This is a genomic window from Defluviitoga tunisiensis, assembly GCF_000953715.1.
Taxonomy (GTDB): Bacteria; Thermotogota; Thermotogae; order Petrotogales; family Petrotogaceae; genus Defluviitoga; species Defluviitoga tunisiensis.
The window spans coordinates 1-57671 of the sequence record NZ_LN824141.1; the positions used below are offsets into that span (position 1 = coordinate 1).

The following is a 57671-nucleotide window of genomic DNA, read 5'->3' on the forward strand; positions in this document are numbered from 1 at the left end:
ATGGATAAAGATGAATTACTTGAGAAACTTCGCGCTAATCTCTCTCGAGATACTTGGAACAACTGGCTTACTTCTGCCGAAATATTAGAGATAAATGATAAAAAAATTATCATGGGTCTAAGAAATATATTCATCAAAGAAACCGTAGAAAAAAGGTTTGGAACAATAATACAGGATACACTCTCTAATATATTGGGTAAAAAAGTGTCTGTAGAATTTAGAGAGATACCTATCACTCGAGAAAGCAAAAATTCTGTTACCGGGCCAATTATAAAAAATAGACCTTTAAAACTTTCAGAATTTAATCCGGAGTTTACTTTTGAGAGCTTCGTTGTCGGAGAAAGTAACAGAATGGCTTATTATTCAGCCTTGGAAGTTTCAAAAAACCCAGGCAAATTTAATCCTCTTTTTATATATGGCGATGTTGGATTAGGAAAGACGCATCTTCTTCATGCTATCGCTAATTATGTACTAGATCACTCGCCTGATATGAAAATAAAGTATGTAACCGCTGAAGATTTTATGAACGAGATGATGGACGGTATAAGATCTAGTGGCATGGATAAATTTCGAGAAAAATTTAGAAAAAATGTTGACTTCTTATTAATTGATGACGTTCAATTTTTAATTGGTAAAAATACTGTACAAACCGAGTTATTTCATACGTTTAATACTCTTTTTAACTCTCAAAAGCAAATCGTTATTTGTTCTGATAGAACACCAGAAGACCTTTCTACCTTTCATCCCAGATTGATTAGTAGATTTGAAATGGGACTTGTCACTGACATACAAGCTCCTGACAAAGCAACAAAGTATCTAATTGCTAAAAAAATGGCAGAGATGATATCTTTTCAATTAAATGACGATGTTGCTTATTATTTAGCAGAACATATAGATCAGAACCTTAGAAGGCTTCGAGGAGCTATTATGAATCTAGTCTTACAAAGTCAAATTTCTGGCAAAGAAGTAGACTTAGATTTCGCTAAAAAAACTGTAGATTCTATGATAAAAATGAACGCCAATAAAATGAAGTTCCATTCAAAAGAGGTTATTGATTCTATTAAAGAAGATTCTGTAATAAACGCAGTCGCATTAGAGCTTAATTTAGATAGGAAAGAAATATTTTCAAATTCTCGAAAAAAAGATATTGCTTTAGCTAGACAGTTGATTGCCTACATTTTTAAAACAAATTTTAAGATGAAAACAAAAGACATTGCAGAAAAATTAGATAAGAATCATTCTACTATAATTCATTCGATTAAAAAGATAGAACAGTCATTATTAATGGGAAACGAGGTAATCAAAGAATCTTTAAACAATATTTATATAAAACTTGAAGAAGAGAAAGTTAGCATGAATATTTAACTATTTAAATAAAAAGCTGAGGCAATTGCCTCAGCTTTTTATTTGTTAATCTTTAAAACTCTAAACCAACTATTGCTTCGGGGGTTTTTATATGAAAAGTGAAAGATTCAGTAAAGAAAAGTTTAACTTTGTTTTCATGTCTGGTCTCATATCCTAATGATATATCTTGACCCAAAACTAACTTAAAATCATCTCCACGAGTTGAAATAATAAAGGATGTTTCTAGATCATTAATAGTCTCAACCTTTAAATTCATTATCTCTTTTAAGATAAGAGTTAAAGGATATGACCTTTGTTGAACAAACAATCTTTCCCAAACTTGTTTATTAATAACTAATGCATAGGGGCCTTCTATACCTTTTATTCTAAACTTTTTTTCTGCGTCGAAAATAGACCTGATAAAATCTTCAACCTTTTCTGAGGAGCTTTTTACAGAGTTTTGAGTTGCAATATTAAATAGTCCAACTATATTAGCCTTTTCTTCTCCTGCTAGAATTATTCTATTTTCAAACTCTGATAAAGCTTCAGCAGCCAGTTCTAATGGTTCTAAATCTGGTGTTTCAGATCCTCTTTCTATATTATCAAGATCCCATATATCTAATTCAAAAGGATGTCTAACCTCAATTAATGGTAAAGAATTTCTGATTCCCCATCCTAAAGCATTCTTTGTATTTTCTTTCATATCAAGGGTACCTAAATTGTAAGAAGAAAAATCCCAACCATATGGCCCTTCCACATCTATTAGTTTTCTCATTCTTAAATTCCTTTTGAAAACTTCCCTTGATCTTTCATCTAATTCTTCCCATGCTTCGTTTGTTAGGGGAGCCAAATCTCTCTTTAGAAAGTCCATTTGATTCCCTCCTTTCTACTTTTAGAAGTTACAAAAATAAAATCCCTAATTAGTCTGTTAATTTTCTTAATCCCAAATCACCTTTTCCGGAGTTATTATCTTCTGAATTTGCTTCTTCAACTTCTATTAAAGATTCCTGAGTAAATAGGTATTTTCTCAATTGTTCATCCCATCCTGCCATATTTCTTCTTAACCATTCAATAAGCATTACCGCGTGTTCAATTTCTTCATCTCTATTGTGCTCCATTATTTCTTTAATAGTCTTATCTTTTGAAACAGCCGCTCTTTGATTATACCAATCTATTGCCTCGATCTCTTCTTTAAGACTATTAAGAGCATAAACGTAAGATCTATCCTGTTGATTTAATTCTTCATAGGGTTGATGATAATCTTGCATTAATTATCCCTCCTTCTTGTTAATAAAATAGAGCTTCACTATATATTGTACAATATTTTAAATTATTTTCAAAACTGTATTATTCGATTTTAAAATTTAAAAAAGGTATTTATCTCGTTTCTTTGTAAACAAAGTAAAGATCCATTTCATTATTTCCTGAAACATAAAGGGGAAATAATAATATTGTTCCACGAACGTTGACTTTTACAATTTTTCCTCTCATAACTGAAGGAGGTGTAACTTTTATTAAATAGCCATATTGCTCTAAATGCGTAGCTATTGCACCTGATATCATATTTCCAAACTCACCAATAGCGCTTATTGCCATATCATCCAACTCATTAATATTCATTATTCCCTGCATCATCTCATTGACTAAATTAATAGCTTCTTTCTCAGAAAATGAATAAATAATGTTTCCTTCCAATACACCAGTAAAACCTATGTTCGTAACAACATCATAATCTTTTTGAATTTCTTGCACCAATTTTGGTTTATCAACCTTTAATTCCTTTTTTGCTATTATTTGAAAAGTATTTTTTACAGCTGACAATACTGAATTGATAATATTAGCATCTATTATAATCAGCCTCCTAAACAAGTTTAATATAATCGATTTAGAAATTTTAAACTTAAATTCTATCAAAGGTTTACATTTTAATTATTTCAGAAATCTGTTCAAATACGAATTTTATATACCATCATTTCTTTTAGCTTTTTCGATATCTATATTGAAAGAGGACTCCGCACTTTTAATTCTTTATTTAATATAAGATCAAATTCTTTGTCTATTAGTTTATAAATTATTAACCAATTAAGCTTCCGATTTTCCTGATTTGAAGATATATTTTGTTCCTTCAGGCGTATCCTTCAATTCAATACCTATTTCCTGTAAACTATCCCTGATATAATCACTTAGCTCATACAATTTATTGTCTCTTAAACTTGATCTAACTTCAAGTAAAATTTTTATTATATTTTCTGCATCTACCTCATGCATCTCTATTTCAGCGTCACTCTCAAAAATACCAAATACACTACCATAGACATTTTTAATTAAATAATAATTATCTATTATCATTGTATCATTTTTTGATTTTAAAGCCTTGTTTAACTCTCTAGATAAATCAAAAAGTCTAGCCATTGCTGAAGGTGTATTAAAATCATTTGATAATTGTTCAAGTAAATAATGTTCTTGTTCCTTAAAATACTCCCCTTCTTTTGAATAAGGAACAACCCCTTGAAAATACTCTTCACTTTCCTTCAGAGATTGTCTTACTCTTTTCACAGAAATTTCCTGAGATCTAAGTAATTCTTCATTAACATCTATAGGGGCTCTATAATGTTTACTAAAAATAAAAACTTTTAATACATCAGAATCAAATTGTTTTAATAAATCTCTTACTAACCATACATTTCCCAAAGATTTGGACATTTTATTTTGAGAAAGCTGAATCATTCCATTATGCATCCAATATTTTGCAAACTGTTTCTCACTAGCTATAGCTTGGGCTCTTTCATTTTCATGATGAGGAAATATCAAATCATTCCCCCCAGCATGTATATCAAAGGCATCGCCTAAAAGTTCGGTAGCCATAACTGTACATTCTATATGCCAACCGGGCCTTCCTTTTCCCCATGGACTAACCCAAAATGGTTCACCCTCTTTGGATGATTTCCATAAGGCAAAATCTAAAGGATCTTTTTTATATTCTGAAATCTCGATCCTACTTCCTGAGATCAAATCTTTCGTATTTCTATGTGAAAGTTCCCCATAATTAGTCAATTTCCGCACATTAAAGTATACATCACCATTTTCAGCAGTATAAGCAAAACCCTTTTTTATCAAATTGTCTATATAGCATATTATTTCTTCTATATAATTTGAAGTTTTAGGATGAAAATTGAAAGCCCTAACCTTAAGAGCCACCATGTCTTTCCAATATTCGATTATATATCTTTTAGCTATTTTGTCAAAGGATACTTGCTCTTTATAAGCTTGGTTTATTATTTTATCGTCAATATCAGTAAAATTTTGTACTATTGTAACTTTATAACCAATATATTCCAAAAACCTTCGATATGCGTCAAAAGTAATTATTGGCCTAGCATTGCCAATATGAATAAGGTTATACACAGTAGGACCACATAAATAAATCTTAACTTCGTCTTCTTTTAATGGAATAAAATCCACAACTTTTCCCAATAAAGTGTCATATATCTTTATTTTATAGTTCAAACTTGAACCACCCTTTCAAGTCTTTGTATAATTCTATTACGTCCTATTAAATAAATTGTGTTAACTAAATCAGGACCGTGAAAAGAATCTGTCAATATTTTTCTTAAAGCCATATAAAATGCCTTTTTTTGCGGTTTAGCTTCTTTGATTGCTTTTTTTAAGTTTTCCGTTATCATTTCAGTATCCCATTTATCAGTTTCTTGTGTGTACTCATAAAACAACGTTATAGCTTCTCTGACCCCATCTTTATTAAAATAGTCTAAAAATTCTTGATCACCAAGATTTGGTGTTATATCTTTTAAGAAAACGCTTATTGCATCAGGTATTTCGCTTAGCGTTTCAACAGAGGTAATAATAGTCTCTATTGCCTTCATTATCCATGTTTTATTTACTTCATATTGTTCCTTTGTTAATAAGTTGGATTCAATTATAAAAGGTTCTGCAAGGCTATAAATCTCTTCTATACTTTTACTATGGAGATATTGACCATTCATCCATTTTAATTTTGCTTCATCGAAAATTGCAGGACTTGAACTTACCCTGTCTAGGCTAAAATTAAAAATAATTTCTTCTATATCCATTATTTCTTTTCCTTCAGGATGCGACCATCCTAAAAGTGCCAAATAATTAACCAAAGCCTCAGGTAAAATTCCCTTTTTAATAAATTCCTCAACAGATGTAGCGCCATGTCTTTTAGATAATTTTTTACCGTCAGGTCCTAAAATCATAGATACATGTGCAAATTCTGGTATCTCTGCTGAAAAAGCTTCATATATTGCAACTTGTCTTAAAGTATTTGAAAGATGATCGTCACCCCTTATAACGTGAGTTATCTTCATGGCTATATCATCTACTACAACGGCAAAATTATATGTAGGTACTCCATTACTTCTTAAGATTATAAAATCACCAATAGCCCCTTTTTTAAAAACTACCTCACCTTTAATTAAATCATTTATTTGATAATCTTTTTGAGGCATCTTTAAAAATACAACTGGTTTCAAACCTTTTTCTTTATATTCATTGATTCTTTCTTGAGTATTATATTTTGAAATTAACTCATATGTATAATGTGGTGGTTTCCCAACACTCAATAACTGACTTTTTATTTCTTCCATCTCTTCAGGATAAATGTAAGCCTCATATGCCCTATCATTATTAACCAACTCATAAGCCTTTGTTTGATATAAATCTAACCTCTCACTTTGTCGATAAGGTCCATAAGGTCCTCCAACAATTGGTCCTTCATCCCACTTTAAATCAAGCCATTTTAAAGTTCTAAGCAATTGATCCTCGGATTCTTTTGTGGACCTTTCTAAATCAGTATCTTCAATCCTAAGAATAAATTCTCCGTTGTATCGCTTAGAAAACAAATAATTAAAAAGAGCAGTACGAGCACCTCCAACATGTAAAAAACCAGTTGGACTAGGGGCAAATCTAGTTCTTACTACATCAGAAATCATATTTTATTCCTCCAATTATTATATTATTATTATAAACTTTAGGTTAACAACTTATATCTATAGAAAGCACAAATACTTTTGGAATCAGTTATTCCTCCGGTTTTAATCATTTGCTCAACATCGTCAGAGTAGATTTTCACAACTTCTACAAACTCATCGTCATCAGGTTTAGAACCAACATTATGTAATTCTTTGGCAGCATATAAGTGGATTTTTTCATTAGAAAAACCGGGCGTTGTATATATGTAACCCAAATATATCCATTCTTTTGCCATCAGACCAGTTTCTTCCTCCAACTCCCTTTTTCCACATTCTAAAGGGTCTTCGTTAGGAGAATCAAACTTTCCTGCAGGGATCTCAATTAAGACTTCTCTAATTGGAAAACGATATTGTTTAACAAAATATATATAACCCTCTTCATCAATAGGTAAAACAGCTACTGCACCAGGATTATCCACAACTTCTCTAGTTGAAATATTCCCATTAGGTAATCTTACATTATATTTCTCTAAATTAAGTATTTTGCCCTTAAATATTAATTCTTTAGAAACCTCTTGCTCCATTAACTTCATTTTTAACTCCTTTTAATTCTAATTGATATTAAGATTTTTTGAAATTACTATAAGTCTTTTGGTCCAAAAGATTTAGGTAATAGTTCACTTACTGTTGACTTCTCAATATCTCCTTTGGTATTTGCTAAATACACGTCAAAATCACCAAATTCATTCATAACTTGCCTACAAGCACCACAAGGTTTCGCTAAGCCTTCTCCTTCTGCAACAACTAATAAACTTTTAAATTTGGTTTTTCCTCGTGCTACAGCAGAAAAAATGGCATTCCTTTCAGCACAAATAGTCAATCCATATGAGGCATTTTCAACATTACAGCCAGTGATTATTTCGTCATCTTCAGTTAATAAGGCAGCGCCAACTTTATATTTAGAATAAGGAGCGTAGGCGTTCTCTCGTGCTTTTAATGCCTCTTCATATAACTTATTTACTATCGTTTGATTCTTCATCTTTTTTTTCATCCCCTTCTTCTACATTTTTTTCTGGATGAACTGTTATTTTAACTTTATCAATTCTATTTACTGTTACAGAGATTATCTCAAATTCATAATTATCAATTGTAAATTTTTCTCCAGGCTTAGGAAACCGTTTAAAGTGTTCTAATAGAAAACCTCCAATAGTTTCAAATTCAGTTTCTGGAAAATCTATATCAAGTTCTCTTTCTATGTCATTTATTGGCGTTGCTCCATCTACTAGTATAGAATTTTCTTCTATCTTCTTAATATTTATTTCATCAGAAAAGTCATCATATTCATCAAAAATATCTCCTGTCATTTCCTCAATTATATCTTCTAAGGTGACCAAACCTGCTGTGCCTCCATACTCATCTACTACAATTGCTATATGTGTATGATAAGTAAGAAAAAGTTTAAATACATCTCTAATATTCATAGTCAAAGGTACAAAAAATGGTCTCCGCATGATATCTGAAACCCTTATTTTCATTACTTTTTCTAAATCTCCCAATTCTTCAATCTTTTGAAATATATCTTTGGCATAAACTATACCAACAATATTATCGAGTGATTCTTTATATACAGGAATCCTAGAATATCCTTCTTCGTTTATAATGTTAATGAGTTCTTCAACAGTTTCAGTATTTTCTATTGCTACAATATCAACTCGAGGTGTCATAATTTCTTTTACAGGGGTATCTTTCATCTCTAAACTTCTTTGCATAAGGTACTTTTCACTTTTCTCAATTACTCCTTCTTCATGACTTATATCTAAATATGAAATGATTTCATTCTCTGTAATTAAAGGTGGTGCATTTTTTATTGTTTCTCCCCCAAAAGTTCTAATAACAATATTAGATAAACTTACCAATAACCAAACAATAGGAGATAATATTGTGTTCAAGTAATAAATAATAGGAAAACTAAAGTTAAAAAATTTTACCGAAATCTCTCTTGCGTATACTTTTGGTGTAATCTCTCCAAAAATTAGTATAAGCAGAGTCATTATAGCTGTAACTACCCCTACTGTTGTACCTTGTGATGAAGGAATTAGCCTCACAGCAAAAACGGTCGCCATAGAGGTAGCTAATATATTTACAATATTATTCATCACTAATATCGTTGTTAAATAGTGGTTTGGATTATCTATAAAATCTTTGTATTTTTTCTTCTTCTTATCGTTCTTTTCATTATCTATTAATTCTCTTATCTTATACCTTCCTATGGCCGTTAAAGATATCTCTGATGCAGAAAAAAAACCAGACATAATTAAAAGTACAATAAGAAATATTAATGAGCCCCATAAACTACCAGGATCATCCACTTTCAGTCCTCTCCTTTTTTAATGCTTAAGAAATTTTTTTAAAACCATATCCAATTGCCTCTGCATTTGGCAAAACAACCATAAAAGCTTCTTTGTCTCTATTGTCAATAATCTTCTTTAAAGTTCCAATTTCGTTTCTCGATAAAACAACCATCAAAACAATTTTATCTTGGCCAGAAAAACTTCCAACACCTTTTAGATAAGTAACACCTCTGTCAAGAACATTAAATATATCGTTTTTAATATCTTCATAATGATCACTTATTACCAAAATTGTTCTTGTAGATTCAAAACCCTCTAATACGCCGTCTATAGTTCTAGCAGTTATAAAAATAGCCATCACTCCATACATTGGGAGTAATGGATTTATAAATATTGAAGATGCAGTAATAATTGTATCAGTTATCATTAAACCTGTACCAACACTAATTGAAAACACTTTATTCAAAATCATTGCGATTATATCTGTTCCACCTGTTGTAGAGCCCTTCCAGATGACTAAACCCATTCCAAAACCTGTTATTAATCCTCCATAAAAGGCTGAAAGTAAAGTAATTTCTATAGATGAACTACCTGACTTTTCAATAAGGTTAGGAATAAGTTGATCCATATTAAAACCTTGTTGAAGAAGATCAGTAAACAGAGATAGCAAAATAGCTGAATAAACACTTTTCACCCCTAATCCTGTCCCTAAAAGTTTAAAACTTAAATAAAATAAGATTAAATTATAAATGAGCATTTGTAATCCTACCCACCAACCAAAAAAATGGTTAAAAATAATTGCGAGGCCGCTTACGCCGCCTGCAATAATATTATATGGAATCATAAACAACACTAATCCAAATGCTGTAATGATTACTCCTATTGTAATAATAAGAAAATCTTTTAGTAAAAATTTATTCTTAAATTTTGAATAATCTCCTTCTATTTATACTCACCCCCCAACAAGCCGTTTCATTCTACATTCATTTCTTCAGCTAACTGTTGTAAAATTTTTTTCTCCTTTCTTGAGGGTTTTTTAATTTCCACATTAATTTTAACATAAAGATCCCCTCTTCGTCCTCCTCCAAATTCGGGCAGTCCTAAGTTTTTTATTCTGATAACAGTTCCAGGGTTTGTTCCTTCTTTTATTTCTTCTTCAATAACACCTTCTAATGTAGGAATCTTAATCTTTCCTCCTAAAACTGCTTTAATGTAATTAATTGTCACTTCTGTTTCTAAATCAGAACCTCTTCTAATAAACTTTTCGTGAGGTAAAACTCTGACTTGAACAATCAAATCACCATAGGGGCCTCCATTTTTCACAGCATTTCCTTTTCCTCTAACTTTCATAGTATAACCATCTAAAACACCAGCCGGAATATTGACTTCGACATTTTCTTTTTTAAATATTTTTCCTGTACCATTACAATTTGAACATTTTCGATTTATTATCTCTCCTACTCCGTCACAAGTAGGACACGTATAAGATCTAACATAAGAACCAAAGAAACTTCTTACCTCTTCTCTAATAATTCCTTCACCATTACATCTTGGACATGTCTCAAAATTTGTTCCATTTTCTGCTCCAGTTCCTTTACAACTTTCACAAATAACATACCTATTGTATTCTACTATCTTTTTAACATCATACAAAATTTCTTCTAATCTCAAATTCATGACAACATGAATATCTTCTCCTCTTTCTTGTCTACGTCTCTTTTTGGTTGAAGAACCAGATCTCCCAGGTTCAGAACCAAAAAACATATCAAAAAAATCACCAAAAGGACTGCCTGCGTCACCAAAAAAATCTCTGAACACATCTTCAAAACCTCCACCAGTCCTTTGGTTTGCATAGGTTGTGCTTTCGTCTGGGACAAACCCAAATCTATCATATAGTTTTCTTTTTTCTGGATCACTCAATACTTCATAAGCTTCTTGAATCTCCTTAAATTTTTCTTCAGCTATATCTTTATCCTCAATATGTCTATCTGGATGCCACTCCTTAACCTTTTGTCTATAAGCTTGTTTTATTTCATCCGGAGTAGCATTTCTATCAACACCTAATATTTTATAGTAATCCTTTCTTTCTGGCATAATTATTGATCACCTTCTTTATCTTCTTCCTCCTCTGAATTCTGTGACTTACATCCTTTTTCAATAATATCTTTTGGCTTAATAGCAACAACAACCCTTGCAGGCTTAATTACTTCTCCTTCTAATTTGTATCCTATTGATTGCACATCATAAATACAATATTCATTTACTTCATCGGTTTCAAACTTCTCTACTACTTCATGTTCAAAGGGATCAAACTGGTCCCCTTTTTCTGGCACTATAAATTCCAAGTTTAAATTTTTAAAAACATTTATTATATCTTTATATATCATTTCAATTGCTTTAATAAATTCTGGATCATCTTTATATTTCATGGAAATTTTTAATTTTTCGAAAGGTATCAGGAATAATTCAACGATATTCTTTTTTGTATTAAACTGTATATTTCTTTTTTCCTTTTCCACCATTTCCTTATAATGTTCAAACTTAGCCGATAATCTATAGAGAGAATCTTTGTATTTTTCTCTCTCATCTTTTATCTTTTCTATTCTATCTTTTAATTCTTGAATTTCTCTTTGTAACGCTTCAACATTTTCATCCAATGAGTCCACATTTTTTGTCACATTAGAATTAGACTCACCATTCATATTATTCTTGCCACAATTCTTTTCTATAACCTCTTTTTTATCTTCCATCAAAGATACACCTCCTAAAACATTTACCATTACTTACTGCATTTTTTTAAAAGAAGATTACCAAAGTAATTTTTACATCTTAAAGTGAAATCAAGCCGAAAAACTTTATTTTAAAAGTCAATAAGATACAGCCTCAAATAGCTCAAAAATTAGTCCTTGCCATAAATTATATATTAAAATAATTTTATTTAAAAATTTTTTGATATAATTTCAGATAGTCGGGATGTGTATTCTTTTAATATTAAATAAATTTTCTCATAGTTACAATATTTTTCGGTAATAAATAAAACTTTACCTAATATATTTGTATTTAATATATAAGTTGTAGTAAAAAAAGCTAAATTCTTTAAAGTTTTTGAGTTAATATCTTTACCGAAAAAAACTTTTATATCAGGACTGAAATCCAAACGTGTAAAAAATTCCTCTTTTATTTTATCATTTTCAACCAAAATTGCCAAAGTTACAATAGTGTCTAAGTCAGGTTGAGATTTTGATATGATTTTCTCTAAACCAACAGAAATATATCGAACCCTTTTAAATTCATCTGTTAAATGTTCTAATATTTCTACAAAATTTGTTATCCTAAGATCCTCTATTTCAATTTGTTTAGTCGATAAAAATGAAAATATTTTTTCAAACGATTTTCCTACTAACGCATTGTTAAGTATCTTTTCAAGTTCCTCAGAGACAGGCAATCCATATATTTCTACTGTTCTTGAAATGGCTAATCCCAAATTAGTCAATATAGTAATCACACTGTTTTCTTCTGTAAGCGGGGTTACTGTAACTCTTGTAATATATACATATTTTGGATTAGGGTACTCAAAAATAACTAACCCTTCCAAAACTTGAGAAATTAATAATGCTAAATTTTGAAACAGAAGATTTAAATCATAAAATTTATATTTTTTTGGTAACTCGATGTGATTTACTTTTACATCATAAGCCTCTTTAATCATCTCAAAATAGATTTTCAATGCTGGATCAAGTGGAATTCTTCCACCGCTTGAATGCTGTTGATAAATGTATCCTAATTTTTGTAACTTTTGCATATCGTTTCTTATGGTCGCACTACTAGCTTTTATATTTGAATTATTTAATACATCCTCTGAACTAACAGGCTTATTGGTTTTTATATATATTTCTACAATACTTTTCAGTATTTCTTTTTGACGTTCTTGAAGCCGTATGTTCATTTTATCACTCCTAACTTTTGAGTGCTAAATATATCATAACAATTATTCAATAAATTATCAAATATTTTTGTTTACCATATTGTAAATTATATTTTGTTATAACCTTTATGAATCTTAAAAACAGTTTGACAACTTAATTTTTATTTCAAAAAAAGTTAGAACAAAATTCATTCCACTTACTTAAAATATATTTTAACAAATAAAATATAAGATATATACGTTAAATATGATTATAAGTGATAAAATAAATTGCGGAACCCATATCACTGTTCAACAAGTAAGAAGAAATAACCGTCGTTTGCAGAAGTTTTATGACGCTAAATATTTCGACTTACGTACTGGTGAAAAGGTAAATGGGCAGGAATTAAATTGTGGTCGCAGAACAAGAAACAAAAATCTCAATACTGAAAATTTGAGAAAATACAGTGAGAAAAAGGTATCTCCAGGACGAATAAGTATCCGCAAACGAAGATATCCTTATAAACTAGGAGATACAGTACTCTATGACTGGCAAAAATGTATTATTAAAGGAGTACAAAAACTGGGAACTTATATTAAGTTGTCCAAAATAAGCAACCCTGTCAAAATATCACAAGTCCGTGTTCTGTAATATGAGAAAGGATTTTGAGTGTAGCGGTAACCAGCATTAATCCCTAACCTATTGAAGTTGGTGTTTTCTGTCGGAAAAAATAATAAATAAATTTTTAATTTATAGTGGGTCCAAGGCGGAGCCCTCCCTCTGCCTTTGGTACAAGTACCAAAAAAGATTGTAATTATTAATTATCGTTTTTGAAATTTATAGTGGGTCCAGGGCGGAGCCCTCCCTCTGCATTTGGTACAAGTACCAAAAAAGTTAAAAAATCAAGATAGTGACTTTAAAAATGAGGAGGTATTTTGTAAAAAAATCGATTCTAAAACATAAATACAATAAGAATTTTAGAATTTCTAAAGTGAGTAAAATTGCAAAATCAAGGAGGTTATTATGTGAAACTCAAAGCTAATGATTTTAAGTTGTTATTAGAAGGAAATATAAAGAGTTTTTCTTTAAACGGAGAAGAAATAATTGTTGAAGGAATAAAAGACAACAGTTCTGAAGTTAAAAACAACGATATTTTTATAGCGGTCAAAGGACATAAAGCTGATGGACATGACTATATTAATTATGCATTAGGGAATGGGGCATCCCTAATTATTGCTGAAAATGAAGACAAATTACCAAAAGATAAATTAATTAATTATATTATTGTAAAAGATATTAAAAAAGCAACTGCTGATTTGGTTTATTCACTTAATAACATATCGATAGATGACTTTTCTATCGTCGGTGTTACAGGTACCAATGGTAAATCTACCTCAGTTTCGTTAGTGCATCACATTTTAACTGAAAGTGGTCTAAATTCAACGCTAATAAGTACGGTTGAAATAAAAATTAACAATCAAATTATCAAACAGCCTCGTAACACAACACCTGGAATTTTAGAAATAGCAGAATTATTAAAATTAAGCTCCGAAAGTAATAGTAAGATTATTAATATTGAGGTCTCTTCACACGCAATAGATCAACGAAGAATTGAAAACCTAAAGTTTGATATCATTTCATACACCAATATAACAAGAGACCATTTAGATTATCATAAAAATTTTGAAGATTATAAAAAAACTAAACTATCTTTAATGAATTTCTTAAAAGAAAATGGAAAAATTATAATAAATATTGACAAACTAAATAAAAAAGATTTCTATTCCTCAAACAAAGCATTAATTACTTATGGATTCGATGAATCTGCAGATTATGTTATCAAAAATTTCGAACAAAATATACATCAAGTCAAATTTACAATGAAAACTATAGATAATGAATTTGTTGAAATTGTTTCACCATTAGTCGGTAAATTCAATATCTACAATATTGTTAATGCTTTTATAATTGCAAAACTGTTGGGTATAGAAACCGAACTAATAATTAAGGCTGTATCTTCTTTTAAAGGTATTCCTGGTAGATTTCAACTCGTTCCATCTAGTAAAAGTCTTGGTTTTAATTGTGTTATTGATTTTTCCCATACACCCGATGCGTTAGAACAAGTATTATCTACTGCTGCTAGTTTAACAGACGGTAGAATAATAATTGTTTTTGGAGCCGGTGGAAACGCAGATCAAGGTAAGAGGAAGATAATGGGTGAGGTAGTAAGTCAAAAAGCAGATGTAATAATACTTACAAATGATGATCCAAAAGACGAAGATCCTCAAAAAATAATAGAAGATGTATTGGAGGGTATCGATCAAACCAAACAATTTTTGGTTATTCCTGATAGAAAAACTGCAATCGAAGCAGCCTTAAGCTTTGCAAATAAAGGAGACATCGTTCTTATAACAGGAAGAGGACATGAACAATTTCAATTATTTGCAAACGGCAAAAAAGTTAAGTTTAACGATTATGAAGTTGCAACAAAATGTATAGAAACAATAAAGAGAGGCTTAAGAAGGTAGATGCTTGAAGAGTTAAAGAAGAAAGGATATAAATTCCAAATAGACTCCAGAAAAATTAAAAGTGGAGAAGTTTTTTTGTGCTTAAAAGGTGAAAACACTGATGGACACTTTTTTATAGAAGACGCTTTGAAGAATGGCGCAGATTTTGTTGTCATTGACAATCCAAGTTTTGTTAACAATCTACCAAACAATAAAATAATTAAAGTTGATAATGTATTAGAAGAAATGTTAATTTCATCCTCCAAGATTGTCAATAATAATTCAAAAATCAAAATAGGTATCACTGGTTCTACAGGAAAGACTACAACAAAAGAGTGTTTATATCATTTGCTATCGCCATTTTTTACAACTTTTAGGAATGAGTTAAATATGAATACAGAGATAGGAATCCCTCTTTCTATTTTAAATCAATATTCAAACGAAGATGTATCAATAATTGAAATTGGTCTTAAACAAAAAGGAGACCTTGATTTTGTTACTCGTTTTTACAAACTTGATGTTGCTTTCATAACAAATGTTGGTCCATCCCATTTAGAGTTTTTGGAAACCATTGAAAATGTCGCCCAAGAAAAAATGAAAATTACCAACAACATGAACAAAGGTCTTTTAATATTAAATGGAGATTATCCTATATTAAAAGAACTTGCACCAAAAAGATTGAAAACTTTATCTTTTGGATTAAAAAAATCAAATGATGCAGTTTTGGAAGGTTATGAATATAATTTAAACTACACCACAACTTTTTATGCAAAAATACTAGGTAATCATCTTATGCTTACTTTAAACAAATATTGGAGTGAAGGGCAAATTCTTGATTTACTTTCTACATTGTTATTTTTAACATATATAGAACTACCTTTAGATCCTTTTATCATATGTAATATTGATATACCAGAGGGACGCTTTCAAACAATAACTAGAGAAAATACCCTGGTGATAAATGATTCTTATAATGCTTCTTATGATTCTTTTAATAGTGCATTTAAAAGTATCTCTCAAATAGATTTTTATCCAAAAATATTAGTAATGGGAGAAATGAAAGAATTAGGCGAATATTCAAAATATTACCATGAGAAAGTTTTGAGTGAAGCAAAAGAGATTTTTGATGAAATTTATATATATGACCCTGATAATAAATTAAATTATTTATTGCAAAATCAAGATAAGATTATAAAATTTGAAAGTTTAGACGATATCACAAAAATAATATCAGAAATAAAAGAAGGTTTAATATACATAAAAGCCTCTAATTCTACTGGAATTTATGAGTATTTAAAAAATAATCTCTAATTTTATATCTAAAAAAGATTTTTATTATTTATTGAGACAGTTTTGAGAACGTTTCCTTTAATTTGTCTCAATGCGTCAAATAAGTTAATTTGAGTGGGTACAAGGTGGAGTCTTTCCCCACCATTGGGTCAAGAACCGAAAAGTTGTAATTGTTAATTACTGTTTTTGAATTTATAATGGACACAGGGTGGAGCCCTTTCCGTCGAAGGAATCTTTGTTTCATAGTTTTTAAAGACTGTACGATAGAATTACTAAAGGAGGAAATATGAATTATACACTATTTTTACTATCCGTTTGTGCTTTTGGTCTTTTAATATTTTTATATCCTATTTACATCAATTGGCTTAAGAAAAAACAGTTTGGACAGTATATCAGACCAGAAGGCCCGGACCTTCATAACTACAAACAGGGAACCCCAACGATGGGTGGATTACTATTTGTAATCGCAATGTTTTTGCTATTACTCGTCACTTTTTTTCTAACAAATGACTTTCTTTTTTTACTAATGGCAATTTCGATTATTCTCTTTGGATTAGTAGGTTTTATAGATGACTATTCAAGCATAAAAAAGAAAAATGCGACGGGATTAAATGTTATCCAAAAACTAGGTCTCCAACTTTTATTTTCTGCATTTATAGTTATTTTAATATATAAATTTAATTATCACACTCATTTAAAAATACCTTTTTCTAGAAATATTATAGATTTAAAATATTTTTATCCGGTATGGGGAGTTTTGTACCTGACAGGTATGACAAATGCTACGAACTTAACAGATGGTTTGGATGGACTAGCAGGTGGAATATACATTATATCTGCTTTCTTTACTGCCATAGTTGCTGGGTTAAACTTTGAAAGTACATCAATACTTATTTTACCAGTAATTGCTTATTTATTTTTTAACATTAAACCCGCAAAAATTTTTATGGGTGATACTGGTTCTCTCGCTTTGGGTGGATTATTGGGATGCTTAGCCCTTTATAGTTCCATTGAACTATTTACATTATTCACATGTTTTATATTTATTTTAGAAATGTTTAGCGTTATAATTCAAGTTGGTAGCTTTAAACTCAGGAAAAAGCGTGTATTTTTAATGGCTCCTATTCATCATCATTTCGAATTAAAAAAATGGAGTGAAGAGCGAGTTGTAATGATATTTTGGCTAGTTAATTTTTTGGTTGGATTTATAGCTTTAGGAGGGTTATTATGAAAATATGCTTAGTTGGCTACGGGATAAGTAATAAAGATCTATTAAATAAAATTAAAAATAGCAAGGATGAGATATTTGTTAGTCAAAATAGGGACTTTAGTAAAGAAGAGAAAATATTTTTCGAGGCTAATAATATTAAATATGAAATAGAACATGGCGATCTATTAAAAAAATGTGATTTAGCAATAGTTAGTCCAGGGATATCCCCTCAAAGTGATGCTGCTAAAATAATTTTTGATTATAATATTAATTATACAACAGAAGTTGAATACTCATGGCAATTAATAAAAAAGGTTAATAAAGAATCAATTTTCATAGCTATTACTGGTACTGACGGAAAATCGACAACAACAAGTTTGATAGGTCATATATTAAAACATTATGAACCATTAACATTTGTTGGAGGCAACCTTGGAATACCTCTAATAAACGCTCCTGAAGATTTACAAAACTATGTTGTCGAAGTGAGTTCATTTCAAATTTTCTGGTCAAAAATTTTTTCGCCTGAGATTTCTGTTTTAATTAATTTAGCTCCAGATCATCTTAATTGGCATCATGATCTCAAAGATTATTACTCTACTAAAGAAAAATTGCTTAGAAGGTCTGTAGATAACGGTGGAATAGCTATAGTCAATGAAGATGCAAAAAATAATCTGACTATTCATGAACATAAAAATGAAAACAGTCTACTATTTTTTTCTAAAGATATGTTTGATGGAAAGTACGTTACGTATAAAAATAAAAATGTAAAAATTGATAATGATATTTTTATGCTAGACATTCTAAAAGAGGATCTCATAGCAGCAGTAGTTACGTCTTTGAACTTAGGTATACCAGAAAACCTAATTTCAGAAGCAGTATCTTCTTTCAAACCTTTAAAATACAGACTAGAATTTGTAGATGAAATAAATAAAATAAAGTTTTATAACGATTCTAAAGCAACAAATGCTCATTCTGCTTATAATGCATACAAAAGTTTTAGAGGAAAAAAATATATTGCAATACTAGGAGGAATCCCAAAAAATGAAGACCTTTCATCTCTATTAAATGAACTTGATCAATATGCAAAGGCAGTTTTTGTGTTCGGCAAAATGAGAGATGAACTAATAAAATATTCTCTGGATGATAAATTTATATTTTATGATAATTTAGAAGATGTATTTTTACACTTACCAGAATTTTGGGAACCAAACGATAACATTGTATTTTCTCCAGCAGGAGCCAGTTTTGACCTTTATAATAACTTTGAAGAAAGAGGAAAACATTTTGAATTCTTGGTGAACAAATTGAGGAAACTGTATTATGAGAGCTTCTAAAGAAAATATAAAAACTAATTTTCTATTTTTCTTTATAGTTTTAGGAATTACATTGTTTGTTGGAATAATGTTTGTGTATAGCTCCTTATTTGCAATGCAAAATATAAAAGAAATAAATCCTGAACAAAAATTCAAAACATACATTATAGGTTTAATTATTGGATTTATCGGAGCTATATTTGCTTTTTTATTTGGTAATTTATTTATAAAAAATTCTTTAATTATGTTAGCTTTCTATATATTTTTAAATATGTTTTTGGGGATTGTCTTGTTTGCTCCTCCTATTGCTGGAGTTACAAGGTGGATGAATTTTGGACCATTTCAATTTCAGCCTTCTGAGCTTGCAAAACTAATTTTACCAGCTTTTTTAGCTTTTTATTATTCAAAACTAAAAAATAAGAAAAATATTTTAACTAACGTATTAATTCCTCTAATTCTTTGTTTATTAAGTATTTTTCTTATATTTTTAGAACCTGATTTAAGTACTACACTATTAATCTTAGTTATATCATTAATCACTATGTTTTTGGGTATTGAAGATAAAAGTGTATTGATTTTTTTTATAGTATTTATGTTAGTTTTAGGAATTACTATCTTTATATTTCAAGACAAATTTCTTCAATCTTATCAAATATCAAGATTAACCAAAGAGGATCCCTTCCAATCTCAAAGAGCTAGAGATGCTATAACCGGAGGGGGACTTGCTGGAAAAGGACCATTTGCTGGAGAAGAGAAATATTATGTTCCTGAGTCATACAGCGACTTTATAATTGCAGTAATTGGTGAAGAATGGGGAAAAATTGGAATAGCTATAGTAGTTACATTATTTCTTTTTTTATGTCATGAACTAGTTTATATGGCATACTTAACAAAAGATAGTGCAACATTTATTTTTTGTGGAGCCACGGCTTCTTGGATTTTCATTCAAGTTATGATAAATACCCTTGTTGGATTAGGTATCCCATGGATGCCTGTAACTGGGGTCACTTTGCCGCTAATGAGTTATGGAAACTCTTCTATGATAGTAACTCTTACAGCTATAGGCTGGGCATTAGGATTAATATACAATAATTCAGACATAAGGAAGACTGGAGAAGAAAATGAAGAACAATAAAAGACTCAAAGTAGTTTTTTGTGGAGGAGGCACTGGTGGACATTACTATCCTGCCTTAGCATTACTAAAATATCTTGATACAAACTACCAAAACTTGGATATCATCTACTTTGCTACTAAAGGAAGAATTGAAGAACATAACTTAGCAAAAGATTTTCCTAAAGCAAAAATGTATACATTAGATACCAAAGGTCTTGAAAGACCTATATATAACCCTAAAAATATTACCAGAATGTTTGCAGTTCTTAAAGATACCCAAAAGGTTAGAAAAATAATAAAAACTTTTAATCCTGATTTCGCATTTCTTACAGGAGGTTACGTTACTGTTCCTGTTGGATTGGCTTTAACAAAAGAAAAGATACCTTTTTATCTTCATGAACAAAATTCTATAATGGGAATCTCAAATAAATTCCTCACGAAATATGCCAAAAAAGTATTTGTAAGTTTTGAAGAAACTTTAATAAACGAAAAATGTATACTATCAGGAAACCCCGTCAGAACTCCTGATGAAAAGCTCACAAGAGAATACCTTAAAAAATTTGGGATAAATAATTTAAATAAAAGGTGTATTTTGGTTTTTGGAGGAAGTTTGAGTTCTGAAGAAATAGATGATATAATGTATAGGGTTTATTTACAGGATAAATCTACAAACTATATTCACATAACAAAAAATCCCGATAAATTTTCTAAATTTGAAAATGTGCATACTTTCGACTACATAAACGATCTATATAAAATAATGGCGGTATGTGATGGTGTTGTCTGCAGAGCGGGTGCAACAACAATCGCTGAAATTTTATTTTATGACTTACAAGCTGCTTTAATTCCCTGGAAGGGAGCTGCAGAAAACCATCAATTCAAGAATGCTCTATCATTACAAAAGCTAGGCAAAGCTGAGGTTTTTGATGATCAAAATATTGATTTAACCAAATTAATCAACTTCATTAATTCTATAAAAATTAAATCACAAAATTATGAATATGTTCCAAAACATAATCAAGCAATAGAAATTATTATCAATAATATTGAAGAAATAAAAAAATTTAACAATTTCTAGTTACTTAATCTGGTAGACTAAAAACTAATATGAATTACCTTGAATTCATCAGGAGGAATATATGAGATATTATTTTTCTGGTATTGGCGGAATAGGAATGAGTTCATTAGCGCTCTACAAATATTACGTTTCTGGAGTTGAAAATGTTTGTGGTTCAAATAATGAGATAAACGAAAGAGTTGAATACCTTCAAAGAAAAGGTATAAAAGTAAAATTAGAACAAAATTATTCACTTCCAGATGTTGATATTTTAGTTAGATCCACTGCTGTTAAAGATAACAATCCAGAAATTTTGGAGGCAAAAAAAAGAAACATAAAGGTTCTTTACAGGATGCAATTATTAAATGAAATACTTAAAAATCATTTATCCATCGGAATAACTGGTACAGATGGAAAAACAACCACCACAGCAATGTTGTCTCAAATCTTTAAAGATGCAAAGAAAGACCCCACAGTTTTTTTAGGGGGAATACATTCCTCCTTGGAAGACGGAAATTTTAGGTATGGTAACGATCTAATAATCGCAGAAGTTGATGAAAGTGATGGATTCATAAAAGACACATGCACTGATTATTCAATCGTCACCAATCTAAGACCAGACCATTTAGAACACTATGATAACAAATTTAAAAATTTAGAATACTCTATTTTTCAATTCATTAATAATACAAGGAGACTCATTTTCCTTTGTAAAGATGATCCTGTTCTCTCTTCTTGGAATCTCGTTGGAAAAAACGTTCTCTACTTTGGATTAAGAAATGATTCTGATTATATACTTAAAAATAGGGTCCAAAACGAAAAAATTCAGGAATTTGAGGTATACAAAAAGGATAAACTATTCGGAAAAATTACATTAAAGTTACCTGGTTTACACTATGCTTATGATGCTTTAGCTTCATGTGCATTGGCTTTAGAATTTGGAATAGATTTTCAAAGTATAAGAGATTCTTTGTACAATTATATTTCCGTTGATAGACGCTTCAATATTATATTCAAAAATGATGATATCTGTATAATAGATGATTATGCTCATACACCAGACGAAATACTTGCTACAATAAAAGCGACCAAAGAATATTTTCCAGGCAAAAAAATTATTACTATATTTCAACCTCATAGATTTTCTAGACTATATTTCCATTTGAATGATTTTGTGGAGGTATTAAAAAATTCTGACAAAGTTTATGTTTATAGGCTTTATTCTGCTTTTGAAGAACCACTAAATGGAGTTGATGAAAGAACTATTGTAGAACTCTTAAAAGCTCAGAATACACCCTCACAATTTTATAATGCTGAAGAAGCTATATTCTCTGATTTGTTAGAAGAGCAAAATGCAATTCTACTTTTTGTAGGAGCAGGGGATATTACAAATGTTGCAAGAAAATTTGCAAAAATTAAAGATAACAGCTTGACATAATGCAATTTTTATGGTAATATATTTCAGGCTAAACAATTAGCCTAGCAAGCCCCCATCGTCTAGCGGTCTAGGACATTGGCCTTTCACGCCAAAGACACCAGTTCAAATCTGGTTGGGGGCGCCAGTTTTTAATGAGTTACCGTGTGTTGACGGGCGCTTAGCTCAGTGGGAGAGCGTCTGCCTTACAAGCAGAAGGTCGTAGGTTCAAGTCCTGCAGCGCCCACCATCCTCTTTTTTATTCCAGATACAGTAGAATGGGCAGGTAGCTCAGTCGGTAGAGCAACGGACTGAAAATCCGTGTGTCGGCAGTTCGATTCTGCCCCTGCCCACCAATCGAATAGGAGGCTACCTATTAATTGCGTAGCCTCCTATTCACGTTATCCTGTGTACCGTTCGGTATACGGTGGTTCAATAGAATTAAAGGATTTGTTCCATTTCAGCCTTGTATGTTGTTCTTGTTCATCAAACCAATATTTTGCATCCAGCTTCTTCAGATTCCACCTCACGTTGGGCACCTTTGCCTTTGGCTATTGGTTCCCTCACTACCAAAAAATAAAAATCTTATAAGATATCTATCTTTTATTTAATTTCTAACCTTTAAATATAATAATTAATCAAAGATGATAGTATATAATATCAAAGACATATTTCTAAATATATGCTATAATAATTCCATAAAAGCTTGACATAAGGAGAGGTAAATTTGAAACCAAAAGTTTTAATAACAACTCACAAGAACCCTGATTTTGACGCTTTTGCTGCCTCAATTGCAGCTTCATTGTTATATCAAGATTCGATTATTATTATTGATTCAGAGCCCCAACAAAATTTAAAAGAATTTTTAAACATATATGATATACCTTACAAAAAGTCTCACGAATTTGAAGACGAGTTCGAAGAACAAATTAAAAATAAAAATTTTGATAAAATTGTTGTTGTCGATACGTCAGATATAAATAGAATTCCGGAGTCAATTAAATTTTTAATAGAAGAAGGATTACCAGTTGATATTTATGATCATCATCCGGAATTAAAAGAGCAAAACATTAATGGAAACAATTTTTCCAAACCGGTAGGTAGTTCTACAACTATTTTGGTTGAAATATTGTTTGAAAAGGGCGTTCCTTTTTCTGATACACTTAAAACTCTTTTTTTAATAGCTATTCATGAAGATACCGGTAATTTTGTATATCCTACGACCAGTTGGGAAGATCACGATATAGCCGCAAGACTAATTAAAACCGGTGCAAGAGTAGAGGAAATTGAAGAATTTGTGTCATTAGAAATGACACAAGAGCAAAAAATATTATTTGACAAACTTTACAATAATATAGAAGAATTTTACTTAGACGAAATTTGTGTGAATATAGCCTATGCTGAATCCGAAAAATTTATTGGTGGGTTAAATATAATAACCCATAAATTGTTTGAAACTTTAACCCCAGATGTGCTATTTGTTATCGTCAAAATTGCTAAAACAATATACATTGTAGCAAGATCAAAGAGTAATCAAATAGACCTAAACAAAATTCTGACTTCTTTTGGTGGTGGTGGCCATAAAAAAGCAGGTGCAGCAAAAGTTAAAGGTCAAAGCCCTACAAAGGTAATCAATAAAATAAAATCAGAATTAAAATCTTCTTTTATCCCTGTTCTAAAGGCAAAACATATTATGTCATCACCTGTAAGAACAATTTTATCTAACGAAACTGTTCAAAGAGCTTATGAAATAATGTATCAAACAGGACATTCTGGACTTCCTGTTATAGAAAATAATAAACTAGTTGGAATGGTTACTAAAAAAGATATTGAAAAAGCTATGAATCATGGTTTAAAAAATGCTCCCGTGAAATCTGTAATGAGCACAAATTTAAAAGTAGCCGATGTCGAAACTTCTCTGTCACAAATTCGTCGAATGATGGCAGAAGAAGATATTGGAAGAATCCCTATAATAAAAGATGGTATTCTCGTTGGAATTATAACAAGAACTGATCTTGTCCGTGCTTCTAACGGCGTGTTCAATTTTTCTGTTAATCCGCTTTTAAAAGAAAAATATGAATCTCAAAATCTAAAAAAATATATGGAAGAATTTTTGCCCCCCTCAATTTTAAATTTACTTCGATTACTGGGAGATTATGGCAACGAACAAAATGTCAATGTATATGTAGTAGGTGGGTTTGTAAGAGATTTGCTACTAGCTATTAAATCAAAACAACAAAACGATAAAAATACTAAAAAATTCCTTTTCATGGATTATGATATAGATATTGTTGTTGAAGCAGAAGCTTTAACTTTTGGAAGATATGCTGCAAAACAATTAAATGCTAAATATGTTGAACATGAAAAATTCCATACTTGCTCATTATTTTATAGAATTTCACATAAAATAATAAGAATTGATATAGCAACCGCTAGAACCGAATACTACGAAGAAGCAGGAGAACTACCAACAGTCGAATTTTCAACGATAAAAAAAGATCTTGCTAGAAGAGATTTTACTATTAACGCAATGGCTATAAAGTTAAATCCTGAATCTTTTGGTATTTTATTAGATTTCTTTAATTCTAGAAAGGACCTTGATGAAAAGCAAATCAGAATATTACATCCTCTCTCTTTCATAGAAGATCCTACAAGGGTACTTAGAGCCATAAGATTTGAACAAAGATTCGGATTTGAAATAGAACCTTATACTTTGAATAAATTAATAGAAGCTGTTGAAGGAAAATATTTGGAAAAAGTTACAGGAATGAGACTAAGAGAGGAGTTTGAAAAAATTCTTAATGAACCTGAACCTTTGAAAGCTATAGAAAGAATGGGAAACTTAAATATCATTTCACACCTCTTTGAAAAAACATATTATACACCAACACTACAAAAAGAATTAGAAAAACTATTCCAAGTTATTGATTTTTTCAATAACAATTTGAAAAGTTATACTAAAAATGTTAGGATTTTTCATGTTGTTTTATATGTTTTGGTACAATATACTCCTGTTGAGTCTCTAAAACGGGTAGTACAAAGATATGGGCTACCTAAAGATTATATCAGTAAACTTCAACAGGTAAACTCTCTTTATGAAGAAATTAATGATTTAATAAAAGAATCGTTTGGAAAGCAGTATAAGGATATTTTTAAACCTTCTTTTTTCTATGAAAGATGTTCATCACTAGACAATGAACAACTAATATTTATGGCTACAAAAATCCCAGACGATATTTTATCTTACTTTTATAATTACCTAAAAAAACTTGATGAATTAACTCTTCTGATCTCAGGAAAAGATTTATTGAAAAAAGGATATAAAGGTAAAGAAATTAAAATAAAACTAGAAGAAATAAAAAAGAAATTACTTGACGACGAAATTAAGCCTGGAGAAGAATTATCTTTAATTTAGAAAGATTTATAAAGAATGATTATGAATCGTTTTAGCCATTGTCAATCCAATAATTACTTCACATTTATTTTCTAATAAATTCGCAATTTCATTCATTGTTGAACCTGTAGTATATACATCATCTACAACTATAATGTTTTCAGGGGGAGATTGAATTAATCTGATTTTATTGTGCACATTCTTACTTCTTTGCTTATAAGACAATTGAGCCTGTTTTTTTAAAGCCTTAGAAATAAAAAGGTCTATTAAAGGAAATCCTAAAATACTTGAAAAATATATGGCTATAAGTTTGGCAGGAACAAAACCTTTTTCAAACTTACTTATATAATTTGAAGGAACATAAGATACATAGTAATTCAAAGCTGGAAAGTTTAACTTTAAGAATAAAGAAGCTAGTTTCTCTCCAAAAATTTTCCCTATTTTTGGATGAGAATTATATTTAAATTCAGTTATAAGTTGTGATAAAGGTTCTTCATATTTTCCATAGTGATATACCTTAAAATCACCCTCAGTAAGTGAGGGTGCATATGTTTTTTTTAAACAATTTTCACAGACTATTTTCCCAAAAGATATTTTACTTTTGCAAATGATACAATAGGGTTCAAACATTGTATCCAATATATTATTAAATATTTACCACCATCTCCGCATTCAATCTTAGAAGCGCATTCAGTGCTGCTAATTTTAAACTTCCGCTTTCGTACGGATCTTTAAGAATTTGATGAGGAATCTCCCAATAATCTTTAGCTTTGAAGAACTTCAATAAATTAATCGCACTTTTTCTTATAGATACAGGATATATTTTATTTGATGCTATATTTGAAGCATCTCCCACAAAATTCTCTAATTTTAATTTTCGAATTATTTTTAAGCCCTCTCTAATTCTTTTTGAAGATAAAGAATTTAAGAAGTCACTCACATAATCAACTAATGAGTAATCCTGAAAATGCAGCAAATAATCGGTAGCTCCTATAACTAAATCATCATCTATTGCATCTAAGAATTCTCTACATAATTCAACATAACCCATATCTTCTTTTTCAGTTGCTAAACTTAGACCATACTTAACTATACGAGCATCATCACTCTGTATAAACTTTTCAATCAGCCACGAAGGAATTGCATCAATTCCACATACCTTTTTAGAAGTTTTAGCAGCATTTTGTAAAATGATTAAATTCGATTCTTCATTCATAACTTTATCCATAAATTGATTTATGATTTCACAAGGAATTCCAGAAAAGAATTTAATAATTAAGTTTTTTGTATCAATATCGCACTCAAAATATACCTCTTTCAGTGTGTTAAAAAAGGTGATGGAATCCGAAGCCTCATAATATCTTTTTAAAGCCATGGTTTTAACGCTTTTTTCAATATTTATAGAGACTAAAGTATCTGAAATATTATCCAACGCGTAAATTAACTGTCTTATTTTTATGTAAGGATCATCTTTTAATATTTCTATCAATTTATTTGAATCTTCTGGATAAAACTCAAGAAATGTAGTTAACAATTGATACCTAACGATTGGATCTGGATCTTTAGCAAAGTCTAAAATATATTCTATTGGTTCCATACCCATACTTATGTAACTAATAATAGCTTCTTTTCTAATGTTGGGGGAGATGTCTTTCAGTGACTCTTTAACTGTTTTTTCATCTAAAAGCCCCATTTTTTCTAAGTATCTATAAGCAGCAAATCTAACATCTTTATCAGGATCTTGTAAAAAGTCTTTAACTATCGGAGTCTGTATTTTTTGTTTAGTTAATTCCTGAATAGCCTTAGATTTAAAGGCAGGATAAGGTGAATCTAACATATCAAAATATATTTGAACGTTCTCTGATCTAATCCTTTCTTCTAAAAGTTTATATGTCTCAATTATCTCATTTGCCATAATGATTATATCCTCCTACTTACACCAAGAAAGCGCCTAAAAAGCTATCTTAGGTCTTTTACAAACAATTTTATAATATAATCTCTATCTAATGTTACTATTATGAATTTACCATCATATGAAAAAGCAGTAATTTTTTGAGAAATGAAAGTATATCCCTTCGTAATATTACTATATTTATATCTCAATAGTTTTTGGGTTAGTGAGTCGAAAGAAAATCCAACTTTTCCTCCTTCTACACTATCCCCCAATATACTTGAAGAAAATTGCCCAGAAGAAAGTGAAGTTACGTTTTTCATTTCATTCTTTGAGACAATAATTATTTCCATAACTGTATTTGATAGAATATTTAAATCTATTATCTCTTCTAAAGCATCTTTTAAAAGAAAAAAAGTACCAATAAATGTTGAAAGAACTATCAACATACTAATAGATACTATAAATAATTCAAAGATACTTTCAACAAGCAGAAATCCTTCTTTTCTTTTCATTCGATATTATATTTCAAAAAGGCTCAACTAGAAAAATTGAAAAATCAATTCTTCCATTTACCAATCTTAATTCCATTTTTAAATCATCTATGAAATTAAGTGGCTTTGGAACTTCATAACCTATTTTTATAACAAAATAATCTAAAAATTCTTTTTTACTTTTAAACGGATATCCTACACATATTTTTGAAGAAATTCCTTTAAAATATATATCTAAGGCAGAATAAGCATAAGTTCCTCTCTTAGATTTATCATTCATCCATAATAAACCAGCATCTAAAGATAAATTATCATTAATTTCCCAAATTTCGGCTGATACATCCATTATAGTGATAAGACTCAATGTATCATTAAAAGAAGGGCTAAAATCAAAACTAAAATTAAAATCGTTAGATTCCAAACCAACTCTTAAAGCCAAATCAAACTCGCTTTTTTCGTTTAATACTGAAAAGCCCAAATCATATCTTACCTGAGAAAAGCAAAGTAAGGAAAATAATAATACTATTGCAGAGATAAAAAATTTTTTCATGAAATTTATCCTCCTAAGATATTCGAATTACTCACTTTAGAAATAATTGAAACCCATATTTTATATATCTATTTTAAGATCCATAATTTTTATATAAATACCTCTACAATTCTAATACTCATTTATCCTTAATTTTTTTGAACTATTTGGTACTTAAGGAAGGAAGGAGGGCTTTGCCCTAGACCCTTATAAATCAAAATTCCTTACTAATTATTCTTTCTTTAAACTATTTGGTACTTAAGGAAGGAAGGAGGGCTTCGCCCGAGACCCTTATAAATCAAAATTCCATTTTTAGAAGTTCTTCATTTCTTAAGTCCTTAATATCAAGAATGTAAAAACAATCAGTCTTCGACCTGAAGAATTAAATTAACTGACTGAGCTTCAATCTCATTGGTTTTTGTATTAAAATACGCTACTTGAGAATCCATATCAATTTTTTTACTCTCATTCACAATTTTCACATTATCAAAAAGTGACAGTAAAGTCGCACTTTCCTCATATTTAAATCTTTTGGATTTAATTGAATAATCGTCTTTTGTAATTAGAACATGTTCTTTTGAAAAACCCTCATATAATTTTTTACTGTTGTCTAATACAAGTTCATCACAAAAAATCTGAATAAACGATTCTTCGATAGATATATTACTTTCAACATTGTATCTTAAGGTTCCTTTTTCAGTTTGTAGATCAAAAATCAAATAATCAGACGTAGCCTCAAATGAGTCTCCTTTGATATGAACTTTGTTTGTCTCAACATCTCTCCAATCATCATTTACCAAAGATATAGTGGCATAATCTGTAGTTATAATAAGATCATCTTTTTGTATAAAGACATTACCGGTTAATATATATCTTTTTTCTTCTCCCTTAACACTATCAGCCTTTACATTGATAGTCGCAGGAAAAGATAAGATTGAAATGAAAATAAAAAAAGAAACAAGAACAAAACTAATAAACTTTTTCATTTATTATCCCACCACTCTTTTATTCGACTTTGACCATCAAAAAAAGCAGACATATCAAAATAAGAAGTTAAATTTTTTTTAGGCTCGATTTTTGTGAATTTTTCAGTTAATATTTGATAATTTTTTAAACTTCTTGAATAAGAAACCTTTAAAAGTATCTCTACAGTATTTTTAGGAATAGGATAATCCAAATTCGAATCAAAAGATATAATTAGAGAGTCGCTTGAGAATTTTTGTGGAATAAGAGACAAAAAAGATGAAGGAATAAAATAGCCATCTTCATATAGATAATATGGATAATAAGGAGGAAAAGCTAATTCCATCATTAACATGTCAACTATAGATGTATTTTTATCTAGATTAACAACTTTTTTGCTCTTTAATTCAAATACTTCAAAATTTATATCTTTATTTAATGATTTCAAAGTATCTTTGCCAAAATAGTCTTTTAAAAATTCTTTTAATATTTGTGGTTCATATAGTGACATCTTTCCTCTTCCTAACCTAATTAGGGCAGTGGTCTGGGCGTATAAATTATTGTACAATTCAAACGAACTTATAATATCTTTAATAGGGTTGTTTTTTTTGTTGATAAAATCTTTTAATCGTCCAAAAAAATTCTCACCATACATTGAGTAAAATAACCCTCTCAAACTACCAACACTTGATGTATAAATTGTTAAGTTTTCTTCATGCTTAGCTAAAAATTCTAAAACCCCAGATTCCCAATAGAAACCTTCAAAAAATCCACCCATAACCAAATTCAAGATTGTATCCCTTCCCTTTCAAGTTGCTCAATAATATAACTCTTTGATTGAATATATATATCGTTAAATGCTGAAAAATCCACCCATGAGTATGTCAATGGATATTTATATATCTCGTTTGCATTTTTTAATTCATATCTATTCATCAAATCATTCTTATTATCATCTATCGAAAGCAAAAAATCCAGTCCGTTATCATATTTAATATTATTATTACTTTGATAAGATAAATCGCTGGCTATTACATAATTTGCACCCAATTTTTTTGCAAAATTAACTGGAATAGGATTCAACACACCTCCGTCTAGATGCTGCATGCCTCCAAGTCTTAAAGGTGGAAAGACCCCAGGAACGTTAGACGAAGCCATCACTGCATCGATAATATATCCTTCAGTAATTTCAATTTCTTGTCCACTTTCTAAATCGTATGATACAATTCCAAGCTTAATTTTACATTCTGAAAATCTTTTTCTTCCATAAAGTTCTTTATAAATATCATAAACAAAATCATTTTGTAAAAAACTTTTTCCAGCAATCATTTTAGGAAAATTAGTTATTTTTTTATTTAAAATCTTAAAATTAGAATTAATTATATCTATATTTTTCTTTATCACCCTATCAAAAACTCGTACTAAATTAGCCTTTGGATATAACGCAAAGAAAGCTCCTACTATAGCTCCAGCACTAGAACCAGTTACAACTTCTATGTTAATCTCTCTCTTATTTATAATTTCTATAAGCCCTACATGAGCAGCGCCTCTGGCGCCTCCACTACCTAAAGCAAGTCCATATTTCTTCATAATTTTCTCTCCTACTTTTTTGCATCAAACAAATAATATATTACTATAAAAATATTACATTAAATTCAATCTCCCGTTGACAATACAAGCCATGTAACTAATGCACCGACAGCAACCCCTAACAGACTCGTAATAAACGTCGTAGAAAAGTCCTTACTTTCTTTTTGCTCTATTTTCTTTTCTAATTCTACTACCTTGGTTGCGGTTTCTTGGGTATTAAAGGTAACCTGAGACATATTTTCATCATAATAGATCATAGCCTTTTCAATTTGCAAAATCCGTGATTCTAAATTTTTTAAATTATTATCCAATTCTACAATATTTTTATCTAAAACAATTATCTCAGAAGAAAGTTCATTATATAGCTCAATCTTTAAATCATCTTTAAGTAATTTTGGATCTGTATAATACTCTGCTTCGATTTTTAAATCATAATATTTACTTAAAAGCTGATCGTAAGCGCTTTTTAATTCTTTTATTTCTGAAGAACTTACTTGAAAATCACCAAGAGTTTTTTCTATATTTGACAGTCTATTATCCAATGCAACTACTTCATTACTGATATTGTAATTGTTTCTGTTTAATATTTCCAAATTTGATTCTATACTATATAATTTTTGAGATATTGTTGACATGTTTTTTAAGGTAGTCAATGAGTCTTGATTTAAATCAGTTAAACTTGTTATTGCTTTGATTTGTGCACTTAAAACCTCTAAATTTTGTTTTAGTTCTTCGACTTGGGTAGAATTTTTGTCTAAAATTCTTTTTAGGTCAGAATAATTGTTTTGTATATCTTCAAAGGTAACAGCATAATACGATAACTGGCTAACTTGGTCATAATAAACCCCAAAAGTTCTTTCTAAACTTGCCACTCTTTCTTGTAGATTTTTAATATCTATTGGACTAGTTTCTATAGTTTGTGATTGCGTGCCGGTTTGTGAAAGACTAGATAATTCATACATAATATTATCCAGTTTTTTGTTTTGATTTATTATTTGTTCTACCAAACTTTCATACTTTTTTTGCATCTCATTAATTTTGTTATCATACAAGACTTGTCTAGCTTCAAAAGTATCTATATGAGATTTGTTCTCATAAACTTGATCAGAAAGAAGCGAAAGATCGGAAGCAAAGTTATCTGTACGAATTTTTAGTGCTTCGATATCTGTTTTAATTCCTAATAAATCATATTCATCAGGTCTTTTTAAAGAAGTAGCTTCAGAAGAATAATTAGTCAAAATATAATTAATCTTAGCTTCATTCTCTTCAACTTTTTTTCTTAGATCATATAAACTAGAGTCATATGGGCTTATACGTCCTTCTAACGTAGTTACTCTTACATCTAATGATGTTAGTGTACTGTCTAGTGAACTTTCCAACAAAGCGGTTTGATATTTAGCTATACTTCTTAAACTTGTTTTTAAAGCATCTATTTCTTTCTCTATTGTTATATCAATATAATTTTGAAATTCCTCTTTAGTATCTTGAGGAACGGTAACAATTAAACTGCTCAAACTTTCAAGTGATTTATCATACTTTTCGTTAAGCATATTAACTTCTTTTTCGAACTCGATCAATCTATCTTCAAACATGGATAGAGATGCTAGAGTATCATTTGCAATATTTCTAACTTCTTCTTCTGCTGCTTGTTGTGCCACAGCTTTTGATGATTGCAAAATATTTTGAAATACAATATTATCTTTATTAAGAGGATGACCGGGCTGAATAACTGCTAATATATCTGAAACATTTTGTTCCAATTGAATAATACTTGAATTTAGGTAAGATAATCTATCGTCGTAAGCAAATAGAGTACTTTCTATATTATTAATTCTTGAATTCAAATTTTGATTCTCAAGGGATAAAAGTTTTTTACTTAGCTCATTCAATTGAGAATTATAACGTTTATCAAAATAATCAAGCATATTTACGCCAAATTCAGCTAAATCATATCTCAGAACCTCTTGGGTTCCTCGAAATCTTCCTTGGTTGTCTATAGACATTATACCGGTTTCAACCATTTTTATTACTTGAGAATAAAGAGGAGAAGAAGTTGGAAGATCAACAATATTTACTTGTGAAAAAATAGTTATAGAAAAAACCAAAATTAATAAAGTAAAAAATAGTCTTATTTGCATGAATTATACCCCCGTTATAAGTTTATCCAAATCAATATATTGAGGCTCGTAAATAAAAACAACTATCGAATATGTACCATTTGAAAAAACGTTAGGACCTGCTTTTAAATAAAGTAATTGAGATGTTGAAAGATATTCCTGCGAATTAACTGCAAATCTTCCTTCGCTGCAAACGACATTTACAGGAATTTTTATATCAAAATCAAAATTTAAAAATGTTTTATCTCCTTCTTTAATAAGAACTTTTTGAGTTCTAACTTCATTTAGATATCTCAACTCAACTTTATGTACCCCTGATTTTAAAGGATAACCTAGTAATCGATCGTTTGAAACAAATTTATCGTCTATATAAATCAATGGGTTTTTAACATTTGTGGTAACAAAAAGAGCTCCAAATCCTTTATCAACAAAAATATCCAAACTATTTGAAGGTTCTGCAAACACAGAAAAAGTTCTACTAACGGTTCTTACATTCACAAACTGACCACCATTTAACGTATGAAAAACAAAAAAAGCTGGAATATTTTGAGTTTTCCCTAATAAGCTAGCAACTTTTTCTTCAATACTGTACACATTAATTGCACTAATTTTTCTTAAATCATAATAATAATTGGATTCTATAAGATCTTTACTTATCAAAAAATCCATTTTGCCACTATCTGAAGATAGTTTCACTAAATGCATGTTATTGTCTAAATTGATATAATCAATATTTTTTCCCAAATATTTACCATCAATATTAAATTCAAAATCTTCTGAATTTAGTAAACCAACCAACTTTTTTGTTTCATTTAATTCTACATAGTACTTATTAATTCCATTTTCTGTAAACTGTGATCTTAGTTCTTTAGTTTCATATCCAGCTTTTGATATCGTTAATATATAATCGCCAGGTTCAAAAATCCCATAATAAGGAGTAGTTCCTATATATTTATTGTTCAAAAAAACTCCTGATTCTTTTGGCGTACTATCAATAAAAACCTCAATACCACGTTTAAGTTCTATAGTAATTTTATCATTTACATTTACATTCTCCAAAGTTTGTTCTATATAGCCTTCCTTTTTTACAATTACTTTGTTTAATTTATCTTTTTTCAGTTTTAAGGGGGTTGTTCCGACTTTCATATCTTCTACATAAACATCAGCTCCTTGTGGAAGCGAATCTAAAATTATTTCATCTAATCCTAATAAATCAACATTAATTTCTTCTTTCCCAAAAGGCTTCAAATCTAATTTAACTATCTTTTCATGATAACCTTCACTTTTTAATATTATTTGATCTATTATGTAAGGGAGTTCTATCTCTTTGACTCCCTGTATATTGACACTTTCTTTCTTTCCCTTATATTCGTATTCTAAATAAAGTTCGTCTAACTCCGAATTTAAAAGAAGTTTTGACAAAGGCACTTGTTCGGCTACTATTGTAGCTTCACTTCCAATCAAGGATAAGCTAACAATATAATCAGTGTATCCGTTTTTCAGAATTCTTAACACTCCACTAGAATTATCAATAATTTCAAACTTTGCGGGGACTTCTTTGACTATTCCCAGAAGATTGCCACCAAAGTAGACTGCACTACCAGGCAATGCATCAATATTTATAATATAAGAAAATCCAAAACTCGAAAAAGCTAAAATATTACAAAGTACAACTAATAGAACTAAAATAGCCAAATTGCTAATGTTCCATTTTTTGTTCATTTTTATCCTCCTAGCTCAATTTGGTTTCATTCATGATTTTATTTATCTCATTTAATATTTCTATAGTTCTAACCTTATCTCCCAATTTATTATAAACTTTTTCTATTAATTTTACCCTAGTTTCAATAACTTCTTCAATTATATTCTTTCCTTTTTGGGTAATATTTACCATATAAACTCTTCGATCTTCAGGAGACTTTTCTTTAGTCAGGTATCCCATTGTTTCTAGCCTACTTACAATACCTGTTGTTGTACTTTTGGTTATTCCAAGTCTTTTACTTATGTCGCTAAGCATTTTTGGACCTCTAAAATATATAATCTGCATAACATCAAATTGGGCCGGAGAAATATCAAAATCTTTTAAAACTTTCCTACCTTCACTTTTAATTTTAGAACAGATTTCTCTTATTAGCTTTTCCATTTGAGCAGGCTGACCTAAAAGATCATTCTCCATATTGCTTCCTCCTTAGTGCAAATTATCGAATTTTTTTAGATTCTATTTGCTGTTTTGAATGTTTTTCAGTACAAAAAATATTTTTGTTTTTTCATTCTAATAGTATATCATATGTTACAACTTGTTAAATAAAAATCTTTTCAATATTGATTTTATAATATTTTGATATAATTATAAGTAAATATAATTTGTAAAAAACTAAATTTACATTGTTCTAATAATATTCGGAGGAGAGTAATGGAAAAAGATTTAACACAAGGTCCTCTCTTAAGACAAATATTGACTATGTCCATTCCTACAATGATAGGATATGCTGCTCAAATGGTATATGATTTGGTAGATATATACTGGGTTGGCAAAATCTCAAGTGAAGCAGTGGCAGGAGTTACTTTATTTTCAACTATTTTTTGGATTGTAACCGCCTTGAACGAAATTATTGGTTCCAGTTCTATATCTTTAATTTCTCAAGCTTATGGACAAAAAGACTATGAACAAACTAAAATAGCTATAGAACAAACAATTAGCTTTAAGTTTTTAATGGCATCAATCGCAGCGGTTTTAATTGCTGTTTTATTAAAACCTTTAATGCTGTTGTTTTCTGAAGCAGATGTTGTACAACATGGATTGGATTATGGTTATATTAGACTTTTTTTCTTACCCATAATGTTTTCTTCCTACTCGATAAACACTGTTTTTCGATGTATAGGAGACTCAAAAATACCTATGAGTATTATGATTTTAGTTAGTTTCTTAAATGTCATTTTGGACGCAGTATTTATGTTTGAAACGATTCCTTTTACTAATTTAAAAGGTCTTAATTTAGGGGTGTTCGGAGCTGGGTTGGCTACTGTCGTATCTCAAACTATATCTTTTCTTATTGGATTCATAATCTTATTTACAAGAACCCATAATGTAAAACCTTCAATAAAAGGTTTATTTAAGCTTAACCCTCAAATTGATAAAAAATTATTAACTATAGGACTACCAAACGGTATAGAAATCTTTTTTAGAAATCTTTCAAATATTGTAGTGTTAGGTTTTGTTTCAATGTTCGGTACAGCTGCAATTGCAGCTAATGGAATAGCTGGAAGACTTTTTGGATTTGCTTTTGTACCTTTATCAGGACTTACTTCAGGATCATCATCTGTTGTAGGTCAATGTTTAGGAGCTGAAAATATACAAAGAGCAGAAAAAGCCTCTCATTTAGCTGCTGTAGTTGCAACAATAATAATGAGTGGATCTATTTTCTTAGCTTTTGGTTTTGGAAAAGAGGTAATTCTATTTTTTACTAAAGATCCGGAGGTTATAAAACTAGGTTCGGATTTTTTAAAATTTGGTTCACTTGGACTTGTTGCTTTAGGATATGGAATGGGTTTAGCTAGTGTTTTTTCTGCTTCAGGATATAATTTTCCTTATTTGGTATCCAGCATCTTTTCAAGGTGGGCAGTTCAATTTGTTATATTGGTCATTACAATTAAGTTTTTAAATTTATCAATAATATGGATATGGCTTTCATACATGTTCGGTGATATTGCTGAAGCTCTGGTATTCATTTACTTCTATTTACGTGGTGACTGGAAAAGAAAGAGAGCCTGGTAATTTTTAGTAAATAATAATTATAAGAGGCCCTGATGATCAGGGCCTCTTGTTTTTATCTATCAATTTTTATAAATAAATCGTCTATTATTTTAGGATCAGTTGTTTTTCCTCCACCAAAAGCCCATTGCCCTCCTTCTGGTGTTAATGGTCTTAAAACTCCTTCAATACCGTCATAATCGTATGTTGTAATATATATATTCCAACCAGATAAATCGTTTGTTTCGAGCACTGACAAAGGAATAAAAAAAGTAATGGTATTTTCTTTCTTATTAACTTGAGCTTCTGGAGAAGGGGTTACTGGATCTCCAAATTTTTCTGCAGATGCATTATTAGCACTATATAAATAAATACCCCAACCTGTTGCCCACATACCATAATTCCAATCATACCCATCTGGCATAGTAGCATTTTGAAGAGGTAATTCAATTATTCCTGGTTTACTTGGATCATCAAAGAAAATTTGGAAAGTTACATGGTCAAATCCGTTTGCAGGAGTCCAGGAATCGGTAACCGTATCCATAGTTATTATCATTCTTAACATAGTACCTATTTGAACTAACTCAACTTTTCTAATGTCCATTTGACTACTAAAAGTTGAATCTTTGGGATAAAAGTAAGTTCCATAAGGTCCTTTATCATCCCCTTTAGGATCTTCAACTACCTTCAAGGAAATCATTGGAATATCAAAGTTTACGGTATATTCTTTAGAGTATTCAACTATCATAGGTGTTTTACCATATGCCTTAGCAATTATTTTATGTGTCCCAGGAGTAAAATCGGAGATATTTATGGTTACTTCCCAAGGTTCATTTATGCCTTGTTTTAAATCTATTTTAGCATACTCTTTTTCCTCACCATCTACGATAATTCTTACTGATTTTGCTCCGGAAGCTGTACCAGTTAACACAAAATTATCAGTAAATGTATTATTTTCAGATAAATTATTTATCTCTACAGAGATTCCACTTTTGGCTACCTCTTCTTTTTGGTCTGTCACTTCAAAAATTCCTAAAGATTTAGCATTTAATAAAATATTATAAGGATTTGAATATACTATCTCTTTATTAACCATATTATTTACAACTAAAGGTCTTAGTACACTCCCATCTTCTATATTGAAATCCATTCCTGTTGCGTGTTTCTTATTAGAAGAAGTATTCATCATCACAATATACATTTTTGAATCATCAAATATTTTATAAACTAAAGGACCCGGCCCTAGATCATCTGAGAACAAAACTTCTATCTTTCCATGCTTAAAGGTTGGTGTGTTTTTTCTCAATTCTGACAGCTCTTTTATAAATTGAAAAGTAGGTGTATTTATATCGTAATGATCTTGACCTCCAGAAGCAAAACCATTTGCAAACATCGTAGCTCTAGTTTCTATAAAATTCTGTTCTGTTCCATAATAAATGGTAGGAATACCTGGAATAGTAAAAATTAGAGATAAAGCTTGCTTAAGACTATTAATATCTGAAGCTTTTAAAAATCTATCCATATCATGATTATCAACAAAAGTAACCATTCTTGCAGGATTACTGTACATTATTTCTCTTTGTTCAAGACGATATTTTATATAAGAAGTAGGTTTTCCTTCTTTAAATACTCTTTTTATATCTGTATGAAGAGGAAAATCTAGCATCGAGTTAAATCCCCAATTAAAAAATTGTTCTATTTCCTTCTCAGCATCATTTGAAAAGGGCATAGGATTAAGCCAAGCTTCTCCATAAGTTAAAAAATCATTTTTTCCTAATTCTGAAGCAACCTCAAAAATACCTTTTTCTCCTTCAAGAAACTCTGGCCAAAATTCAGGTTCAACATAAATTGCAGTATCTATTCTAAAACCATCTACATCAGCTTCTTTAATCCAAAATGAATAGGAATCTTTTAAAGCTTCTATAACAATCGGATTTTCGGTATTTAAATCATCTAAATCAGAAAATTCTGTATTATATCGATTTGGTTCTTTTACTTCTGAAGGCCAATGATATATATTTAAGTTTCTCTGCTCAGGATCATTATAGTCGTTCATATTAAAAGGATATTGCTCTGGCTTATTAGTAGGATAACTTTGATCATTCAGATAATATTTCCCATCCCTATAAGAAATAAAGTTTCCTGTGTGGTTAGTAACTATATCTTGAATAACATAAATTCCTCTTTTATGGGCTTCTTCTACAAATTTTTTATATAATTCAATATCTCCAAAATGTTCATCGACATTCTTAAAATCTCTAGCCCAATAACCATGATATCCACCATAGTCAACAAGACCATCCCACCATTGATTTGCAACTGGGGGAGTAACCCAAATAGCAGTGACACCTAACTCAGCAATATAATCTAATTGATTGATTAAACCTTGTATGTCCCCACCATTATATTTCGAATTAACATAACCACTATCAATTCCTGATTCAGTAAGTACGTCATTCGAAGTATCTCCATTTGCAAATCTATCGATCATTATAAAGTAAATGATTTGATCTTCCCATACTGGAGAGACAGTAGATGAAAATCCTAATATAACTATAACAATGGACCAAAACATAAAAACTAAAAATTTCTTCACTTTAACTCCTCCTTTGCATAATAGTATGCCGCCTTTAAAAACTCAAAAATATAGATTTATAAATGCTCCAAAATTGAAATTTTTCAACAATCCTTCTCGACTATAATCCTTACCTATCTTAAAAATTCAAAAATTCTTATTATAATATATATGTTTTAGATTTAATTATTTACAAAATACCTTACTACTTCTAAACTTCACTAACTCTTAATTTCTTTAAATTTTTAGTACTTGTACTAAGAAGAGATGAGGGCTCCGCCCTGGATATAGATATTTCCTTCTTGCTAAATAAAACTATGAATAAAAGGGCAGAAAATTTTGCTAGCTTGGTCAGAATCATTAGTATATTTTTGAGTTCCTTAATTAATAATAGTGGTAACCTTTCCAATATTATACCATTTATCATTTGGTTTTTAAATATTTTTAAAAGAAATCAGCACTAAAAATAAAGGGCCCGTACGTACGGGCCCTTTATTTTTATAACTTTTAATTATGCTCTTTCTATATATTCGCCTGTTCGAGTATCTACCTTAATTCTTTCTCCACGTTCTACAAAAAATGGTACTGTAGTTTTAAGACCTGTTTCTAAAATTGCAGGTTTACCTCCACCAGAAACAGTGTTTCCTTTAAAATTGGGTTCTGTTTCAACCACGGTTAATTCTACGACAACTGGCAATTCTACTGAAACTGGCACTCCTTCATGAAAGACTAAGTCAACTTCAAGATTCTCTATAAGATAAAATTTTACATCCTCTATCTCTTCTTTTGGTAATGCAAACTGTTCATAATCATCTAAAGTCATAAAATAATAATGATCACCATCATTGTATAAATACTGAGCTTTTTGAAAAGATATGTCAGCTTCCTCTACTTTTTCACCACTGGGAAAAGTAACTTCTTTTATAAGGCCTGTCTTAACATCCTTTAAGCGTGTTCTAATAAGTCCACTACCTCTTCCCATGAAATGCTTATTAGCCTCTATAACTTTGTAAATACTACCTTGATAAAGTATATAATGTCCTCTTCTTAAATCTCCTACATCTAACATTTATGTTCCTCCTTTAACTTTTTTCCACAAAAAACCTAAGAAATGTTACCATTTTAAATAAAAATAATGAGAGAGAATACAATTACTTCCCTCACCAAAAAATATTAATTTGTGAATTCAATCAAATTTATCAATTTTTTATTAAAGGCAAATAACATTAACCTACTATTTGTTTAAGTTTCTGTTCTATATATATTATATCATCTCTTTCAACAAATACACATACTTAGTTAACATAAAATTTACTTGCATTTGAATAATTTCTGTATTATAATTTCTTCAGCAACACAAACCGAAAGTCACAATGGGTGGCTCGGTAGAAATTTGGAGGATACAAAGTGAAAGGTAAAGTTAAGTGGTTTGATTCCAAAAAGGGTTATGGTTTTATCACAGGTGAAGATGGGAATGACGTATTTGTTCATTTCTCCGCTATTCAGATGGATGGATACAAAAAGTTAGAAGAGGACCAAGACGTAGAATTCGAGGTAGTTAAAGGCGATAAAGGTCCACAAGCTTCTAAAGTTAGACCTTTATAATAACGACCATAATCTGAAAAAACCTAAATAAAAGGCAAAAGGGAGCGTTAATACGCTCCCTTTTTTTATTCTTTTACTATGTTAACCCCTGAACTCGTTCCTATTCTGTCTGCACCTGCATTAATCATTTTCATAGCGGTTTCTAAATCTCTTATTCCACCAGAAGCTTTTACTTTTATGTTTGGACCAGCTACAAACTTCATTAAAGCCACATCTTCTGCCTTTGCCCCATCTGTTCCAAACCCTGTAGAGGTTTTCACAAAATCAACATTCGCCAATTTGGAAATAACTACACTTGCTATCTTTTCTTCTTTTGTGAGATAACAAGTTTCAATTATTACTTTCAAAACTTTTCCGGACTTATGAACTATATTAGCAATTGAAGAAATTTCATCATATACATAGTCAAATTCACCAGCTTTTAGTCTCCCTATATTTAAGACCATATCTAATTCGTCTGCACCGTTATTTATCGCATCTTGAACCTCAAATTTTTTTGTATCTATCGTATTTGCACCTAAAGGAAAACCAATTACAGTAGCTACTTTGACCGTAGAACCTTTAACTCTATCTTTTGCCAAAGAAACATAAGTCGGATTAACACAAACGGCACAAAATTCATTTTCTACGGCTTCAATACATAGTTTATCAATTTCTTTAGAAGTCGCATAAGCCTTTAATAACGTGTGGTCTATATACTTTGCAAGTTCTTTTGGAGACAAACATACTTCTTGAGGTTTAAAAACAAAAGACTCTCTGACTTTTTTTATCTCATTTTCTATCAAGTGATTCAATTTTTGTATTTCCATTTCTCTTACTCCTTTTTAGTAAATTTATTAAACGAATAACAAGAAGCTCTTTTAGTCAGCCTGTTAAGCATATAAGAATATTTTTACTAAAATGTAGTACTAATTGTTGTATTTAAATATTATTAATGGTACAATATATAGTATTAGTTTATTTCTATTTTTAATCTTTGTATCCTTATTTTATCAGATATAGTTTAAATTTACAAAAAAATAGGCATAAACATGTCAATTACCCACCGCCCCTAGAGGCGGGGGCTTGAAGAAATACAAGCTCGGTTGATTAGCCTATGTCATTAGTTTTTGCTAATGATTAGTTATAGCAGAATATATAGTCACCGTGGGATGCTCCACAAGTCCCATGCTCTGAGGGTAATGGTTAAACATCTCTGAGGGGTAGGAGAAGTGCTGTTACCATTAAACCTGCTATAACATTGGCGATGTGGACCTACAGGCTTCGGCCTGACTTACCTTGATGGAGGTAAATTGTATGGAATGAAGCCTGTTCAAAAACCATTAAAGGACGCAACATTTATGTCTACTATAAGATGGAAATTGGTCAATGCGCTGATGTGTGACTACACTTACGGTTATATTACAAAATCCAAAAGAGTAAGTCTTGGTTTGGAAAAGACACATTATAACGATGCATTTTGCATAGCAGGTGGAATTAATCAACAGAGAATAGAACCTATCTATTTTGAGCAAATTAGGAGAAACAATCGTTCACTCGAAAAGTTCTATGATGCAAAATATGTTGATATAAGAGATAAGTCTATTAAAACAGGACAAGAGCTTTTCTGTGGTAGAAGGACACGGAACAAAAACTTAAATGAAGAAAATCTTCATAAGTATCGTGGAGCTAAAAAATCAAAAGGCAGAAGAAATATTCGTAAGCAAAGATACGCTTATCAGCCTAAAGATATCGTTATCTTTGAGAGCAAAAAATATTCAGTTCAAGGTGTACAGAACAAAGGTAAATATATTAAGCTAATGGAAATGTCTAAGCCAGTTAAAACAGATTTAGTTAAGCCCTATATGTTTAGGAAAGGATTTAGTATGTTTTATAACTGCAATTCATCACCCACTTACAGAAGTGGGAGTCTTCTTGCAGGAAAATGATAAATTTTTGGAGGGAAAATAATGGATTTGATTTATGATTACATTAACAACAAAGATTGGAAAGTTAGGGAAAACTCAAACATGCAATATTCACTTCAAGGTTTAAACAATCATATTCACCAAGAAATCACTAAACAGTTTTGGCTTGATGAAATATATTCAAAACAAAACAAGAAAATTAGCGAACTTCATAATAATGGATTTATTCACATCCATGACTTAGGAGCATTGTCTACTTATTGTGTGGGTTGGGATTTAGAAGAATTATTAAGAAAAGGATTTCATGGAGTTTCTGGTAAGATTGCCGCAGGTCCTGCAAAACATTTTAGAACTGCACTAGGTCAAGCTGTTAATTTTTTATACACAATGCAAGGAGAAGCTGCAGGAGCAATAGCCTTCTCAAATTTTGATACCCTTTTGGCACCTTTTGTTAGATATGATAATTTAAGTTATCAGCAGGTCAAGCAAGCAATGCAAGAATTCATATTTAATATGAATGTTCCTACGCGTGTAGGCTTTCAATCTCCTTTTAGTAATATCACGCTTGATCTTACTCCCCCTTCTAATTATAAAGATAAAAAGGTAATTATAGGAGGAAAAGAAAAAGATGAAAGATACGCAGAATTTCAAAAAGAGATGAATATGATAAATAGAGCTTTTATCGAAATAATGATTAATGGAGATTATGATGGAAGGCCTTTTTCATTTCCTATTCCCACATATAATATCACTAAAGAGTTTGATTGGAATAGCCAAATTGCAGAAGATATTTTAAGGTTAACCATAAAATATGGATCTCCATATTTTGCAAACTACATAAATTCAGACATGAATCCAGAAGATGCCAGATCGATGTGTTGCAGATTGAAACTTGATAACAAAAAGGTTTTGAAACACATGAAAGATCTTTCTTTCGGTTTTATTAATGAAAACAAAGAAGAAATTGAACTTAAGAGACGTGGGGGACTATTTAATTCAAACCCCTTAACTGGTTCTATAGGAGTAGTAACTATAAATATTCCAAGATTAATGTATTTATCTAAACAAAACATGCAATCCTTTTATGAACTTTTAGAAGAAGTTATGGAAGTCGTTAAAGATAGTTTAGAAATAAAAAGGAAGTATCTGGAAAAATGGACTTCTCAATGTTTGTATCCTTATACAAAGGTATATCTGAACAGTGTGTATGAATTAACTGGTCAATATTGGGCTAATCACTTTTCAACTGTAGGTTTCGTTGGAATGCATGAAGGTCTACTAAATTTTGGAATAGAAAATGGTATTTGCAGTAAAGAAGGTAAAAAGATTACACAAGATATTATGGATTACATGCTTGACAAACTGAATTTATTTACTAAAGAGACTGGCAACCTATATAATTTAGAGGCTTCTCCCGCTGAAGGGGCTACCTATAGACTGGCTAAGATTGATAAAAGTACATTTGGAGATAGTATAAAACAAGCAGGGACTAATGAAAGACCTTATTATACAAATTCTGTTCATCCACCAGTAAATTATTTTGAAGATCCATTTGATTTGTTAGAACACCAAGAAAACCTACAAAACAAATGGAGTGGAGGCACTGTTATACATATATTTGTTGGAGAAAAGATAACAGATACTGAAGTATTAAAAGAATTTATTAAGTTTGCATTTGAACATTATTCCTTACCATATATGAGCATTACACCAACATTTTCAATTTGCCATGAACATGGATATATCGCTGGAGAACATTTCAAATGTCCTGATTGCAGAAAAGATACAGAAGTATATTCGAGAGTAGTAGGATACTATAGACCTATTCAAAACTGGAATGATGGTAAGCAGCAAGAATATAAAGAAAGAATTCAATTTAATCTAAATAAAAATTCATTTTATTAATTTTTAGTAATGAAGGAAATTATGTTGAAAGCATTCTTGAAATTAAAGATATTTTTAAATAAGTTTATGAACTTTAAAAATACCGGTTTTTAAAAAAACTTTTGAATTTATAACGGGTCTAGGGCAGCGCCCTCACCCACCTCAGTACAAGTACCAAATTTTAAAGAAATTAAGAGTTAATAAAGATTAGAAGTTGGTAGATATTTTGTAAAAATAATCAAATCCGAAACATAAATATAATAGTAGGTATATTGCTTATATAAGTGAGGATGATAAAAATTAATTTTGCAGGTATTAGAACGTTCAGCTTTGTTGATTATCCTAAAAAAATCTGTGCTGTTGTTTACACTCCAGGTTGCAATTTTAAATGTCCATGGTGCCATAATTGGAAGATAGCCTACACCAAAAATTATTCATCAATGGAAGAAATTCATGTTTTGAATAAACTAATATATCTAAAGAAAAGAATCTCTGCAGTATGTATTACAGGCGGAGAACCTACAATTCATAGTTATTTACCTAAATTTATTCAAAAACTGAAGCACCTTCGTTATTCAGTAAAACTGGATACTAACGGAACAAACCCAGAAATGGTAAAATGTCTGATTGAGAATAATATGATTGACTATATAGCATTAGACATTAAAGCAAAACCGGAAAATTACTCTAAACTTATTGGAAAAAACGATTATCTTTTTTTCAAAATATCTAGAACCATCGATATTCTCAGAAACTCGACAATTGATTATGAATTCAGAATGACTTTTGTCCCAGGCCTTTCAAATGAAGAAGACATAAACTTTTTTGAAAATTTTTTGAAAGATGAAGAAAAGGGCTATATAACAATTGCCAATTCTACTGAATTATTTCAAGTTAAAAGGCAATATAGCGATTTTAATATCAATAAATTAATCCTCAGATAAAAAATACTAAAGTTTTAAAAAAAGATGATATAATTAAGGTATACAAACAAATATAAGATAGTTTTTAAGGTGATAAAATATGGATATTAAAGAAAAATTAGATATACTCTCATCATCAGCCAAATTTGATGTAGATACCGAACCTTCAATCATTGATACTGTAACTAATTTAGAAAATGACAATATGCCTGGGTCTATATACTATAGCAAGACTTCAAATGGCGAATGCATGCCTTTGTTGAAAGTTCTTTTTTCTAATTCATGTATCTATGATTGTGCCTATTGTATTAACAGACGAAGTAACAATATCCCTAGGGCAACATTTAAAATGGATGAATTGATAAACTTGACTCTGAATTTATACAAAAGAAAGTTAATAAGAGGATTATTCCTAAGTTCTGCAGTTTTTGGTTCTCCAAACACTACAATGAATACACTTTATTTAACTGCTAAGAAACTAAGGGAAGAACATAATTTCCCTGGATATATTCATCTTAAAATCATTCCTGGCGCTGATTTAGAATTAATCAAACAAGCTGGATTTTATGCAGATAGAATGAGCGTCAATTTAGAATTGCCTTCAGAAAAAAGCCTCTCTTATTTAGCCCCTGATAAAAATAAAAGTGCTATTTTATCTCCAATGAATTATGTAGGGAAACATTATCAAGAATGGATGGACCAAAAGAACAAATACAAATATAGCCCGACTTTTATTCCATCAGGACAATCAACTCAACTGGTAATTGGGGCTTCTCCAGAAAGTGATTTTCATATTATCAAACTTGTTGAAAAGCTATATTTAAACTTTCATTTGACTCGTGTATATTATTCGGCTTTTCAAAGGGTAAATCAAGATTATCGTTTACCAAATATTAAAAATCCTCCTGTTACAAGAAAGCTTAGATTATATCAAGCAGATTGGTTAATGAGATATTATGGTTTCTCCTCAAATGAAATATTGAATGAAGAAGAACAATTTTTAGATGACACGTTGGATCCTAAAACCAAATGGGCCTTGAGAAATTATCAAATGTTTCCCGTTGAAATAAACTCTGCACCTTATGAACTTTTAATAAAGGTACCTGGAATAGGTCTTAAATCTGCCAAAAAAATTATTTCTTACAGAAAAAAATATTTTCTTAACTTTGAAAATCTCAAAAACATTGGTGTAGCTTTAAAAAGAGCAAGGTTTTTTATAACTTGCAATGGAAAGTACTATGGAAAAATATACAATAATCCTGATATAGTAAGATCGTTGCTTACTAATAATAAGCAAAAGAATAATTCTCAGTTATCTCTTTTTGAGATTTAAATATTGTTAATAATTCAATATTTTAAATCTATAAACACCCATAAAACTCTTGTTTTCTGGAACGGCCATCCAAGTGGGATCGGCTTTATACAAATTTTTTATTTTCACTACCCTAAATTCCCCACTATTAAATTCATCAACTGGACCTGTATGATAGATTGCATACTCTTCAAAACTAACCGGATCTTCAAAATACACCATAACATGATAAGGAAATTCAGGATCTTCTGGATGAAAAAATACCAAAATATCTCCACTCTGTGCAACTTCAATATTTTTAGATAAAAAATCCATGTTCATTTCAATCAATACTCTCGCAGAGGCATAATTTGAAAAGCTATCCGGATTGATGTTATTTTTATCTATTTTAAAAATATTTGTTCCATAGAAAGGAATATCTGGATAGTTATATTTTTTAACATCTTCTTTAACAATTCCTTTATAACCTGTATTCTTTATCCAATTTTGATCATGCTTTTTTAAAGATTCTTTATAGGCAAATCTGATTAGTCCTGCACAATCCTCATAATTTGAAGGCAAAGTTATATATCCATTAATGATATTAAGAATTATACTGTTAAACCAATAGCTAAATGAATAGCTATCCTGAGCATCTAATTCTAAAAAATCTGGATAGTTATTTCCATCAACATCTTCAATCTTTATCAATTGTTTGGATAATTTTTCAGTATTAACTATTTCTTCTTTTTGCCAAAATAACGAAAATATAATTATACAAATTAAGCTTAAAAAAATGCATGTGAAAATAATAATTTTCCGCACGAGTTATCACCTTTTATATTATACATTAATTTATTAATAGTTGATTAATATACTATATTTTATTTTTCTTTGGCGATGTGATATAATCTTTATGAGAAAATTTAATAGTTCAAGTGCCGGGGGAGCTTTATGGCTGAGAGGATGTGTTAGGTGAAACACATCGACCCCAGAACCTGATCCAGGTAATACTGGCGGAGGAAGGCTTAAGTGGTTATTTTGACTTAATTCAACCAAAAGTAATTTATTCCTGCTTTTCTTTATTACCTGGAGAAAAGCAGGTTTTTTATTTGTTTGTCAATATCTTATTTCAAAGAGGTGATTTTTGGTGAAAAAAGGAACTTTAGTATTTATATTAGTTATGATTGTTTCACTGGTTTTTTCTAATGAATTAGTTGTTTATATTTACGAAAGTTTGAGTTGGATTGAAGAAGGGACTATCCAAAAATTTGAAGAAATTAATAATTGCAAAGTAAGGGTGGTTAAATTAGGTGATTCTGGAAATGTACTTACTAGATTAATTCTTGAAAAGAAAAATCCTCGTGCAGATGTAATTATAGGTCTTGATCAAGCTTTAACATTAAAAGCAAAAGAAGAAAATCTTCTCATACCTTACAAACCTAATAATATAAATAAAATTAAAGATCCATCACTTATTATGGATCAAGATTATTATGTTGTTCCTTTTGATTACGGGGCAATAGCTATAATTTATGACCCTGAAAAAATACAGGACGAACTAATATCTTTTGAAGACATTACGAAATATAAAAATTCATTATTAATAGAAGATCCAAGAACATCTAGTCCAGGACAATCGTTTTTGTTGTGGACAATAGCTGTTTATCAAAATAATTGGAAAAATTTTTGGGAAAAATTGATGCCTGCTATTTTAACAATTACTCCAAGTTGGGATGACGCATTTTCGCTTTTTGAGTTAGGACAAGCCCCTATGATGGTTAGTTATGCTACAGACAATGCATATTCTCAATATTACTATGGGACAAGTAAATATAAAGTCTTTATTCCAATTGAAGGAGCTTTTGTACAAATTGAAGGAGCAGGAATTGTAAACGGGACAAAAAATTTAGAGTTATCTCAAAAATTTATAGAATTCATACTTACAGAAGATTTTCAAAAAGAAGTTCCATTAAATCAATGGATGTTCCCTGTAACGAGTGTAGAATTACCAGAAGTTTATCAATATGCAATAATTCCAGAAAAAATTCTTACTATCCCTGCAGAAGAAATCTCACGAAATCTAGATAAATGGCTCGAAGAATGGGAGGATTTGATTTTTTGACCATGAAAAAACAATTTAAAAATAATCTATTCGCAATATTTTTTTTATTTTTACTTCTTTTCCCTTTTTTTATGTTATTTAAAGATTTCTTTCAACCTAAAGACCTTATCAACATAAAGGATCCGCAAACTTTGCGGATCCTAGGTTTTACTTGTTATCAATCTTTTTTATCCACAGTCATTTCCTTTTTTATAACACTTTTACCTAGTTACTTTTCTGCCAAAAACAAAGGAGTATTATCCAAACTACTTGAAAATTCGATCTTTATTCCTTTCTTTTTTCCACCTGTTTCGGCAGTGATTGCTTTTTCATTGCTGTTTTCCTCAACAGGACTATTAGCTAAGAGTGGTATAAAGATTAATATAATGTATTCATTCACTGCAATTATAATAGCTCATGTTTTTTATAACTCTCCAATTTTTGTTAAGTACCTCTCTGAAGGATTAAGAAGAATACCACAAAGTTTAAAAGAGTCTGCTTATGTTGAAGGTGCAGGAAAAGTTAAGACTTTCTTTTATATAGAACTTCCATTAATCCTTCCATCTATTTCACGGGCATTTTTTTTGGTGTTTACATATAGTTTTACTAGTTTTGCAATAGTCTTAAATCTCGGTGGAATTAAATATTCAACACTGGAAGTCGCAATTGCAACTACTCTTAAAGGTACATTGAATTTTTCCAAAGCGTTATCATATGCCCTTATTCAATTTATAGTTCTTACATTAATAAATATATTTATGTCAAAGTTTGAACCTCAATCTTTTGAGTATAATGAACCAGAATATAGCGCAAATAAAAAAACTGGAAAATTGAGCCTTGTAATCTCTATTTTTTATCTTGTTTTTGAGTATTCTTTAGTTATAATAGGTATTGCTTCTTGCTTTTTTAATTTTATAACTTTAAAATTCGATCTGAGTGGTTTTATTAACCTTTTTTCAAAAGAACTAAACAATAGATTCCCTGTAATTCAGTCAATTTTTAATTCTATTTCTGTTTCAGCTATTACAGGAATTCTCGCAACAATTGCTGCATACTTGTTGTTAAAAAAATATAATAAAATCATTAATATCGCTATTATGTCAACTTTTGGGATTTCTTCGGCATTTTTAGGAATGGCTTTATTGTATTTAAACATTTTATATAATATTCCATTTTTTATTTTGATTATATTGGGCTTTTTTTTAATAAGTGTACCTTTAGCGTACTCTTTTCTATATCAACCAATTTTAAGTTTTGATAAAAAAATAATAGAAGCCGCTAAAGTAGATGGTGCAAATAAGCTTGTTATTTTTTCAAAGATTGAACTCCCCTTACTATTTTCTTCATTCTTAAGTTCATTTCTACAAATCTTTGCAATAATATATGGGGAATTTACAATTAGCTATACAATGCAAATTAGAGATTATTTCCCTCTTTCAAGTATAGTGAATTATTCTCTTTCTTCTTCAAGATTTTATAGAGAAGCTACTGCCCTTAGCGGACTTAACGTGATAATAATTTTTATTACCTTTTATTTAAGCTCATTAATAAGAAAAAAAGAGTAACAGTATGTCTAGTTTGAACAATCAGATTCTATTCAACTATCGCAATGGCGAATTCACTAATTAAGTAAGCTTTCATCATATAATATTTATCTGCTTCTTCTTTCGTTAGTACATTGTCAAAAAAATCATCTTGAGAGACGTCAAAAATATTTTTTAGTTTAACTACCATATTAAATTCTCTTATTTCCTCAATCTCCAAATATTTAGCAAGGTCCGTATATTTTAAATAAGCTTCGATAACTGTTTTAATATATGAATTTAGACTTTCTTTAAGTGGCAAAAACTTAAAAAAGTTATTCCTTAATAAATTAGCTAATTTCATTGCACCCACTTTTTTTATTGAAAGTAATTCATAAATATTGTTGTATTTCAAATTAACATACATTCCTAGAAATTTACCCCTTAAACTACCCTTTATCTCATTTTCAGTATCTTTTAAAAGATCACTACTCACTGTTAAAGCAAATGGGAACATTGTTATAGTCTCTAAAAAATTATCTAAATTAACCTCCAAATCATCGATGTTATAATCGAGTTGAGACTCAACTTCTGGCTTAACTGTTATTTCTGCCTTTTTGAACTTAAAAGAAGCCAACCTCAATACATTAACTAATTCTTCTGCTTCAGAAGAATTTGCTTCTTTTAAAAAATCTAAATTAAAATTTTGCAGTTCAGGATACTGCTCATACATTTTATTTAAAAAGTCTTTAAATTCTTTATCACCAAAATCTTCCATAAACATTCCTCCATTAATATCTCAAAGAAGAAATATGATTTAATATCTAAGGTTGCTACATTCAAATATATTATAACACATTGAGATTTCGAATATTAATAAGTTAATTCTTACAAATTTAATTAAAAATAATCGATACTAGAAATAGTTTAGCATTATTGCAAAAATAAACATTATCTTAGAGTTTTGTAGTATAATAAAAAGGAGATTTGCTTTTTAAAATTACATATGTTAGTAAAATTATATTAGAACTGGACTATAGAAATGACGACTTTCTACAAATGAAATTTTGAATTTAAAAGGGTAATATGGTGAAACCCTCACCCCTTCCTTGCTACGAGTACTAAAAAAAGAAATTAAGTATTAGCAAAGATTATAATGGGAAGGTATTCAGTGGTTTGTTTGTTGAATATAGTATCTTTTGAGATAGTAAAGTTGATTGCTACTGTATATAAAAAAACACAAAATCGAGGAGGAAAAAAATGATAATAATCAGACCCCTTTTGCTTTTTTTAGGATTTATTTTTCAATACATTCCGTTTTTGCAATTTTTTGGAGTAGCTATTTTATTTTTTACATATTTTGCTTTAATAAGAAATAGAAATACTCACATCAAAATAATGAAACAAGTATATGAAGCTAATAACTGGCAATTCCCTGATATAAAAGAAGAAGTAGCAAATTTTTGGTTTGCAATGTACATTATATCAATTATCGTTATGTCACTTTTCTATTCATTTTTAGCTAAAAAATTAATTAATATACCTTTTGAAGAATGGCAAAGCATTTCCATCCCTAACTGGTATTTTTACGTTTTCTTTGGTTTCTTTATTTTAAGTTGGGTATCTTATGCCACAATGATAAACAGAATCGTTAAGGACCAATGGCAACTTCAAGAATCTGAAATCTCTCATAATATTGTTAAAAATCGTTTTATTAAATTAAGAAATGGAAATACTGCAATGCTTCTTAGAATTATAACCTTGGATATATATGAATGGCTTTTGCTCTTTTTTCTGATCAGAGAAACCACTATGCATTATATAGAAGACGGTACAGCAACAGGTAAATTTGCTATCCCTGTTTCATCAGGAGATTTAAAAAAAACTGATATCGAGCCAATCCAAGATATAAAAGTTAAAGAGAAAACCTTAGAACCTGCTAAAACTAAAGCCTTAAAAGAGCGAAAAGAAGAAAATCTCGATGAAATATACAACGAACTAATTAAAAAAATTAAAGGAATGGATGATAAAGAAAAATATAGCACTATTTTTGCAGATGTGACTATTATTAAAAACAAAGAAATATCAAAACAAATACTTAATAAACTACTTGAAGAAGGATATATCACTAAAGAAGAATTTAATAAATTAATGGAATTTATTTAAATATTTTTTCTGTGATTTTATTGTATAAGGGTTACAAAGCGAAGCAAGATTATGTAAGTTGAACTATTTTAAAAGTTGGAATGATAAATTTCAAATTTTAGAATTTTTGAAGACAGTGTATAAATTCAATTGAAGGAGGCTTTTTTACTTGTTTGTTCCTCTATCTGGAACTGATATAACAGATCTAGAAATTAATTGTGTCTTAGACGTTTTAAATTCTGGCAGATTAGCTTTAGGACCTTACCTGGATAAATTTGAGACAATTGTAAAGGATTATGTTAATAGTACTTATTCGGTTGCAGTGAATAGTGGAACTTCTGCGCTACATTTAATTTTGAGATCTTTAGGCTTTAAGAGCGGAGATAAAATGATTGTAACCCCGTTTACTTTTATTTCTTCTGCTAACGTCTCACTTTTTGAAAATGGTAAACCCGTTTTTATAGATATTGATCATAAAACTTATAATATGTCTACAGCAAACCTAAAACATTTTGTTGAAGTAGAATACCAAGGGGATGTTTCTTATTTCATGGGAGTCGATATATTCGGAATTCCTCTTGAGTGGGATAATATTTATGAAATATTACCGAATGAAATTAAAATAATTGAAGACTCTTGCGAAGCTCTTGGTGGAGAATATAAAAATCAGAAATTAGGGACCTTCGGAGATGCTGGGGCATTTGCTTTTTACCCTAATAAACAAATAACAACCGGTGAAGGAGGCATTATTGTCACAGATCATGAAGAAATATATGATTTATGTAAATCAATGTCAAACCAAGGAAGAGGGAAAAATGGTGAATGGTTAATAAGCGAACGTTTAGGATACAATTATAGAATGGATGAGATGTCCGCTGCTTTAGGTTATGCTCAAATGAAAAGAATTAACGAAATAAGTAAAAAAAGAAAACAGAAAGCTGATAACTATTTTGAGTTGTTTAAAAACGACGGTAGGGTAGTACTTCCTTATATCCCTCAAGAAGTTACTCAAGAAAGTTGGTTCGTATTTGTTTTAAGATTAAACTTAGAATGGCTTTCACAATTTTTGAATATCCCGAAATGGGTTCAAGACTTCGATATCCCTATAAGAATTGAAGGAGAAAAAAATCAAAAAGAATGGCACAATTTGATAAAGCAATTACGTGCTATTTTAAATAATTTACTTAAAAAATTAAATAATAAAGGAGTCCAATCAAAGAATTATTTTTATCCTTTACATCTTCAACCATTTTATAAAAAGTTATTTGGATATGATGAGGGTGATTTCCCAATAACAGAATTAGTGTCTTCACTAACCGTTGCTATACCTTTCTTTAGCAACATTACATTTGAACAACAAACTTATGTTCATAAAATTATTTCAGATAGTTTAGAGGAGATTAAGGATGAAGCATCTATCTAAAAGATCTTTCAAACTAATTATCATTGATTATCTTTTATTTTTTGTTTCATACATAATAGCAATGTTCATACGTTTTCAATTTGATTTTTCTGAAATGATAAAATATTTATCTCCTGTAATACTCTTTCCATTAATTATGGTAGGAGCATTTTATTTTGGAGGAATTTATCAATATATTTGGCGATTTGCTACATTAAATGAATTAAAACCTATTTTTAAGAGCACACTTATAGGCTTTCTCATAAACATATTTCTTTTTGAAGCTTTAAGAAGATATGTAACAAGTTTTTTTATACTACCTTTTAGTGTAGCTGCAACAGCTTCGTTAGTTGGAGTAGTTCTAGTTTCAATAAGTCGTATTTACTGGTTTTCAAAATACTCTAAAAAAGATAAAAAACAAACATATGGAACTAAAAGAATTATAATAATAGGTGCTGGAGATGCTGGTACAGAACTATTAGACGAATTTGAAAGACATCCAGAAGAAGGCAAAGTCGTTGGCTTTTTAGATGATGATCCTGAAAAAATAGGAAGAATTATTAGAGGATATCCGGTTTTGGGAACAACATCCGAAGTCATGAGATTTGTTGAAAAACTTAATGTAAACGAGGTAATAATTGCTATTCCCAGTGCAACCTCTTCACAAATTAAAAGAATTATAAACTATATAGACACAACAAAAGTTAGATTAAAAACCCTACCCGGAATATTAGAAATACTAGATAATAAACTTTCTTTAGGATTTTTAAGAGATGTTGATATCTCAGACCTTTTAGGTAGAAAAGAAATAAAGGTAAATCTCAAAGAAATCAAAAATTATATTAAAGATAAAAACATACTTGTAACTGGTGCTGGAGGAAGTATTGGCTCAGAGATATGTAGACAGGTCCTTCCTATGAATCCTAAAACACTTTTTTTACTTGGAAAAGGAGAAAACAGTATTTTTGATATAAAAAATGAATTACAAGAAAAGTTCCCAGATTCGAATATTGAAGAAATTATTGCAGATGTCTCAGATGAAAACAGAATTAGACATCTCTTTTCTAAATACAAATTTGATGTGGTATTTCATGCTGCTGCACATAAGCATGTACCTTTAATGCAAAAAAATCCTACAGAAGCATTAAAAGTTAACTCCTTAGGAACATATTATGTTGCTAAAGTTGCAAGAGAATATGGAGTTGAAAGATTCGTTTTTATATCTACAGACAAAGCCATAAAACCTACTTCAATAATGGGGGCATCTAAAAGACTTGCTGAAAAAATCATAAAATCTATTTCAAACTCTTCTAAAACTAATTATGGTATAGTTAGATTTGGAAATGTTCTTGGAAGTAGAGGAAGTGTGATTCCTATATTTAAGGAACAAATAAAAAAAGGTGGACCTGTTACTGTCACACATCCAAAAATGAAACGTTACTTTATGACTATCCCTGAGGCTGTATCTTTAGTACTTCAATGTGGGCAGTTTGCACAAAACGCAGAGATTTATGTTTTAGACATGGGAGAACCAATAAATATAGATCATCTAGCAAGAGACCTGATAAAACTATCTGGTTATATCCCCGATCAAGATATTAAGATAGTGTATACAGGTGTTAGACCAGGAGAAAAACTTTATGAAGAACTATTTTCAAAAGACGAGGATTTTGAAAAAACAAAAAATGAACGAATTTTTATTGCAAAATCCAATAATGACATTTTACTTGAAGAAGATTTAGAAGCACTAATAAAACAAATTAACAAAATAATTATCGAATATGATTATAATGAAATGAAAAATCTATTTAAACAATACATTCCCGATTCCAATGTTATTTTTTCGGAAATTATATAAAGGCAGAACTTTTTAATATAATATATTTTAAAAGAGGGGGATGACAATTGTATTTTTTTGATAAAATACCAGAAAATACGTATGTTTCACCTATCTCAAAAGAACTATATATTAAAGGCGATCGAAATGAAGCTGTTTTATTATTGCATGGTTATACTGGCTCTCCACATGATATGTATTATTTGGGGAAGGAGCTTAATAAAGGTGGATTTACCGTATACATTCCTCGACTTCCAGGACACGGAACTAATTCACAAGATTTTTTAAATTCTAATTGGCATGATTGGCTAAGAAAATCATTAGAGTCCTACTTAAATTTAAAATCTTACTATGAAAAAGTGTATGTTATAGGATTATCAATGGGTGGAGTTTTGACAGCCCTTATTGCAGAAAAATTTGAACCTGAAAAGATTGTTTTAGCTGCACCTGCTTTTATTGCTACCGATTGGAGAATCAAATTGACACCTTTCTTTAAATATTTCATTAAGAAAGTCCCAAAAAATAATCCTCCTGTTTTTGAGGATGAAAGATTAAATTATCTTGCTCAGCAGTATTGGAATTATGATTGGCCTTCAAAGGCTGCAGAACTTTATAAACTTCAAAAAATGGCTACAAAAAATCTTTCAAAGATTACTTCTGATACCTTTATAATACTTTCAAAAAAGGATGACGCAGTACCTTTTTACGTCAAAGATCTCATTGAAAATAATATAAAATCGAAGAAAACTTTCTTAATTCTCGAAAATAGTGGTCATGTTGTTGTTAACGATAGTGAAAGAGAAAAAGTTGCACAAGAAACATTAAAATGGTTAAAAATCGAATAATAATAATATTTAATTTAATGACAGTATCCTTTTAACCTGTTTTTTTTATAATATATATGATTGTTTTTGTCGGATTTATTCTCTTTAGGTTCACACTTTATCGTATTATATGTGTCTAATTATGATAGGAGGAAATCATATGAAAATTAGTATAATCGGAATAGGAAGAGTAGGTTCAAGCACCGCATTTGCTATTGTTAATAAGGCATTGGTTGAAGAATTAGTACTAATTGATATGAATAAAAATCTAGCTGAAGGGGAGGCTTTAGATCTTCTACACGCCTCAAGCTTTCATAAACGTACTGTAATAAGAGCTGGAGACTATGAAGATATAACAGGCAGTAACATAATAATAATAACTGCTGGTGCGGCTCAAAAACCAGGTGAAACAAGACTAGATTTAGTTTTAAAGAATGCTAAAATAATCCAAGAAATATCTCAAAA

50 protein-coding genes, 3 tRNA genes and 1 riboswitch (1 of these 54 running past the window's edge) are annotated in these 57671 nt (G+C 29.9%); of the genes, 26 read left to right on the forward strand and 27 right to left on the reverse strand.

Annotated elements, in window-relative coordinates; translation table 11 throughout:
* A complete protein-coding gene (gene dnaA / locus DTL3_RS00005; protein ID WP_045086981.1) occupies window positions 1-1365 on the forward strand; it encodes a chromosomal replication initiator protein DnaA in 1365 nt (454 codons plus the stop codon).
* Window positions 1366-1417: 52 nt separating this feature from the next.
* Here the strand turns inward: dnaA and DTL3_RS00010 are convergent, their stop codons facing one another.
* The 12 genes from DTL3_RS00010 to DTL3_RS00065 all read right to left on the reverse strand — a co-directional run bounded on the left by DTL3_RS00010 (window position 1418) and on the right by DTL3_RS00065 (window position 12590).
* Window positions 1418-2215 carry a family 1 encapsulin nanocompartment shell protein gene (locus DTL3_RS00010; protein ID WP_045086982.1) on the reverse strand — a complete coding sequence of 266 codons (798 nt, stop codon included), beginning with the start codon at window positions 2213-2215 and terminating at the stop codon, window positions 1418-1420.
* Between the two features lie 49 nt (window positions 2216-2264).
* A complete protein-coding gene (locus DTL3_RS00015; RefSeq protein ID WP_045086983.1) occupies window positions 2265-2612 on the reverse strand; it encodes an encapsulin-associated ferritin-like protein in 348 nt (115 codons plus the stop codon).
* Window positions 2613-2721: 109 nt separating this feature from the next.
* Window positions 2722-3165, reverse strand: coding sequence for a chemotaxis protein CheX (locus tag DTL3_RS00020; protein ID WP_231854013.1), 444 nt, complete (start codon window positions 3163-3165; stop codon window positions 2722-2724).
* A gap of 261 nt (window positions 3166-3426) precedes the next feature.
* The gene (cysS, locus tag DTL3_RS00025; protein ID WP_045088481.1) at window positions 3427-4839 is read right to left on the reverse strand and encodes a cysteine--tRNA ligase; all 1413 of its coding nucleotides are present in this window, start codon (window positions 4837-4839) and stop codon (window positions 3427-3429) included.
* Between the two features lie 8 nt (window positions 4840-4847).
* Complete coding sequence (gene gltX / locus DTL3_RS00030; RefSeq protein ID WP_045086984.1) at window positions 4848-6314, reverse strand: glutamate--tRNA ligase; 1467 nt, start codon at window positions 6312-6314, stop codon at window positions 4848-4850.
* A gap of 38 nt (window positions 6315-6352) precedes the next feature.
* Window positions 6353-6886 (reverse strand): NUDIX domain-containing protein, encoded by a 534-nt coding sequence (locus tag DTL3_RS00035; RefSeq protein WP_045086985.1) that lies wholly within the window; start codon window positions 6884-6886, stop codon window positions 6353-6355.
* A gap of 47 nt (window positions 6887-6933) precedes the next feature.
* Window positions 6934-7332, reverse strand: coding sequence for a cytidine deaminase (gene cdd / locus DTL3_RS00040; RefSeq protein ID WP_045086986.1), 399 nt, complete (start codon window positions 7330-7332; stop codon window positions 6934-6936).
* Complete coding sequence (locus tag DTL3_RS00045) at window positions 7307-8662, reverse strand: hemolysin family protein (RefSeq protein WP_045086987.1); 1356 nt, start codon at window positions 8660-8662, stop codon at window positions 7307-7309. Before DTL3_RS00045 ends, cdd begins: the two co-directional genes overlap by 26 nt.
* A gap of 25 nt (window positions 8663-8687) precedes the next feature.
* Window positions 8688-9590 carry a YitT family protein gene (locus DTL3_RS00050; protein ID WP_045086988.1) on the reverse strand — a complete coding sequence of 301 codons (903 nt, stop codon included), beginning with the start codon at window positions 9588-9590 and terminating at the stop codon, window positions 8688-8690.
* 26 nt (window positions 9591-9616) lie between these two features.
* Window positions 9617-10738: a molecular chaperone DnaJ gene (gene dnaJ / locus DTL3_RS00055; protein WP_045086989.1), complete on the reverse strand. Its 1122-nt coding sequence runs from the start codon at window positions 10736-10738 to the stop codon at window positions 9617-9619.
* 2 nt (window positions 10739-10740) lie between these two features.
* Window positions 10741-11394, reverse strand: coding sequence for a nucleotide exchange factor GrpE (locus DTL3_RS00060; RefSeq protein WP_052670172.1), 654 nt, complete (start codon window positions 11392-11394; stop codon window positions 10741-10743).
* Window positions 11395-11582: 188 nt separating this feature from the next.
* Window positions 11583-12590 carry an HrcA family transcriptional regulator gene (locus DTL3_RS00065; RefSeq protein ID WP_045086990.1) on the reverse strand — a complete coding sequence of 336 codons (1008 nt, stop codon included), beginning with the start codon at window positions 12588-12590 and terminating at the stop codon, window positions 11583-11585.
* A gap of 226 nt (window positions 12591-12816) precedes the next feature.
* On the opposite strand from DTL3_RS00065, the gene DTL3_RS09560 reads away from it, so the two are divergent.
* The 12 genes from DTL3_RS09560 to DTL3_RS00125 all read left to right on the forward strand — a co-directional run bounded on the left by DTL3_RS09560 (window position 12817) and on the right by DTL3_RS00125 (window position 25872).
* On the forward strand, window positions 12817-13200 hold the full coding sequence (locus DTL3_RS09560; protein WP_171820561.1) for a hypothetical protein: 384 nt from the start codon (window positions 12817-12819) through the stop codon (window positions 13198-13200).
* Between the two features lie 374 nt (window positions 13201-13574).
* On the forward strand, window positions 13575-15077 hold the full coding sequence (locus tag DTL3_RS00075) for a UDP-N-acetylmuramoyl-L-alanyl-D-glutamate--2,6-diaminopimelate ligase (protein ID WP_052670173.1): 1503 nt from the start codon (window positions 13575-13577) through the stop codon (window positions 15075-15077).
* Window positions 15078-16367 carry a Mur ligase family protein gene (locus DTL3_RS00080; protein WP_045086992.1) on the forward strand — a complete coding sequence of 430 codons (1290 nt, stop codon included), beginning with the start codon at window positions 15078-15080 and terminating at the stop codon, window positions 16365-16367. It begins immediately after the preceding gene.
* 265 nt (window positions 16368-16632) lie between these two features.
* Window positions 16633-17577 carry a phospho-N-acetylmuramoyl-pentapeptide-transferase gene (gene mraY / locus DTL3_RS00085; protein ID WP_045086993.1) on the forward strand — a complete coding sequence of 315 codons (945 nt, stop codon included), beginning with the start codon at window positions 16633-16635 and terminating at the stop codon, window positions 17575-17577.
* Window positions 17574-18893, forward strand: a complete 1320-nt coding sequence (gene murD, locus DTL3_RS00090; protein WP_045086994.1) for a UDP-N-acetylmuramoyl-L-alanine--D-glutamate ligase — start codon at window positions 17574-17576, stop codon at window positions 18891-18893. The genes mraY and murD overlap by 4 nt, the downstream gene beginning before the upstream one ends.
* Complete coding sequence (locus DTL3_RS00095) at window positions 18880-20007, forward strand: FtsW/RodA/SpoVE family cell cycle protein (protein ID WP_045086995.1); 1128 nt, start codon at window positions 18880-18882, stop codon at window positions 20005-20007. The genes murD and DTL3_RS00095 overlap by 14 nt, the downstream gene beginning before the upstream one ends.
* On the forward strand, window positions 19994-21064 hold the full coding sequence (locus tag DTL3_RS00100; RefSeq protein ID WP_045086996.1) for a UDP-N-acetylglucosamine--N-acetylmuramyl-(pentapeptide) pyrophosphoryl-undecaprenol N-acetylglucosamine transferase: 1071 nt from the start codon (window positions 19994-19996) through the stop codon (window positions 21062-21064). Before DTL3_RS00095 ends, DTL3_RS00100 begins: the two co-directional genes overlap by 14 nt.
* A 61-nt stretch (window positions 21065-21125) precedes the next feature.
* A complete protein-coding gene (gene murC, locus DTL3_RS00105) occupies window positions 21126-22481 on the forward strand; it encodes a UDP-N-acetylmuramate--L-alanine ligase (RefSeq protein ID WP_045086997.1) in 1356 nt (451 codons plus the stop codon).
* 48 nt (window positions 22482-22529) lie between these two features.
* Window positions 22530-22605: transfer RNA gene (locus DTL3_RS00110), tRNA-Glu, on the forward strand.
* Between the two features lie 27 nt (window positions 22606-22632).
* Window positions 22633-22707: transfer RNA gene (locus DTL3_RS00115), tRNA-Val, on the forward strand.
* 30 nt (window positions 22708-22737) lie between these two features.
* A tRNA-Phe gene (locus DTL3_RS00120) sits at window positions 22738-22813 on the forward strand.
* A gap of 371 nt (window positions 22814-23184) precedes the next feature.
* The gene (locus DTL3_RS00125; RefSeq protein ID WP_045086998.1) at window positions 23185-25872 is read left to right on the forward strand and encodes a CBS domain-containing protein; all 2688 of its coding nucleotides are present in this window, start codon (window positions 23185-23187) and stop codon (window positions 25870-25872) included.
* 6 nt (window positions 25873-25878) lie between these two features.
* On the opposite strand, the gene DTL3_RS00130 is transcribed toward DTL3_RS00125, so the two are convergent.
* The 10 genes from DTL3_RS00130 to DTL3_RS00175 form a co-directional block, all read right to left on the reverse strand.
* Window positions 25879-26481 (reverse strand): ComF family protein, encoded by a 603-nt coding sequence (locus tag DTL3_RS00130; protein ID WP_045086999.1) that lies wholly within the window; start codon window positions 26479-26481, stop codon window positions 25879-25881.
* Between the two features lie 16 nt (window positions 26482-26497).
* A complete protein-coding gene (locus tag DTL3_RS00135) occupies window positions 26498-27766 on the reverse strand; it encodes a HEAT repeat domain-containing protein (RefSeq protein WP_045087000.1) in 1269 nt (422 codons plus the stop codon).
* A 44-nt stretch (window positions 27767-27810) separates the two neighbouring features.
* Window positions 27811-28257 carry a hypothetical protein gene (locus DTL3_RS00140; protein WP_045087001.1) on the reverse strand — a complete coding sequence of 149 codons (447 nt, stop codon included), beginning with the start codon at window positions 28255-28257 and terminating at the stop codon, window positions 27811-27813.
* A gap of 13 nt (window positions 28258-28270) precedes the next feature.
* Window positions 28271-28786 (reverse strand): hypothetical protein, encoded by a 516-nt coding sequence (locus DTL3_RS00145; RefSeq protein ID WP_045087002.1) that lies wholly within the window; start codon window positions 28784-28786, stop codon window positions 28271-28273.
* 341 nt (window positions 28787-29127) lie between these two features.
* A complete protein-coding gene (locus DTL3_RS00150; protein ID WP_045087003.1) occupies window positions 29128-29751 on the reverse strand; it encodes an LptA/OstA family protein in 624 nt (207 codons plus the stop codon).
* The gene (locus DTL3_RS00155; protein ID WP_045087004.1) at window positions 29748-30518 is read right to left on the reverse strand and encodes a patatin-like phospholipase family protein; all 771 of its coding nucleotides are present in this window, start codon (window positions 30516-30518) and stop codon (window positions 29748-29750) included. The genes DTL3_RS00150 and DTL3_RS00155 overlap by 4 nt, the downstream gene beginning before the upstream one ends.
* Window positions 30515-31318 (reverse strand): patatin-like phospholipase family protein, encoded by an 804-nt coding sequence (locus DTL3_RS00160; protein WP_045087005.1) that lies wholly within the window; start codon window positions 31316-31318, stop codon window positions 30515-30517. Before DTL3_RS00160 ends, DTL3_RS00155 begins: the two co-directional genes overlap by 4 nt.
* Window positions 31319-31383: 65 nt before the next feature.
* Window positions 31384-33456 (reverse strand): coiled-coil domain-containing protein, encoded by a 2073-nt coding sequence (locus DTL3_RS00165; protein ID WP_045087006.1) that lies wholly within the window; start codon window positions 33454-33456, stop codon window positions 31384-31386.
* 3 nt (window positions 33457-33459) lie between these two features.
* Complete coding sequence (locus DTL3_RS00170; RefSeq protein WP_045087007.1) at window positions 33460-35157, reverse strand: PEGA domain-containing protein; 1698 nt, start codon at window positions 35155-35157, stop codon at window positions 33460-33462.
* A gap of 10 nt (window positions 35158-35167) precedes the next feature.
* The gene (locus DTL3_RS00175) at window positions 35168-35611 is read right to left on the reverse strand and encodes a MarR family winged helix-turn-helix transcriptional regulator (protein ID WP_045087008.1); all 444 of its coding nucleotides are present in this window, start codon (window positions 35609-35611) and stop codon (window positions 35168-35170) included.
* A gap of 237 nt (window positions 35612-35848) precedes the next feature.
* On the opposite strand from DTL3_RS00175, the gene DTL3_RS00180 reads away from it, so the two are divergent.
* A complete protein-coding gene (locus tag DTL3_RS00180) occupies window positions 35849-37210 on the forward strand; it encodes an MATE family efflux transporter (RefSeq protein ID WP_171820563.1) in 1362 nt (453 codons plus the stop codon).
* Between the two features lie 52 nt (window positions 37211-37262).
* Here DTL3_RS00180 and DTL3_RS00185 read toward each other — a convergent pair whose 3' ends face one another.
* Window positions 37263-39782 carry an alpha-amylase family glycosyl hydrolase gene (locus DTL3_RS00185; protein WP_045087009.1) on the reverse strand — a complete coding sequence of 840 codons (2520 nt, stop codon included), beginning with the start codon at window positions 39780-39782 and terminating at the stop codon, window positions 37263-37265.
* A gap of 490 nt (window positions 39783-40272) precedes the next feature.
* Window positions 40273-40830 (reverse strand): elongation factor P, encoded by a 558-nt coding sequence (gene efp, locus DTL3_RS00190; RefSeq protein ID WP_045087010.1) that lies wholly within the window; start codon window positions 40828-40830, stop codon window positions 40273-40275.
* A gap of 338 nt (window positions 40831-41168) precedes the next feature.
* Here efp and DTL3_RS00195 point away from each other — a divergent pair, with 338 nt between their 5' ends.
* Window positions 41169-41366: a cold shock domain-containing protein gene (locus tag DTL3_RS00195; protein WP_045087011.1), complete on the forward strand. Its 198-nt coding sequence runs from the start codon at window positions 41169-41171 to the stop codon at window positions 41364-41366.
* A gap of 65 nt (window positions 41367-41431) precedes the next feature.
* Here the strand turns inward: DTL3_RS00195 and deoC are convergent, their stop codons facing one another.
* Window positions 41432-42175 carry a deoxyribose-phosphate aldolase gene (gene deoC, locus DTL3_RS00200; RefSeq protein WP_045087012.1) on the reverse strand — a complete coding sequence of 248 codons (744 nt, stop codon included), beginning with the start codon at window positions 42173-42175 and terminating at the stop codon, window positions 41432-41434.
* 492 nt (window positions 42176-42667) lie between these two features.
* On the opposite strand from deoC, the gene DTL3_RS00205 reads away from it, so the two are divergent.
* From DTL3_RS00205 to DTL3_RS00220, 4 genes are all read left to right on the forward strand, one after another.
* On the forward strand, window positions 42668-43294 hold the full coding sequence (locus tag DTL3_RS00205; protein ID WP_144403440.1) for a hypothetical protein: 627 nt from the start codon (window positions 42668-42670) through the stop codon (window positions 43292-43294).
* Between the two features lie 21 nt (window positions 43295-43315).
* The gene (locus DTL3_RS00210; protein ID WP_045087013.1) at window positions 43316-45178 is read left to right on the forward strand and encodes a ribonucleoside triphosphate reductase; all 1863 of its coding nucleotides are present in this window, start codon (window positions 43316-43318) and stop codon (window positions 45176-45178) included.
* Between the two features lie 269 nt (window positions 45179-45447).
* Window positions 45448-46101, forward strand: coding sequence for an anaerobic ribonucleoside-triphosphate reductase activating protein (locus DTL3_RS00215; RefSeq protein ID WP_052670175.1), 654 nt, complete (start codon window positions 45448-45450; stop codon window positions 46099-46101).
* A 79-nt stretch (window positions 46102-46180) separates the two neighbouring features.
* Entirely contained in the window at window positions 46181-47413 is a 1233-nt protein-coding gene (locus DTL3_RS00220; protein ID WP_045087014.1) for a putative DNA modification/repair radical SAM protein, read from the forward strand.
* 6 nt (window positions 47414-47419) lie between these two features.
* Here DTL3_RS00220 and DTL3_RS00225 read toward each other — a convergent pair whose 3' ends face one another.
* On the reverse strand, window positions 47420-48196 hold the full coding sequence (locus tag DTL3_RS00225; RefSeq protein ID WP_052670176.1) for a DUF1175 domain-containing protein: 777 nt from the start codon (window positions 48194-48196) through the stop codon (window positions 47420-47422).
* A 108-nt stretch (window positions 48197-48304) separates the two neighbouring features.
* Window positions 48305-48413: riboswitch (TPP riboswitch) on the forward strand.
* A gap of 108 nt (window positions 48414-48521) precedes the next feature.
* Between DTL3_RS00225 and DTL3_RS00230 the strand changes: the two genes are divergently transcribed.
* Together DTL3_RS00230 and DTL3_RS00235 are read left to right on the forward strand one after the other, a co-directional pair.
* Window positions 48522-49496, forward strand: a complete 975-nt coding sequence (locus tag DTL3_RS00230) for a thiamine ABC transporter substrate-binding protein (protein WP_045087015.1) — start codon at window positions 48522-48524, stop codon at window positions 49494-49496.
* Between the two features lie 2 nt (window positions 49497-49498).
* Window positions 49499-51040 carry an ABC transporter permease gene (locus DTL3_RS00235; protein WP_045088488.1) on the forward strand — a complete coding sequence of 514 codons (1542 nt, stop codon included), beginning with the start codon at window positions 49499-49501 and terminating at the stop codon, window positions 51038-51040.
* A gap of 28 nt (window positions 51041-51068) precedes the next feature.
* Here DTL3_RS00235 and DTL3_RS00240 read toward each other — a convergent pair whose 3' ends face one another.
* A complete protein-coding gene (locus DTL3_RS00240; protein ID WP_045087016.1) occupies window positions 51069-51776 on the reverse strand; it encodes a hypothetical protein in 708 nt (235 codons plus the stop codon).
* Window positions 51777-52258: 482 nt separating this feature from the next.
* Between DTL3_RS00240 and DTL3_RS00245 the strand changes: the two genes are divergently transcribed.
* From DTL3_RS00245 to DTL3_RS00265, 5 genes are all read left to right on the forward strand, one after another.
* Window positions 52259-53164: a hypothetical protein gene (locus DTL3_RS00245; protein ID WP_045087017.1), complete on the forward strand. Its 906-nt coding sequence runs from the start codon at window positions 52259-52261 to the stop codon at window positions 53162-53164.
* Between the two features lie 148 nt (window positions 53165-53312).
* Window positions 53313-54566 carry a DegT/DnrJ/EryC1/StrS family aminotransferase gene (locus DTL3_RS00250; RefSeq protein ID WP_045087018.1) on the forward strand — a complete coding sequence of 418 codons (1254 nt, stop codon included), beginning with the start codon at window positions 53313-53315 and terminating at the stop codon, window positions 54564-54566.
* On the forward strand, window positions 54550-56403 hold the full coding sequence (locus DTL3_RS00255) for a nucleoside-diphosphate sugar epimerase/dehydratase (protein ID WP_045087019.1): 1854 nt from the start codon (window positions 54550-54552) through the stop codon (window positions 56401-56403). The genes DTL3_RS00250 and DTL3_RS00255 overlap by 17 nt, the downstream gene beginning before the upstream one ends.
* Before the next feature lie 47 nt (window positions 56404-56450).
* Window positions 56451-57227, forward strand: a complete 777-nt coding sequence (locus tag DTL3_RS00260) for an alpha/beta hydrolase (protein ID WP_045087020.1) — start codon at window positions 56451-56453, stop codon at window positions 57225-57227.
* Between the two features lie 139 nt (window positions 57228-57366).
* Window positions 57367-57671 carry the 5' end (the start) of an L-lactate dehydrogenase gene (locus DTL3_RS00265; protein WP_045087021.1) on the forward strand. It continues 613 nt past the right edge of the window, so 305 of the gene's 918 nt are visible here — the first part of the coding sequence; it begins with the start codon at window positions 57367-57369; its stop codon lies off the right edge, out of view.

Excerpts from the sequence above, each read along its gene's own strand:
- dnaA (WP_045086981.1), top strand. The coding sequence starts at position 1 with ATGGATAAAGATGAATTACTTGAGAAACTTCGCGCTAATCTCTCTCGA.
- DTL3_RS00145 (WP_045087002.1), bottom strand. The coding sequence starts at position 28,786 with ATGAAAAAATTTTTTATCTCTGCAATAGTATTATTATTTTCCTTACTT.
- dnaJ (WP_045086989.1), bottom strand. The coding sequence starts at position 10,738 with ATGCCAGAAAGAAAGGATTACTATAAAATATTAGGTGTTGATAGAAAT.
- mraY (WP_045086993.1), top strand. The coding sequence starts at position 16,633 with ATGAATTATACACTATTTTTACTATCCGTTTGTGCTTTTGGTCTTTTA.
- murD (WP_045086994.1), top strand. The coding sequence starts at position 17,574 with ATGAAAATATGCTTAGTTGGCTACGGGATAAGTAATAAAGATCTATTA.
- DTL3_RS00255 (WP_045087019.1), top strand. The coding sequence starts at position 54,550 with ATGAAGCATCTATCTAAAAGATCTTTCAAACTAATTATCATTGATTAT.
- DTL3_RS00245 (WP_045087017.1), top strand. The coding sequence starts at position 52,259 with ATGATAATAATCAGACCCCTTTTGCTTTTTTTAGGATTTATTTTTCAA.
- DTL3_RS00170 (WP_045087007.1), bottom strand. The coding sequence starts at position 35,157 with ATGAACAAAAAATGGAACATTAGCAATTTGGCTATTTTAGTTCTATTA.
- murC (WP_045086997.1), top strand. The coding sequence starts at position 21,126 with ATGAGATATTATTTTTCTGGTATTGGCGGAATAGGAATGAGTTCATTA.
- DTL3_RS00205 (WP_144403440.1), top strand. The coding sequence starts at position 42,668 with ATGAAGCCTGTTCAAAAACCATTAAAGGACGCAACATTTATGTCTACT.
- DTL3_RS00065 (WP_045086990.1), bottom strand. The coding sequence starts at position 12,590 with ATGAACATACGGCTTCAAGAACGTCAAAAAGAAATACTGAAAAGTATT.
- DTL3_RS00160 (WP_045087005.1), bottom strand. The coding sequence starts at position 31,318 with ATGAAGAAATATGGACTTGCTTTAGGTAGTGGAGGCGCCAGAGGCGCT.
- DTL3_RS00240 (WP_045087016.1), bottom strand. The coding sequence starts at position 51,776 with ATGGAAGATTTTGGTGATAAAGAATTTAAAGACTTTTTAAATAAAATG.
- DTL3_RS00130 (WP_045086999.1), bottom strand. The coding sequence starts at position 26,481 with ATGTTTGAACCCTATTGTATCATTTGCAAAAGTAAAATATCTTTTGGG.
- DTL3_RS00210 (WP_045087013.1), top strand. The coding sequence starts at position 43,316 with ATGGATTTGATTTATGATTACATTAACAACAAAGATTGGAAAGTTAGG.
- DTL3_RS00175 (WP_045087008.1), bottom strand. The coding sequence starts at position 35,611 with ATGGAGAATGATCTTTTAGGTCAGCCTGCTCAAATGGAAAAGCTAATA.
- DTL3_RS00235 (WP_045088488.1), top strand. The coding sequence starts at position 49,499 with ATGAAAAAACAATTTAAAAATAATCTATTCGCAATATTTTTTTTATTT.
- DTL3_RS00135 (WP_045087000.1), bottom strand. The coding sequence starts at position 27,766 with ATGGCAAATGAGATAATTGAGACATATAAACTTTTAGAAGAAAGGATT.
- gltX (WP_045086984.1), bottom strand. The coding sequence starts at position 6,314 with ATGATTTCTGATGTAGTAAGAACTAGATTTGCCCCTAGTCCAACTGGT.
- DTL3_RS00215 (WP_052670175.1), top strand. The coding sequence starts at position 45,448 with ATGATAAAAATTAATTTTGCAGGTATTAGAACGTTCAGCTTTGTTGAT.
- DTL3_RS09560 (WP_171820561.1), top strand. The coding sequence starts at position 12,817 with ATGATTATAAGTGATAAAATAAATTGCGGAACCCATATCACTGTTCAA.
- DTL3_RS00165 (WP_045087006.1), bottom strand. The coding sequence starts at position 33,456 with ATGCAAATAAGACTATTTTTTACTTTATTAATTTTGGTTTTTTCTATA.
- DTL3_RS00015 (WP_045086983.1), bottom strand. The coding sequence starts at position 2,612 with ATGCAAGATTATCATCAACCCTATGAAGAATTAAATCAACAGGATAGA.
- DTL3_RS00220 (WP_045087014.1), top strand. The coding sequence starts at position 46,181 with ATGGATATTAAAGAAAAATTAGATATACTCTCATCATCAGCCAAATTT.
- DTL3_RS00100 (WP_045086996.1), top strand. The coding sequence starts at position 19,994 with ATGAAGAACAATAAAAGACTCAAAGTAGTTTTTTGTGGAGGAGGCACT.
- efp (WP_045087010.1), bottom strand. The coding sequence starts at position 40,830 with ATGTTAGATGTAGGAGATTTAAGAAGAGGACATTATATACTTTATCAA.
- DTL3_RS00180 (WP_171820563.1), top strand. The coding sequence starts at position 35,849 with ATGGAAAAAGATTTAACACAAGGTCCTCTCTTAAGACAAATATTGACT.
- deoC (WP_045087012.1), bottom strand. The coding sequence starts at position 42,175 with ATGGAAATACAAAAATTGAATCACTTGATAGAAAATGAGATAAAAAAA.
- DTL3_RS00150 (WP_045087003.1), bottom strand. The coding sequence starts at position 29,751 with ATGAAAAAGTTTATTAGTTTTGTTCTTGTTTCTTTTTTTATTTTCATT.
- DTL3_RS00080 (WP_045086992.1), top strand. The coding sequence starts at position 15,078 with ATGCTTGAAGAGTTAAAGAAGAAAGGATATAAATTCCAAATAGACTCC.
- cdd (WP_045086986.1), bottom strand. The coding sequence starts at position 7,332 with ATGAAGAATCAAACGATAGTAAATAAGTTATATGAAGAGGCATTAAAA.
- DTL3_RS00060 (WP_052670172.1), bottom strand. The coding sequence starts at position 11,394 with ATGGAAGATAAAAAAGAGGTTATAGAAAAGAATTGTGGCAAGAATAAT.
- DTL3_RS00140 (WP_045087001.1), bottom strand. The coding sequence starts at position 28,257 with ATGAAAAGAAAAGAAGGATTTCTGCTTGTTGAAAGTATCTTTGAATTA.
- DTL3_RS00095 (WP_045086995.1), top strand. The coding sequence starts at position 18,880 with ATGAGAGCTTCTAAAGAAAATATAAAAACTAATTTTCTATTTTTCTTT.
- DTL3_RS00035 (WP_045086985.1), bottom strand. The coding sequence starts at position 6,886 with ATGAAGTTAATGGAGCAAGAGGTTTCTAAAGAATTAATATTTAAGGGC.
- DTL3_RS00010 (WP_045086982.1), bottom strand. The coding sequence starts at position 2,215 with ATGGACTTTCTAAAGAGAGATTTGGCTCCCCTAACAAACGAAGCATGG.